This window comes from uncultured Aquimonas sp. (genome assembly GCF_937888285.1).
GTDB lineage: Bacteria > Pseudomonadota > Gammaproteobacteria > Xanthomonadales > Xanthomonadaceae > Aquimonas.
Map to the genome: position 1 here is coordinate 1 of NZ_CALART010000112.1, position 43,245 is coordinate 43,245.

Annotated in this window: 35 protein-coding genes, 1 pseudogene and 1 riboswitch; of the genes and pseudogenes, 25 read left to right on the top strand and 11 right to left on the bottom strand. The window is 68.4% G+C overall.

The annotated features are described in order from the left end of the window. Positions 1–253 precede the first annotated feature (253 nt). Entirely contained in the window at positions 254–1,189 is a 936-nt protein-coding gene (locus Q0654_RS21630) for a carbohydrate kinase family protein (RefSeq protein ID WP_298857325.1), read from the bottom strand. A 370-nt stretch (positions 1,190–1,559) separates the two neighbouring features. On the opposite strand from Q0654_RS21630, the gene Q0654_RS21635 reads away from it, so the two are divergent. The 7 genes and pseudogenes from Q0654_RS21635 to Q0654_RS21665 all read left to right on the top strand — a co-directional run bounded on the left by Q0654_RS21635 (position 1,560) and on the right by Q0654_RS21665 (position 11,649). Further along, entirely contained in the window at positions 1,560–2,606 is a 1,047-nt protein-coding gene (locus tag Q0654_RS21635; protein WP_298857327.1) for a rod shape-determining protein, read from the top strand. A gap of 148 nt (positions 2,607–2,754) precedes the next feature. Further along, positions 2,755–3,657: a rod shape-determining protein MreC gene (gene mreC, locus Q0654_RS21640; RefSeq protein ID WP_298857330.1), complete on the top strand. Its 903-nt coding sequence runs from the start codon at positions 2,755–2,757 to the stop codon at positions 3,655–3,657. Continuing rightward, positions 3,657–4,142 carry a rod shape-determining protein MreD gene (mreD, locus tag Q0654_RS21645; protein WP_298857331.1) on the top strand — a complete coding sequence of 162 codons (486 nt, stop codon included), beginning with the start codon at positions 3,657–3,659 and terminating at the stop codon, positions 4,140–4,142. The genes mreC and mreD overlap by 1 nt, the downstream gene beginning before the upstream one ends. 2 nt (positions 4,143–4,144) lie before the next feature. Further along, positions 4,145–5,995: a penicillin-binding protein 2 gene (gene mrdA, locus Q0654_RS21650; protein ID WP_298857334.1), complete on the top strand. Its 1,851-nt coding sequence runs from the start codon at positions 4,145–4,147 to the stop codon at positions 5,993–5,995. Continuing rightward, positions 5,992–7,101, top strand: coding sequence for a rod shape-determining protein RodA (rodA, locus tag Q0654_RS21655; RefSeq protein WP_298857337.1), 1,110 nt, complete (start codon positions 5,992–5,994; stop codon positions 7,099–7,101). Before mrdA ends, rodA begins: the two co-directional genes overlap by 4 nt. A gap of 200 nt (positions 7,102–7,301) precedes the next feature. Continuing rightward, positions 7,302–9,353 (top strand): annotated as a pseudogene (locus Q0654_RS21660) (prolyl oligopeptidase family serine peptidase); the annotation flags it as partial. Between the two features lie 118 nt (positions 9,354–9,471). Then, complete coding sequence (locus Q0654_RS21665) at positions 9,472–11,649, top strand: S9 family peptidase (RefSeq protein ID WP_298857340.1); 2,178 nt, start codon at positions 9,472–9,474, stop codon at positions 11,647–11,649. A gap of 80 nt (positions 11,650–11,729) precedes the next feature. Here Q0654_RS21665 and Q0654_RS21670 read toward each other — a convergent pair whose 3' ends face one another. Both Q0654_RS21670 and Q0654_RS21675 read right to left on the bottom strand, forming a co-directional pair. Next, positions 11,730–12,761: a ribonucleotide-diphosphate reductase subunit beta gene (locus Q0654_RS21670; protein WP_298857343.1), complete on the bottom strand. Its 1,032-nt coding sequence runs from the start codon at positions 12,759–12,761 to the stop codon at positions 11,730–11,732. Continuing rightward, positions 12,758–15,067: a ribonucleoside-diphosphate reductase subunit alpha gene (locus tag Q0654_RS21675; protein ID WP_298857346.1), complete on the bottom strand. Its 2,310-nt coding sequence runs from the start codon at positions 15,065–15,067 to the stop codon at positions 12,758–12,760. Before Q0654_RS21675 ends, Q0654_RS21670 begins: the two co-directional genes overlap by 4 nt. 396 nt (positions 15,068–15,463) lie before the next feature. Then, a riboswitch (cobalamin riboswitch) is annotated at positions 15,464–15,673 on the bottom strand. A gap of 148 nt (positions 15,674–15,821) precedes the next feature. On the opposite strand from Q0654_RS21675, the gene Q0654_RS21680 reads away from it, so the two are divergent. Then, positions 15,822–16,961 (top strand): response regulator, encoded by a 1,140-nt coding sequence (locus tag Q0654_RS21680; protein WP_298857348.1) that lies wholly within the window; start codon positions 15,822–15,824, stop codon positions 16,959–16,961. On the opposite strand, the gene Q0654_RS21685 is transcribed toward Q0654_RS21680, so the two are convergent. Further along, positions 16,953–18,368 (bottom strand): solute:sodium symporter family transporter, encoded by a 1,416-nt coding sequence (locus Q0654_RS21685; protein WP_298857350.1) that lies wholly within the window; start codon positions 18,366–18,368, stop codon positions 16,953–16,955. The genes Q0654_RS21680 and Q0654_RS21685 overlap by 9 nt on opposite strands. A gap of 113 nt (positions 18,369–18,481) precedes the next feature. Between Q0654_RS21685 and Q0654_RS21690 the strand changes: the two genes are divergently transcribed. The 8 genes from Q0654_RS21690 to Q0654_RS21725 all read left to right on the top strand — a co-directional run bounded on the left by Q0654_RS21690 (position 18,482) and on the right by Q0654_RS21725 (position 28,518). After that, positions 18,482–19,021 carry a hypothetical protein gene (locus Q0654_RS21690; RefSeq protein ID WP_298857352.1) on the top strand — a complete coding sequence of 180 codons (540 nt, stop codon included), beginning with the start codon at positions 18,482–18,484 and terminating at the stop codon, positions 19,019–19,021. A 221-nt stretch (positions 19,022–19,242) separates the two neighbouring features. Beyond that, positions 19,243–20,271, top strand: coding sequence for a quinolinate synthase NadA (gene nadA, locus Q0654_RS21695; protein WP_298857354.1), 1,029 nt, complete (start codon positions 19,243–19,245; stop codon positions 20,269–20,271). Positions 20,272–20,276: 5 nt separating this feature from the next. Beyond that, positions 20,277–21,752 carry an L-aspartate oxidase gene (locus Q0654_RS21700; RefSeq protein WP_298857356.1) on the top strand — a complete coding sequence of 492 codons (1,476 nt, stop codon included), beginning with the start codon at positions 20,277–20,279 and terminating at the stop codon, positions 21,750–21,752. A gap of 218 nt (positions 21,753–21,970) precedes the next feature. After that, on the top strand, positions 21,971–23,608 hold the full coding sequence (locus tag Q0654_RS21705; RefSeq protein ID WP_298857358.1) for an ATP-binding protein: 1,638 nt from the start codon (positions 21,971–21,973) through the stop codon (positions 23,606–23,608). A gap of 87 nt (positions 23,609–23,695) precedes the next feature. After that, a complete protein-coding gene (locus Q0654_RS21710) occupies positions 23,696–25,123 on the top strand; it encodes a sigma-54 dependent transcriptional regulator (RefSeq protein WP_298857360.1) in 1,428 nt (475 codons plus the stop codon). Beyond that, the gene (locus Q0654_RS21715) at positions 25,110–26,108 is read left to right on the top strand and encodes a serine/threonine protein kinase (protein ID WP_298857362.1); all 999 of its coding nucleotides are present in this window, start codon (positions 25,110–25,112) and stop codon (positions 26,106–26,108) included. The genes Q0654_RS21710 and Q0654_RS21715 overlap by 14 nt, the downstream gene beginning before the upstream one ends. A 130-nt stretch (positions 26,109–26,238) precedes the next feature. Beyond that, positions 26,239–27,147 carry a peptidylprolyl isomerase gene (locus tag Q0654_RS21720; protein ID WP_298857364.1) on the top strand — a complete coding sequence of 303 codons (909 nt, stop codon included), beginning with the start codon at positions 26,239–26,241 and terminating at the stop codon, positions 27,145–27,147. 342 nt (positions 27,148–27,489) lie between these two features. Beyond that, positions 27,490–28,518 (top strand): LysR substrate-binding domain-containing protein, encoded by a 1,029-nt coding sequence (locus Q0654_RS21725; protein ID WP_298857366.1) that lies wholly within the window; start codon positions 27,490–27,492, stop codon positions 28,516–28,518. 461 nt (positions 28,519–28,979) lie between these two features. Here the strand turns inward: Q0654_RS21725 and Q0654_RS21730 are convergent, their stop codons facing one another. Genes Q0654_RS21730 through ftsY form a run of 4 tightly spaced genes read right to left on the bottom strand, consistent with a single transcriptional unit; the run spans position 28,980 to position 32,637 of the window. After that, positions 28,980–29,255: an oxidative damage protection protein gene (locus tag Q0654_RS21730; RefSeq protein WP_298857368.1), complete on the bottom strand. Its 276-nt coding sequence runs from the start codon at positions 29,253–29,255 to the stop codon at positions 28,980–28,982. Between the two features lie 19 nt (positions 29,256–29,274). Continuing rightward, positions 29,275–30,378, bottom strand: a complete 1,104-nt coding sequence (gene mutY, locus Q0654_RS21735; RefSeq protein ID WP_298857371.1) for an A/G-specific adenine glycosylase — start codon at positions 30,376–30,378, stop codon at positions 29,275–29,277. Further along, positions 30,368–31,456: an AsmA family protein gene (locus Q0654_RS21740; RefSeq protein ID WP_298857373.1), complete on the bottom strand. Its 1,089-nt coding sequence runs from the start codon at positions 31,454–31,456 to the stop codon at positions 30,368–30,370. Before Q0654_RS21740 ends, mutY begins: the two co-directional genes overlap by 11 nt. Then, on the bottom strand, positions 31,453–32,637 hold the full coding sequence (gene ftsY, locus Q0654_RS21745; protein ID WP_298857375.1) for a signal recognition particle-docking protein FtsY: 1,185 nt from the start codon (positions 32,635–32,637) through the stop codon (positions 31,453–31,455). Before ftsY ends, Q0654_RS21740 begins: the two co-directional genes overlap by 4 nt. Before the next feature lie 87 nt (positions 32,638–32,724). Between ftsY and rsmD the strand changes: the two genes are divergently transcribed. The 9 genes from rsmD to Q0654_RS21790 all read left to right on the top strand — a co-directional run bounded on the left by rsmD (position 32,725) and on the right by Q0654_RS21790 (position 40,813). Continuing rightward, positions 32,725–33,354 carry a 16S rRNA (guanine(966)-N(2))-methyltransferase RsmD gene (gene rsmD / locus Q0654_RS21750; RefSeq protein WP_298857377.1) on the top strand — a complete coding sequence of 210 codons (630 nt, stop codon included), beginning with the start codon at positions 32,725–32,727 and terminating at the stop codon, positions 33,352–33,354. A gap of 18 nt (positions 33,355–33,372) precedes the next feature. Continuing rightward, positions 33,373–33,870: a pantetheine-phosphate adenylyltransferase gene (gene coaD, locus Q0654_RS21755; RefSeq protein WP_298857379.1), complete on the top strand. Its 498-nt coding sequence runs from the start codon at positions 33,373–33,375 to the stop codon at positions 33,868–33,870. Positions 33,871–33,939: 69 nt separating this feature from the next. Next, on the top strand, positions 33,940–34,452 hold the full coding sequence (locus Q0654_RS21760; RefSeq protein WP_298857381.1) for a hypothetical protein: 513 nt from the start codon (positions 33,940–33,942) through the stop codon (positions 34,450–34,452). A 71-nt stretch (positions 34,453–34,523) separates the two neighbouring features. Further along, positions 34,524–34,784 carry a YfhL family 4Fe-4S dicluster ferredoxin gene (locus Q0654_RS21765; protein ID WP_298857383.1) on the top strand — a complete coding sequence of 87 codons (261 nt, stop codon included), beginning with the start codon at positions 34,524–34,526 and terminating at the stop codon, positions 34,782–34,784. Next, a complete protein-coding gene (ggt, locus tag Q0654_RS21770) occupies positions 34,775–36,478 on the top strand; it encodes a gamma-glutamyltransferase (RefSeq protein WP_298857385.1) in 1,704 nt (567 codons plus the stop codon). Before Q0654_RS21765 ends, ggt begins: the two co-directional genes overlap by 10 nt. Before the next feature lie 19 nt (positions 36,479–36,497). Continuing rightward, positions 36,498–37,373: an MBL fold metallo-hydrolase gene (locus Q0654_RS21775; protein WP_298857400.1), complete on the top strand. Its 876-nt coding sequence runs from the start codon at positions 36,498–36,500 to the stop codon at positions 37,371–37,373. A gap of 62 nt (positions 37,374–37,435) precedes the next feature. After that, positions 37,436–37,870, top strand: coding sequence for a DUF4920 domain-containing protein (locus Q0654_RS21780; protein WP_298857387.1), 435 nt, complete (start codon positions 37,436–37,438; stop codon positions 37,868–37,870). Between the two features lie 6 nt (positions 37,871–37,876). After that, a complete protein-coding gene (locus tag Q0654_RS21785; RefSeq protein ID WP_298857389.1) occupies positions 37,877–39,031 on the top strand; it encodes a TMEM43 family protein in 1,155 nt (384 codons plus the stop codon). 390 nt (positions 39,032–39,421) lie between these two features. Beyond that, entirely contained in the window at positions 39,422–40,813 is a 1,392-nt protein-coding gene (locus Q0654_RS21790; protein WP_298857392.1) for an alkaline phosphatase PhoX, read from the top strand. A gap of 423 nt (positions 40,814–41,236) precedes the next feature. On the opposite strand, the gene Q0654_RS21795 is transcribed toward Q0654_RS21790, so the two are convergent. From Q0654_RS21795 to Q0654_RS21805, 3 genes are all read right to left on the bottom strand, one after another. Next, complete coding sequence (locus Q0654_RS21795; RefSeq protein ID WP_298857394.1) at positions 41,237–41,620, bottom strand: DUF1841 family protein; 384 nt, start codon at positions 41,618–41,620, stop codon at positions 41,237–41,239. A gap of 12 nt (positions 41,621–41,632) precedes the next feature. Next, entirely contained in the window at positions 41,633–41,776 is a 144-nt protein-coding gene (locus tag Q0654_RS21800; RefSeq protein ID WP_298857396.1) for a hypothetical protein, read from the bottom strand. A gap of 208 nt (positions 41,777–41,984) precedes the next feature. Continuing rightward, positions 41,985–43,245 (bottom strand): IS66 family transposase (locus tag Q0654_RS21805; RefSeq protein ID WP_298857398.1); only part of this gene is annotated, 1,261 nt, incomplete at its 5' end.

Below are 43,245 nucleotides of genomic sequence, written 5' to 3' on the forward strand. Positions count from 1 at the left end.
TCGCCAGGGCCTTACACCAAAGGGCTGTCCCAATAGGGACAGCCCTTTTTCTTTGGCACGTTGACGCCTCGTCCGCTGGATCTTCGCGAACGTGAGTCCGGATGGTTCTGTGGTCCTTTCACCGTTGTGATTTCAATAGGGCCGCATGATTACCCATCCACGTGCCTGCTAATTCCGCAGAAAAATTAGCCGCCCTAAGCAAAAAAAGCCCACCAAACGGTGGGCTTTTCCCTTGTAAGTACCAGCGCAACTGCTACTTCAGCGCATATCCGAACTGCTGCCGAAACTGCTCCGAAAACTCCTCGTAATCGAAGCGCTGGTTCTGCGGCCCGAGATGTTCGATCTTGAGGGCTCCCATCAGCGAAGCAATCCGGCCGGATGTCGCCAGATCCATTCCCTGCATCAATCCGAAGATCAAGCCGGCCCGGTAGGCATCTCCGCAGCCGGTGGGATCGACAACGCGCATCGCATTCGCTGCGGGCACATGCATCATTCCTGAGCGCGTATGTACCTCGGAACCCTTCGGGCCGCGGGTGATGATGTACGCGTCCACGCGCTCCGAGATGTCCTTGCTGCTGAGGCCACTCTTTTCCTGGAGCAAGCTGGACTCGTAGTCATTGACCGTGACATAGGTCGCCTGCTCGATCATTTGCCGCAGCTCGCCCCCGTTGAAAAGCGGCATGGCCTGCCCTGGGTCGAAAATGAACGGGATGCCCAGCTCAGCGAACTCGCGAGCATTCTGCAGCATCGCCTCATAACCATCAGGTCCCACGATGCCGAACTTGACCCCATCGACGTCGCGGACGTGGTTCTCGTAGGAACGCATCATCGCGCCCGGATGAAACGCGGTGATCTGGTTGTCGTCCAGATCGGTGGTGATGAAGGCCTGCGCCGTGAACAGGTCATCGATGACCTTCACGTGATCCAGCGTGATCCCGCAGCCTTCGAAGTGCTCGCGATAAGGGGCAAAATCCTGGCCGACTGTTGCCATCGGGATCGGGTTGCCCCCCAGAAGCTTCAGGTTGTAGGCGATATTCCCTGCGCAGCCCCCGAACTCGCGTCGCATGCGAGGCACCAGGAACGAGACGTTCAGGATATGCACCTTGTCGGGCAGGATGTGGTTCTTGAACTGGTCCTGGAACACCATGATGGTGTCGTATGCAAGCGAGCCGCAGATGAGCGCTGACATGGGGAGCTCCGGTGAGCCGGCGGCGAGCATGGCCGGCAAAAGTGGGTGGGCAACAGAGGGCTGCAAAGATCTCTAGTTTGAAGCAAGCTGCCCAAGGCCGCACGCTTCGGCGCAACCAGGCGATCGGGCGCGGGGCATGGTGACTCCATGGCCGCAGTGGGCCCGCGCTCAGGAAGTCTGCAGGCGAGGTAGCCGTGGCGAGCGTCGCGGACCTTGGTCGCAGACGGGCGATGTCCGCGGGCCACTCGCGGAGTTTTGGCGGCTGCCTGAACCAAGCGGTCTGGATCCCCAGCGATCGCATGTTGTTTCCTTGCTGGCGTGATGAGCGCTTGCTAGGCTTGAGCGCTTTTCCGTCGGAGCCCGCAGCGCCATGTTCAAGAGCCTTCGAGGCCTGTTTTCCAACGATCTGTCGATCGATCTGGGCACCGCGAACACACTGATCTACGTGCGGAACCAGGGCATCGTGTTGAATGAGCCCTCCGTCGTGGCGATCCGTCAGGATCGTGGACCCGGTTCGCACAAGTCCGTTGCAGCGGTCGGCCATGAGGCCAAGCGCATGCTGGGACGCACGCCCGGCAACATCTCCACGATCAGGCCCATGAAGGACGGCGTGATCGCCGACTTCAGCACCACCGAAGAGATGCTCAAGCATTTCATCCGCAAGGTGCACCGCTCGCGCTTCCTGCGCCCCAGCCCGCGTGTCCTGATCTGCGTGCCCTGTGGCTCGACCCAAGTCGAGCGCCGCGCGATCAAGGAATCTGCCGAAGAAGCAGGTGCGCGCGAAGTGTTCCTGATCGAGGAACCCATGGCCGCAGCGATCGGTGCCGGCATCCCTGTCCACGAAGCGCGCGGTGCGATGGTGCTGGACATCGGCGGCGGCACCTCCGAAGTCGCGGTGATCTCGCTCAATGGCATCGTGTACTCGCAGTCCGTGCGGATCGGCGGTGACCGCTTCGACGAGGCCATCATCAGCTATGTCCGCCGGAACCACGGCACCCTGATCGGTGAGACCACGGCGGAGAAGATCAAGATCGAGATCGGCTGCGCCTTCCCCCAGGCCGAAGTGCGGGAAATCGAGTTCTCCGGGCGCAATCTTGCCGAGGGCGTGCCGCGCGCATTCACAATGAACTCCAACGAAGTCCTTGAGGCGCTGCATGAGCCTCTTGCCGGCATCACCAGTGCGGTGCGCGCTGCCTTGGAGCAGACGCCGCCGGAACTGTGTGCCGATGTGGCCGAGCGCGGCATCGTGTTGACCGGCGGTGGCGCCCTATTGCGCGATCTCGATCGTTTGATCTCCGAGGAAACCGGCCTGCACGTGCACGTCGCCGACGATCCACTGACTTGCGTGGCGCGCGGTGGCGGCCGGGCGCTCGAGCTGATCGACATGCACGGTAACGACTTCTTCGCACCGGAGTGAACGCTCGCGCTGGCGCAGGACTCTTTCGCCGCCGCAGCGCACCGAATCCGACGGCTGCGCCGCGGTGGTCAGAGCGTACAACGCTCTGGCAGTGCAGCCGTAATGCCGCCAGGCCTGCGTTTCGCCGCCCAACCCAACACGGTCCACAGTGAACTTCAGCCCGCGCCTGACCCCAGGTCTGTTTGCCGAGACGGGTGTCGGGCCCATCCGGCTTCTGGTGTTCCTTCTTGCGGCCATTGCGCTGATGGTCGCAGACCACCGCACCCGCTTGATGGAGCGAGTGCGCGCCCATGGCACGGCGCTGCTTCAGCCGCTGTATGTGCTTGCAGGCCTGCCCTCCCAGATCGTGGATTCCACGACCGATGCACTGGCATCTCGCGACCGCCTCCAGAGCGAACGCGACGAACTGAGGCGACAGCTGCTCGTTGCCGAAGCCCGGCTGGATCGGCTGGCGGCTGTGCAGCAGGAGAACCTGCGCTTGCGCGAGCTGCTCTCCGGCACACGCGGCCTGCAGCTGAGCGTCCAACTGGCCAGCGTACTCGACGTCGATCTCGATCCGTTCCGCCACCGCATCTTGCTTGATGCGGGGAGCCAACGAGGCGCGCGCGAGGGTCTCGCTTTGATTGATGCGCACGGCGTGGTGGGGCAGATCCTCAGGGTGTCGCCCCTTACCTCTACAGCCCTGCTGATCTCCGACCCCAACCACAGCGTGCCGGTGCAGGTCGTCAGGACCGGCTTGCGCACCATCGCCTACGGCACCGGCCGCACGGACGAGCTGATCCTGCCGAACATTCCCCAGAGTGCAGACCTCGCCGTAGGGGACGAACTGGTTACTTCGGGGATCGGCGGTCGCTTTCCTGCGGGCCTGGCAGTCGGCGCGATCACCTCGATCGCGGCCGACGACACCCGTCTGTTCCTGGTCGCCAGCGCGCGGCCTGCCGCCCGGCTTGATCGCAGCGGCGAAGTCCTGCTGCTGTGGATGAGCGAATCACTGCCCGAGTTTGGCCCGCCGGTCGAACTCATGTCCGCACCGCCGCAGGGGGGCCGCTGATGCGCGTCCGTGGCGTGGCATTGCTGCCGATTTCCTTGCTCGTCGCCCTGCTGCTGGGATTGTTGCCGATTCCCCTGGAATGGGCCGGGATCAAGCCGTTCTGGCTGGCGCTGGTGCTCTGCTACTGGCTGCTGGAGGCGCCCGAGCGTGTGGGGCTCGGCCTGGCTTTTGGCGTTGGCCTCGCTGCCGACCTCCTGCACGGCACCCTGCTTGGCGAGCACGCGCTGAGGCTGTGCATGCTCGCCTTCATCGTGCTGCGCTTCCGCCCACGGCTGCGCTTCTTCACGCTCTGGCAGCAGGCATTGGCGATCGCGGCGATGCTGCTCAATGACCGGGTGGTGGTGCTGATGATCCGAGGATTCTCGGGCGAGGCGCTACCGCCGGCCGGGTTCTGGCTGTCGCCGCTGGTGGGGCTGGCGATCTGGCCGTGGCTTTTCCTTGCGCTGGATGGCCTGCGCCTGCGCGCGCGCCAGCGAGGCGAGTAACGATGCCGCGAGGGCGACGACTGCGTGATCCGGCGGCGGAAGCCCGCCTGTTCCGTTCCCGTGCAGCGGTGTCGTTCGTGATCGCGCTGCTGGTGCTGTCCGCGCTGGGCGCGCGATTTGCCTACCTGCAGGTCGTCCGCCACGAGGACTACGCGACCCAGTCCGAAGCCAACCGCATTCGTGCCCGGCCGATCGTGCCGGCGCGCGGCCTGATCTATGACCGCGCAGGTCGCCTGCTTGCGGACAATGTGCCGGCCTATCGCCTCGAGCTCGTGCCCGAGCAGGTCTCGGACCTGGCGGCTACGCTGGCGGCCCTCACCCAACTGCTCGATCTGACCGAGGAAGAGCTGCAGCGCTTCGAGGCCGATCGTCTGGCCAGCCGTCGGTTCCAGTCGATCCCGGTGAAGCTCAGGCTCAGTGAATCCGAAGTCGCCCGCTTTGCCGTTCAGCGCCATCAGTTTCCTGGTGTCGATGTCGTGCCCTACCTGACCCGGCGCTATCCCTATGGGGATCTGCTGGCGCATGTGGTGGGCTACGTCGGGCGGATCGACGCCGACGACATGCTGCGACTCGATCCCGGCCGCTACCGGGGCGCCACCCATATCGGCAAATCCGGCATCGAGCGTTACTACGAGGACCGCCTGCACGGCCAGGTGGGCATCGAACGCGTGGAGATCAACGCCGAAGGGCGGACCCTGCGCGTGCTCGAGCGCCACCCGGCGGAATCGGGGCAGCATCTGTACCTGAGCCTGGACGTCGAGCTGCAGCAGGCCGCGGTCGCCGCCTTTGCGGGCCAGCCGGGTGCCGCGGTCGCGATCGACCCGAGGAGCGGCGAGGTGCTGGCCATGGTCAGCCTGCCGAGCTATGACCCCAACCCGTTCGTCAACGGCATTGGTCGCGCGGCCTATGCCGAACTGCTGAACGCGCCACTGCGTCCGCTGTTCAATCGCGTGCTGCAGGGTGGCTACGAGCCCGGCTCGACGATGAAGCCCTTCATCGGACTGGCAGGCCTTGAGCTGGGTCTGCGCCGACCGGCCGATACGGTGTATTCGAGCGGCGCCTTCAGGCTGCCGGGGCAGCAGCGAGAGTACCGTGACTGGCGCAGGGGTGGGCACGGCACCATCGACCTGCGCGAGTCCCTGGCACAGTCGGTCAACACCTACTACTACCAGCTGGCGCTGGATCTCGGCATCGAGCGCATGACCCAGTACACGGCGCAGTTCGGCTTCGGTGCTCCGACCGGCATTGACCTCGTCGGCGAAGCCGGCGGCATCCTGCCGACACCTGCCTGGAAGCGTGCGGCGCGCAACCAGCCCTGGTATCCCGGCGAGACCGTCATCGCCGGCATCGGCCAGGGCTTCTGGGTGACCACGCCGCTCCAGCTTGCGCAGGGCATGGCGACCCTGGCTTCGGGGGGGCAGCGCCGGGCGCCGCACCTGCTGCGCGCGGTCCAGCAGGGTTTCGACGCCGAGATCGTCGATGTGCCGCCCGCCGAGCTGGGTCCGCCGATTCCGCTGCGACCCGAGAACCTGGGCGCGGTCGTGGCGGGCATGGAGGCGGTGATGCACGCTCCGACCGGGACGGCCAGGGCCTACGCGGCCGACTCTCCCTATCGGATTGCCGGCAAGACCGGCACGGCCCAGCGGGTGGGGCGCACGGGGGATACCGAAGTGGACCAGTCGACGCTCTCGACCGGCCAACGCAACCTGGCGCTGTTCGTTGCGTTCGCCCCTGCCGATGCGCCGACCATCGCTCTGGTCATCGTCATCGAGGGCGGAGGCTCGGGCACGCGGGCGGCAGCACCGGTGGCGCGCCAGATCCTCGATGCCTGGATCCTGAGGGAGCCCACATGAACCGGCTGCCGATGCTGGGCACCCACCTGCTGCGCGCGCTGGTCCCGCGTCTTGACCTGCCGCTGCTGGCGGGCCTGCTGCTCCTGTCTGCGGCGGGACTGCTGACGCTGCACAGCGCCACCCACGGCAATCCGCAGCTGTTCATGGCCCAGGCGCTGCGCTTCGGCGTCGGCTTCGCCGCCCTGTGGGCCATCGCGCTGGTGCCGCCGCAGCAGCTGCGCCTGTGGACGCCCTGGCTTTTCGCTTTGAGCCTGCTGCTGCTGCTGCTGGTGCCGGTGATGGGCACGGGGCGCAGCGGCCGCCATTGGCTGAACCTCGGGGTGTTCTACCTGCAGCCTGCGGAGCTGGTGAAGCTGACCCTTCCGATGGCCGTGGCGGCGCTGCTGCACGGCCAGACCCTGCCGCCGCGCTGGATCACCCTGCTGCTGTGTGCACCGATCATCGCGGTGCCGGCGGGACTGATCGCCCTGCAGCCGGACCTCGGCGGTGCCGTCACGGTGGCGGCCTCGGGCTGTTTCGTCGTCTTCTTCGCTGGGCTTGGCTGGGGCCGGATCGCGCTGATGGGGGGCACGGGTCTAGCCATCGCGCCGGTTGGCTGGTACTTCCTGCAGGACTACCAGCGCGCGCGCCTGACCACCTTCCTCGACCCCGAGAGCGATCCCTTGGGCTCGGGCTGGAACATCATCCAGTCGAAGATCGCGGTCGGCTCGGGCGGCGTGTTCGGCAAGGGCTGGGGCGAGGGCACACAGTCGCGGCTCGACTTCCTGCCCGAACACACCACCGACTTCATCTTCTCGGTGTTCGCCGAGGAGTTCGGGCTGGTCGGCGTGGTCGGGATGCTGCTGCTGTTCGCCTTCATCATCGGTCGCAGCCTGTGGATCGTCGCGCAGTCGCGCGACACCTTCGCCCGCCTGGTCGGCAGCGCGCTGGCGATGACCTTCTTCCTGTTCGTGGTGCTCAACAGCGGCATGATCTCGGGGGTGCTCCCGGTGGTCGGGGTGCCCATGCCGCTGATGAGCTATGGCGGCACCTCTGCAGTTTCCCTGCTGGCTGGCTTCGGAATCATCATGTCGGTCAACGCGCATCGCCGGTTCATGGGGGAATGAGCCGGCCTCGTGACTTCAAGCCCTGCCCGCGCAGGGCGCCCCCGCCTAGCCTTGTCCCACCCCTATCGGAGACTCGCATGACCTCCCGCTACCGTCCCGCCCGCGCCCTGCTGGCCGCGGCACTTGCTTCGCTGTTTCTTGCCGGCTGCGGCGGCAGCGCCCCCGAACCCGCTGCCGCCCCGGCAGAACCCGCCAAGACCGAGGAGACCCGCGTGGCTGCAGCCGAAGACCCCTACCTCTGGCTGGAGGATGTCGAGGGCGAGAAGGCGCTCGACTGGGTGCGCGCGCAGAACGCCGCCTCCAAGGACTCGCTGGAGAGCCTCGAAGGCTTCGCCCAGCTGCGCGACGACCTGCGCGCGATCCTCGACTCCAACGACAAGATTCCCTTCGTCCGCGAGATGGGTGGCTACCTCTACAACTTCTGGCAGGACGCCAACAATCCGCGCGGGCTGTGGCGCCGCACCACGCTGGAGAGCTACCGCTCAGCTGCGCCGCAGTGGGAGGTGATCCTCGACCTCGACGCGCTCAACAAGGCCGAGGGCGAGAACTGGGTGTGGGCGGGCTCGGACTGCCTGCGGCCCGAGTACACCCGCTGCCTGCTGTCGCTGTCGCGCGGCGGAGCCGACGCCAACGTCACCCGCGAGTTCGACATCGCGAGCAAGTCCTTCGTCGAGGGCGGGTTTTTCCGTCCCGAGGCCAAGGGCGGCATGGGCTGGATCGACTTGGACACGGTCTTCGTCTACACCGATTTCGGCGACGGCTCGATGACCAGCTCGGGCTATCCGCGCATCGCCAAGCGCTGGAAGCGCGGCACCGAGATCTCCAGTGCCGAGACCGTGTACGAGGGCCAGGCCGATGACATGTACATCGCCGCCACCCACGACGATACGCCCGGCTACGAGCGCAGCTTCGTCTCGCGCACCCTGGCCTTCTACAACGATGAGCTTTACCTGCTTGGCGATGGCGGCACGCTGACCAGGATCGACGCCCCCAACAGCGCCAACAAGTCGGTGCACAAGGATTGGCTGCTGCTGGAGCTTCGCGAGCCGCTGACGGCGGGCGAGGCCACGTTCGCCGCGGGCAGCCTGCTGGCTGCCAAGCTCGATGCTTTCCTCGCCGGCGAGCGCCGCTTCACCGTGCTTTTCGAGCCGAGCGACACGACCTCGCTGGCGGGCTACAGCTTCACCGCCAACCATCTGGTGCTGAACGTGCTGGAGGACGTCAAGAACCGCCTGAGCGTGCTGACGCCCGCGGCCGAAGCGGGCCAGCCCTGGGCCTCGCAGCCGCTGCCCGGTGCGCCGGCCTTCGGAACGGTCTCGGTCAGCGCCTATGACGAGGAAAAGTCGGACCTGGTGTGGATGACCAGCACCGACTACCTCACCCCGACCACCCTCTACCTCGGCGAGCTGCTGGGCGAGAAGGCCAAGCTGAAGGAAATGCCGTCCTTCTTCGACAAGGAGGGGCTCGAAATCACCCAGGGCTTCGCGACCAGCGACGACGGCACCCGCGTCCCCTACTTCATGGTGGCGCGCAAGGGTATCGAGCGTAACGGCAGGAACCCGACCCTGCTGTACGGCTACGGTGGCTTCGAGATCTCGCTGACGCCCGGCTATTCCGGTGCGGTCGGTCGCGCCTGGCTGCAGGACGGCGGCGTCTACGTGGTCGCCAACATCCGCGGCGGCGGCGAGTACGGCCCGCGCTGGCACCAGGCCGCGCTGAAGGCCAACCGCAACAAGGCCTACGAGGACTTCGCGGCGGTCGCGAAGGAGCTCATCGCGCTGAACATCACCGCGCCGGCCCACCTCGGCATGCAGGGCGGCAGCAACGGTGGCCTGTTGATGGGCAACATGACCGTGATGTATCCCGAGCTGTTCGGCGCCGTGGTCTGCCAAGTGCCTCTGCTCGACATGAAGCGCTACCACCTGCTGCTGGCGGGGGCCTCCTGGATGGCCGAGTACGGCAACCCCGACACCGCCGACTGGGAGTTCCTGCAGAAGTATTCGCCCTACCAGAACGTCAAGGCCGACGCGAAGTACCCGCCGGTGTTGTTCACCACCTCGACCCGCGACGATCGCGTGCATCCGGGCCACGCCCGCAAGATGTTCGCGCGCATGCAGGAGCAGGGCCACCGCGTCGCTTACTACGAGAACATCGAGGGTGGCCACGGCGGTGCGGCCGACAACGGCCAGCGCGCCTACATGCAGGCGATCGCCTACAGCTTCCTGCGTCAGCACCTGTTCCCCAAGGGCTGATCTCGCTCGACCCGCAGCCGGCGTAGACTTCGGCGGCTGCGGCGAACACACGCCCCAGAACCCACACCCGACCCCGGTCTGCAAGCGCAGGCCGGGGTTCTGCATGGAAGGAGACCCCATGAGCATGCATGCCCCCTATCGCCAGCTGCCGCGGCTCGCCGCGCTGGCCGCTTCCATCCTCGCGGTCGCTGGCTGTTCGCGCGGCCCTGATGCCGGCGCGGGTGCTGCCGACAGCGCCGCGACGAATGCGTCGACGCCGCCGGTGGCCGAAACCCGTCCGCATGAAGTCAAGGCGCCGCACGGCGCGGTGCGCCAGGATGAGTACTACTGGCTGCGCGACGACAGTCGCAAGGACCCGCAGATGCTGGCTTATCTGCAGGCCGAGAACGCCTATGCCGACGCCATGCTCGCACCGCTGGCCGCGCTGAAGGAGCAGCTCTACGGCGAGCTGGTCGGCCGTATCAAGCAGGACGACGCCAGCGTGCCCTTCCAGGAGAACGGCTACTGGTACTACACCCGCTTCGAGGAAGGCCGCGAGTACCCGATCCACGCCCGCCGCAAGGCCAGCATGGAGGCGCCCGAAGAGGTGCTGCTGGACGTCAACTCGCTGGCCGAAGGCCAGGGTTTCTTCCAGATCGCGCGCTACGAGATCAGCCCCGACAACCGCCTGATGGCCTACTTCGAGGACACCAGCGGTCGCCGCCAGTACACCCTGCGGGTGAAGAACCTCGAAACCGGCGAGCTGCTGCCGGTCGAGATCAAGGGGCTGTCGGCGAGCATCGCCTGGACCGCGGACAGCGGCAGCTTCTACTACGTCGAGAACGATCCCGAGACCCTGCTGACCACGCGCGTGCGCCTGCATACGCTGGGTCAGGCCGAGGGCAATGACCGCCTGGTCTACGAGGAGCGTGATCCCAGCTTCTACATGGGCGTCGGCAAGACCACCTCGGACAAGTACATCTGCATCAGCGTCAGCAGCACCGTGTCCTCGGAGATGCGCTGCACGCTGGCGGCGGCTCCGGGTGACTTCGAGATCCTGGCCCCGCGCGAGCGCGACTTCGAGTACTCGGCCGACCATCTGGGCGAGCGCTGGGTGATTCGCACCAACTGGGAGGCGAAGAACTTCCGGCTGATGCAGGCCAGCGAGAACGACATCCGCGCGCGCAGCCAGTGGCAGGACCTGATCGCCCACGACGAAGGCGTGTTCATCGAGGACTTCGCCCTGTTCGATGGCTTCATCGCGGTCGACGAGCGCTCGCAGGGCCTGACCCGCCTGCGCCTGCGCAAGAACGACGGCAGCGAGCAGTACGTGGCCGCCGACGAGACGGCCTACTCGATGGGCCTGTCGGTCAACGCCGAGCCCTCGACCGACTGGCTGCGCTACACCTACACCTCGCTGACCACGCCGGCGACCACCTTCGAGCTCAATGTGGTGACCAGCGAGCGCAAGCTGCTGAAGGAGCAGCCGGTGCTGGGTGGCTTCGACAAGAAGAACTACGTCACCGAGCGCCTCTGGGCCACCGCCCGCGACGGCACCCGTGTGCCGGTGACCGTGCTGCATCGCGCCGACTTCAAGCGCGACGGCAGCTCGGCCCTGCTGCAGTACGGCTACGGCAGCTACGGCAACAGCATCGACCCGGCCTTCAACTCGAACGTGCTGTCCCTGGTCGACCGCGGCATGGTCTACGCGATCGCGCACATCCGCGGCGGGCAGGAGATGGGCCGCGCCTGGTACGAGGACGGCAAGCTGCTGAAGAAGGTCAACACCTTCACCGACTTCATCGACGTCACCGATTTCCTGGTCGCCGAGAAGTACGCCGCTGCCGATCGCGTCTCCGCCATGGGCGGCAGCGCCGGCGGCCTGCTGATGGGGGCGGTGGCCAACATGGCGCCCGAGAAGTACCGCGCCATCGTCAGCCAAGTGCCCTTCGTCGACGTGGTCACCACCATGCTCGACGCCAGCATCCCGCTGACCACCAACGAGTACGACGAGTGGGGCAACCCCGAGGACAAGACCTACTACGACTACATGCTGGCCTACTCGCCCTACGACCAGATCGAAGCCAAGGCCTATCCGGCGACCTTCGTCGGCACCGGCCTGTGGGACAGCCAGGTGCAGTACTGGGAGCCGGCCAAGTACGTCGCCCGCCTGCGTGCGAAGAAGACCGACGACAACCTGCTGGTCTTCCGCACCAACATGGAAGCCGGCCACGGCGGCAAGTCGGGTCGCTTCCAGCGTTTCCGCGAGGCCGCCGAGTACTACGCCTTCCTGCTCGACCAACTCGGCGTGAAGTAGACGATTGGCCGATGGAGGTCGGTCGCGAATGGCCCGGCACTGCCGGGCCTTTCGCGTTTCAGCAGCGCGCTCTGGATCGATCAGAACGCGTGATCGAAGGCGACTTCGCCGCTGACGCCCACCTGATAGGCCGAGACTCTGCGCTCGAAGAAGTTGGTCAGCTCCTGCACGTCCTGCAGCTCCATGAAGGGCAGGGGATTGCGCACGTGGTAACGCTGCGGGAGTCCGAGCTTGGCGAAGTGCTGGTCGGCGCAGTGCTGCAGGTACTGCCGCATGTCGCGCATCGAGATGCCCGGCACGCCGCCCGATAGTACGTCCTCGGCAAACGCGAGCTCGCATTCGATGGCTTCTTCCAGCATGTCGTAGACCTGCTGCTGCATCGCTTCGTCGAACAGCTCGGGCTCCTCGCTGCGAATCGTGCGCACGCATTCGAAAGCGAACTGCATGTGGCAGCTCTCGTCGCGGAACACCCAGTTTGTGCCCGAGGCCAGGCCCGGCAGCAGGCCGCGCGAGCGGAAGTAGTAGACATAGGCGAAGGCGGCGAAGAAAAACAGCCCCTCGATGCAGGCCGCAAAGCAGATCTGGTTCAGCAGGAATTGCCGGCGCTGTTCGCGCGTCTCGATGCGCTTCAGATCCTGCAGGCTGCCGATCCACTTGAAGCAGAACTCGGCCTTCTTGCGGATCGAAGGGATGTTCTCCACCGCAGCGAAGGCCTTGAAGCGCTCAGCGGGGTCCGGCAGGTAGTTGTCGAGCAGGGTCAGGTAGAACTGCACGTGCAGCGCTTCCTCGTAGAGCTGCCGCGACAGGTACATCCGCGCTTCCGGCGCATTCAAGTGCTGATACAGGTTCAGCACCAGGTTGTTGGACACGATCGAATCACCCGTGGCGAAGAAGGCCACCAGCCGGTGGATCAGATGCCGATCCGCTGCCGTCATCTTCGAGTGCAGGTCGCTGATGTCGATCTGGAAATTGATCTCGTCCACCGTCCATGAGTTCTTGATCGCATCGCGATACCTTTCGTAGAACTGCGGGTAGCGCATGGGTCTCAGGGTAAGCTCGTAGCCGGGGTCGAGCAGCATCTGCCTGGTCTGACTTGCAGAATTAGTGCTCATTGGCAGGCCTCGCAGGCTTCGGGATTCTCCAGCGAACACACCACCGCCTCGGTCGGCGTGTACGCCGACACCGTGGCCTTGGCGATCTTCGTTGCCGGGCGCGAGCGCAGGTAGTAGGTGGTCTTCAGACCCTGCTTCCACGCGTACATGTACATGGAGGACAGCGCGCCGATGTTCGGGCTCTCCATGAACAGGTTCAGCGAGGCCGACTGGTCGATGTAGGCGCCTCGCTCGGCGGCCATGTCGATCAGCGAGCGCATCGGCAGCTCCCACGCGGTGCGGTAGATTTGCCGCAATGGCTCGGGAATCTGCGGGATGTTCTGGATCGAACCTTCGGCCAGCTTGATCGCATCGCGCATCTCGGCTGTCCACAGGCCCAGCTTCTTCAGCTCATCGACGAGGTAGCGGTTGACCTGCAGGAAGTCGCCCGACAATGTTTCCCGCTTGAACAGATTGCTGACCTGTGGCTCGATGCATTCATAGCAGCCGGCGATGGAGGCAATCGTCGCGGTCGGGGCGATCGCGATCAGCAGGGAGTTGCGCAGCCCATGCTGCTGGATGCGTGCGCGCAGCGCGTTCCAGCGCTCGGCCTTGGACGGCGTCACGCCCCAAGCGTCGAACTGCAGCTCGCCGCGGGCCGCGCGCGTATCGGCAAAGGCCGGATGCCGTCCACGTTCCTGTGCGAGTTCGACCGATGTCTCCAGCGCGTGGAGGTAGATCTCTTCGGCGATGCGCGCCGACAGCGCGCGTGCCGCTTCGCTGCCGAAGGGCAGGCGCAGCCGGAAGAACACATCCTGCAGGCCCATGCAGCCCAGGCCCACTGGTCGCCAGCGCAGGTTGCCGCGGCGCGCCGATTCGATCGGATAGAAGTTCAGGTCGATCACCCGATCGAGTTGGCGCACGGCCAGTCGCACGGTTTCCGCCAAGGTCTCGAAGTCGAACTGGCCATCGGCATCGAAATGCCGAGCAAGGTTGATCGAACCGAGGTTGCAGACCGCGGTTTCCTCGGCCGAGGTCACCTCGAGAATCTCGGTGCACAGGTTCGACAGGTGGATGACATTGCCGGCCCTGGCGGTCTGGTTACTGGCCGCGTTGCACTTGTCCTTGAAGGTCATCCAGCCGTTGCCGGTCTCGGCCAGCGTGCGCATCATTCGCGCGTAGAGCTTGCGCGCGGACACCGACTTCGCCGCCTTGCCCTGGGCTTCGGCCTGCGCATAGGCGCGCTCGAAGGCATCGCCATACAGGTCGGTCAGCTCGGGCACAACACGCGGATCGAACAGCGACCAATCCTGATCGGCCTCGACCCGCTTCATGAACAGATCGGGCACCCAGTTGGCGAGGTTCAGATTGTGCGTGCGCCGCGCTTCGTCGCCGGCGTTGTCGCGCAGTTCGAGAAAATCCTCGATGTCAGCGTGCCAGGTCTCCAGGTATACGCAGGCCGCTCCCTTGCGCTTGCCACCCTGATTCACTGCGGCCACCGACGAATCCAGCGTCTTCAGCCAGGGCACGATGCCGTTGCTGTGCCCATTGGTGGAGCGGATCAGCGAGCCGCGCGAGCGCACCCGCGTATAGCTGACGCCGATGCCACCGCTGAACTTCGACAGCTGGGCGATATCGCCATAGCGCTGGTAGATGGATTCCAGCGAATCCTGCGGCGAGTCCAGCAGAAAGCAGGACGATAGCTGCTCATGTGTCGTTCCGCTGTTGAACAGCGTCGGCGAGCTCGGCAGGTACTCGAGCTGGGCCATGCGCCGGTACAGTGCCAGGGCTTCCGGCACGTCCTCACTGAGCGCACAGGCGATGCGCAGGAAGAACTGCTGCGGTGTCTCGATGACCTTGCGTGCGTGCGGATGGCGCAGCAGATAGCGGTCATAGAGCGTGCGCAGGCCGAAGTAGTCGAAGCCACGGTCCAGGGTCGCATCGAGCGCGTCGTTGAGCTTGCGCGCATTGGCCTGCACGAAACCGAGCAGGCGTTCGTTGATCAGGCCCAGCTCATGGCCGCGGGTGATCGACTGCGAGAAGGCGTGGATCTCCTGGCCGGCGACTTCCTTTTCGATCACCTGGGCCAGCAGGCGTGCCGCCAGACGTCCGTACTCCGGGTCTTCGGCGGTCAGCAGCGCGGCCGTTCGGATCGAGAGTTCGTCCAGCTCGCGCGTGCTGGCGCCGTTGTAGAGGCCGGAGATGGTGCGGGTGGCGACCCGCATCGGGTCGACTGAGTGCAGGCCCTCGCAGCAGCGCGTTACCGCGCGCACGATCTTGTTCAGATCGACCGGCTCGCGGCGACCGCTGCGCTTGGTCACGCACATGCCGGGGGCGTCGTGCGGCGGGCGGAGTTCAAGGGAGGGCAGAGCTGGGGCCCTGCAGCCAGTGATGCGATTCGAGTCCGCTGCGCTGGCGTCGAGCGACGCCGGTCTCTGCGCTTCGGTCGCAGCGCCAGGGGTGTCCTGTGTGTGCATGGGTTGGGTCCGTGTGACGCACGGTGCGCGGCCCCTCCCTCGCGGAGTCGCGCGCTTGGATAGGCGTCGACACAGACGCAGGCCTCGACCGGCACGGGCCGGTCGCGCGCACGACTGCGGCAACGCCCCCTCGGGCGTTGGACTCTCCACCGATCAAACGACAAGACGCAGCGCGTGGCCGTTCGGCCCGTGCGAGTGCGTCCGGCCGCTTCCCCGCGGAAGCCCTGATGCCGGTACCGTGCGTGTGTGCGGCGCACGGCTGTCGGCAGGTCTTCGGGCTCGCGGACACACCCGGCCGAGACCGGGCACCTACTGGCCGTCGCTTCCCGGAGCCTCCGAGCTCCAGTGCCAATGACGGCGGTCGTTTCCACATACCGCTGCGGGGCAGCGCCGGCTTCGCACCGGCTTCCCGTTTTAAGCCGACGAGCAGTCGGCACCGACGCACACAACATATTGGGGTCGGCACAGCCAGTCAACCCCAGATGTGGTGGTTGGGTTAGGGATGCCCGCGGCGCCCCGTACTGAGGTCTAGGTCGTGGTGCGCGGGCCAAGCCTCTAGAATCTCGCGGAGTTCACCGAGTGGCAGGCGATGGCGCAAAGGGTGATGCTGGTCGAGGACGATGTGCAGATGGCCGACCTGCTGCGGCTGCTGATCCGCACGGCTGCGCCGGGCACCGAGGTCGACTGGTTCAGCGATGTCGATCTGGCGCTCGCCTCGCTGCAGCCGCATCGCTACCGGCTGGTGATCTGCGACTGGAACCTGCCGGGGCGATCGGGCCTGAGCCTGCTGCCGGCGATCGGCAAGCTGCTGCCGAAACCGCCGGTGCTGATGATCACCGGCCGCAGCGACCGCGCCAGCGTGATTGCTGCGCGCAGCCACGGCGCCGACGCTTTCATCGCCAAGCCCTTCAATCCCGAAATCCTGCTCGAACGGCTGCGGCCCTACTTTGCCGGAGCCGACGCGCTGGCGGCGGCAACCGGGGAATCGACCAGCGTCGAGGCCTACTTCGAAGGCCTGGGCGAGGGCGATATCGAGCTGCCGGTCATGGCCGGCGCCCGCGACCTGCTGCAGTTCGACGCCGAGGACGCCTCGACCGGTCCGGCCGAGCTTGCCGAGGTCTGGGCGCGGCATCCGGCGCTGTCGACGCGGCTGCTCGCAGTGGCCAACAGCAGTGCCTACAACCCGAGCGGCGTCCTGGCGCGCAGTCTGGTGGAGGCGATCCAGCGGCTGGGTCTGCGTGCCAGCCTGGACATCGCCACCGTGCTCGCTTTCCGCCAGGCCGCCGTCTGGGATGACCCGCGTTTGCAGGCTTTGGCCGAGCGCGAGATGGACGTGGCCGAGCGGGTCGCCGCCGAGGTGCGAGCGCTCTGCGACGTGGCCCGGCTGGACAGTGGCCCCAGCCACACTGCGGCCCTGCTGCATCGGATGGGCGAGATGTGCGCGCTTTTCCACCTCGAACACTGGCAGAAGCAGCGCGGCGCGATCGAGGATGCCCAGCGGCTTGATTCCTGCGTGGCCCGCTATGGGCGTCCGCTGGCGGACCGCCTGAAGTCGCTATGGCGCTATCCGGTCCCGCTGCGCGAGCTGATCGGCGCGATCTACGCGCTGCCCGCAGGCACGGTGAAGCGCGAGCACTGCGTGCTGCGGATTGCCGGCGGCCGCGTGCATGGCGGCCTGTCAGACGCCGACGAAGCACGCCTGCGCGCGCTCGCCGGCGTCGCCAGCGACTCGATCTCAGCCTGAGGCCGTCGCCACGGCGCGCGGCGGCAGCACCCGACCCAGCACCCACATCAGGCCCAGTGCCGAGAACAGGGTGATGAACATCAGATGCAGGTAGTGCAGGGGCGTCCAGCCGAAGGTGAACCAGGCATACAGGGCGGCGCCAAACAGCAGGGCGATCTTGGCCGCACGCGGATCCGGGCGCTGGAAGAACACCGCGGCCAGGAACACCGCCAGCACCGGCATCGAGTACAGCCCGTTCAACTGCTGCAGGGTCGCGATGATGCTCTGCGAGTTCTGGTACAGCGGCACCAGGGCGACCGCGACCACGCTGGCGACCACGGCCACCGACTGGCCGATGCGGCGCACGTTGGCCTTGGGATCGATGTAGCGCACGTGCAGGTCAAGCGTGTACAGCGCCGCCGCCGAGTTGAGGCAGGAGTTGAAGCTGGACAGCACCGCGCCGGCAATCACCGCGGCGAAGGCGCCCGACAGCCAGGGTGGTAGCACATCGCCCACCAGGCGACCGTAGGCGACGTCGCCGATATCGCCGTAGAGCTTGTAGGCGATGATGCCCGGCAGCACCACGATCAGCGGGATCACCAGCTTGAAGGCGGCGGCGGCATAGATGCCCTTCTGCGCCTCGCGCACCGTCTTCGCCGCCATCGCGCGCTGCACGATCACCATGTTCGTGCCCCAGTAGAACAGATGGGCGAAGAACATGCCGGTCAGCAGGGTGGTCCAGGGGATGTCCGAGTCGGCGTCGCCGATGAGGCTGAAGCGCTCGGCCGGAATGCCCGACAGATCCCAGTCGATCGCGGCCATCGCGAAGGCGGTGACCGCGAGGCCCATGACCAGCAGGCCGATCCCGTTGAAGGTGTCGGAGATCGCGATCGCACGCAGCCCACCGAAGGCGGCGTAGGCCAACCCGGCAAGTGCGAAGGCGGCGGCAATCGTCAGCACCGAGAAGTCGAGCCCGAACATCGACTTCATGAACACCGCGCCGGTGTAGAGCACCACCGGCAGCAGGATGAACTGATAGCCGAACAGGAACAGCACCCCCACGCCCGCGCGGATGCCCGGGTCGCCGAAGCGGTGCTCCAGCAGTTCGGTCGTCGTCGTGCAGCGGTATTTGTAGTAGAGCGGCACCAGCACCTTGGCGAGCACGATCAGGGCAACGGCGGCGCCGAATTCCCACCAGGCGACGAGTGCCATCTGCGCGCCGTTCATGCCGACGATCTGCTCGGCCGAGATGTTGGTCAGCAGCAGTGAGCCGGCGACGATCGGCCAAGTCAGGCCACCGCCAGCCAGGAAGTACTCGCGCGAGGCCTCGGCCGAATGCTCGGCGCGCCGGCAGCGCCACCAGGTCAGCACGGCGACCAGGGCGGTCAAGCCGATGAAGATGCTCCACTGCAGCGCGCCGCTCGACATGTGCTGACTCCTTGGCCGCCCCCGCGGCCTGGGGCGTACGCTAACCGCTGGGGCCGAAACGCCTGTTGTGCAGCTGCGTTGAATACGTATTCACGGACATCGCCCGGAGGCCCATGGCCCTCGACACTGCCGACATCGAGATCCGCATACAGCGTATCGAGCAGCTGTTCGACTCGCTCGATCCTTCGCCTTTCCGCGAGAAGTCGCTGGACGTCGATTTCGAGGCCTACCTGCGCGACTGCGCCGGCGAACACGCGCCGGGCATCCGTCTGCGCCTGCGCATCCATGCCCCGCCGGACCTGCTGGAGCGCAGGCTCGATATCGAGTCGGCCATCCACGCCCATTTCCACTTCCTGCAGGCACAGGCCGAGCGTCGCCATCGCGCCAGCCAGCGGCGCTACCGCAGCATCGTGGCGATCGGTTTCGCCGTGCTGGCCGCCAGCCTGCTGCTGCGCCAGCTGCTCGCCGACTGGCATGGCCCGCTCAGCGAAGTGCTGATCGAGGGCCTGCTGGTGCTGGGCTGGGTCGCGCTGTGGCGGCCGATCGAGGTGCTGCTGTTCGAGCGCGAGGAGGCGCGGCAGAAGCGCCAGCTGCTGGCGACGCTGGCGCGGATCGAGGTGGTTTGGGTAGAGGCGCTGCCCGCCAGAGCGTGATCTCCCGCTGGCGCGGCCGCGCCGAGCATTGCTATCGCAACTGAATGAGGGCCGCGCCGACAGCAGCCGAAGTGGCGTGTGGCGGGCGTCTCGGCTTGACGGGACTTATGCTCAAACTTAGCATTACGCCCTCGTTATGCTCAGATCGAGCATAAGTCGCGACGGCGTCAAGGCCAGAATCCCCTCCAAGGCCGCGCCGCGCTTCCGCAACCGGAGTGCCCATGAGCCCTGCCAGCCTGTCGATCCTGCCGACCGCCGATGACGCCATGGCGCGTCGCCACGCCGCCCTGCGCGAGCGCACCCGCCAGGTGATCTCCGATGCCGAGTGGGCGATGCACCTGCCCTATATCGACGCCATCCAGCGCCTCAAGAAAGAGAAGCGCGCGGTCATCCTGGCCCACAACTACCAGACGCCGGAGATCTTCCACGGCGTCGCCGACATCGTCGGCGACTCGCTGGCCCTGGCCCAGCAGGCGGTGGACGTCGACGCCGACATCATCGTCATGGCCGGCGTCCACTTCATGGCCGAGACGGCCAAGATCATGAACCCGGCCAAGACCGTGCTGATTCCGGACACCGCCGCTGGCTGCTCGCTGGCCACCGGCATCACCGCCGAGGACATCCGCCTGCTGCGCCAGCGCTATCCCGGCGTGCCGGTGGTCACCTACGTCAACACCACTGCCGAAGTGAAGGCCGAGAGCGATGTCTGCTGCACCTCGGCGAACGCAGTGCATGTGGTCGAGTCGCTGGGCGTGGACCGCGTGCTGTTCCTGCCGGACCAGTACCTCGGCCAGTACGTGGCCTCGAAGACGAAGGTCGAAGTCATCCTCTGGCAGGGTAGCTGCGAGGTGCACGAGCGCTTCAGCGGCGCCGAGCTGCGCGACTACCGCGCAGCGCAGGGGGATGTGCACATCCTGGCCCACCCGGAATGCCCGCAGGACGTGCTCGCCGAAGCCGATTTCGTCGGCAGCACCGCGGCGATGATCCATCACCTTGATGCGAAGCGGCCGAAGCGCGTGGTGATGGTCACCGAGTGCTCGATGAGCGACAACGTCGCGGTCAACTTTCCGGACATCGAGTTCACCCGGCCCTGCAACCTCTGCCCGCACATGAAGCGGATCACCCTGCCGAAGATCCTCGACGCCCTGCGCCTGGGCCAGCACGAAGTCCAGGTCGACGCCGAGACCGCGCGCCGCGCCCGCCAGGCGGTGCAGCGCATGCTCGACATCGGTCGTCGCGAGGCGGCGTAAGCGCGATGCGCGCCGAAGTCCTGATCGTCGGCTCCGGCATCGCCGCATTGAGTGCGGCGCTGGCTGCCGCGCCGCGCCGCGTGCTAATCCTCACGCCTGGCCGGCTGGGTCTGGATGGCGCCAGCCACTGGGCGCAGGGCGGCATTGCCGCGGCGATCGGCGCGGGCGACAGCCCGCTATCGCACGCGCAGGACACCTTGGCCGCGGGTGCGGGACACAACGACGCCGAGCGCGTGCAGGCGCTGACCGCCGCGGCGCCCGAACTGATCGACTGGCTGGCCGCCCTCGGCGCGCGCTTCGACCGCGATGCCACGGGCGCCTTCAGCCTGGGCCGCGAAGCCGCCCACGCGGCGCAGCGCATCGTCCACGCGCAGGGCGACGCCACCGGCGCGGAAGTGATGCGCGCACTGGCGGCTGCAGTGCGCCGCGCGCCGCACGTCGAAGTGCTGGAAGGCTTCGAGGCGCGCGGCCTGCTGCAGTCGGAGTCGACCGTGGCGGGCGTGCTGGCCGAGGACCGGGCGGGGCGCCGCTACGCGCTCACCGCCGGCGCGGTGGTGCTGGCCACCGGCGGCATCGGCCAGCTCTTCCGCTACACCACCAACCCTGCACACGCGGACGGCAGCGGGCTGGCGATGGCGCTGGAGGCGGGCGCCGAGCTGCGCGATCTGGAGTTCGTGCAGTTCCATCCCACCGCACTGGCGGTGCGCGGGCTGGATCCTGCGCCGCTGCCCCTGCTCACCGAAGCCCTGCGCGGCGCCGGTGCGGTGCTGCTCGACCACGCGGGCCGCCGCTTCATGCTCGGAACGGCGGGCGCCGAGCTGGCGCCGCGCGACGTCGTGGCACGCGCGGTGTACCGGCAGCTGCGGCAGGGCCCGGTGTGGCTGGACGCCCGGGACGCTGTCGGTGCGGCCTTCCCGCAGCGCTTCCCGGCCGTCTTTGCGCTTGCCCAGGCGCACGCCCTTGATCCGCGCAGCGAGCCGCTGCCGGTGGCCCCGGCAGTGCATTACCACATGGGCGGCATCGTCACTGATCTCACGGGCCGCAGCACGCTCACGGGGCTTCATGCGATCGGCGAATGCGCATGCACCGGCGTGCACGGTGCCAATCGCCTGGCCAGCAATTCCCTGCTCGAAGGGCTGGCCTTCGGGCGAAGCTGTGGACGTGCGCTCGCGGCCGCAGACTTGCCCGGGCCGCAGCGCTGGCGAGCGCCCGTGCTGGCGAGCGAGCCCGCCGACGCGGCCGCACTCGGTCTGCGCCTGCGCCACCGGATGTGGGACGGTGTTGGCATCGAGCGCGATAGGCAGGGCTTGGCAGAGGCGCGGGCCTGGCTCGCCGAAGCTCTGCGTGAGGTTCCGCCCGGCAGCCGGATCGCCCAGCGGCTGCGCGTCGCCGAGGCCATCGCAGCGGCTGCGATGGCCCGCACCCGGAGCCTTGGTGCGCACTGCCGGCTCGACAGCGAGGCCGAGCGCCACAGCGCATGAGCGCGGCAGCGGCCTGCGCTTGGGCGAGGCTGCAGCCGCTGGCGTCCCAGGTCGGCTGTCCCGTGCAGATGGACGCCGCCTCAAGTCGAACAGAACGCTGCTGCGCCCGCTGACTGCAAGCTCTTCCCCTTGGTCTACCGGCGGCTCGCCACAGCCTGCGGACAGCTGCGCCTGCCCGCCTATACTCGGCCCAGTCTGCGAGGCAACCAGGGCAGGGCATGAGCGACAACAGCGAGGGTGCTGCAGCGACGCGCGATCCGGCTTCCGAACTCGGGCTGCGCCGCGAGCTGTACTTCTACGCCCTGTACCGGGCTCTGGAGGGCGCGCTGCTGGTGTTCGTGGTGTTCAGCCCGATCGCCGCCGAGATGATCGCGCTGACCAGCCCCGCGCTTGCGCGAGCGGCGGCGGTGACCTATCTGGTGCTGGCGCTGGTGCTGGTGGTGGCGGCCAGCCAGGCGCGGCTGCGGCTGACGGCGCAGGCAGCGATCGGACTGATCATCGACATCGCCGTCGCCCTGCTGTTCTTCCATGTGTCGGAAGGCATCGACACTGCGATCGGCCTGATGATGCTGGTGAATGTCGGTGCCGGCGCACTGCTGCTGCCGCTGAAGCTCAGTCTCGCCCTGGCCACGGTGATGGCGCTGGGTGGCGTCACCGAGTACTTCTTCACCGGCCTCAGTGCACGCGGTGCGTCACGCGACCTGGTCGAGTCGGTGATGCTCGCGATCAGCTACCTGGCGGTGGCCGTACTCTGCAACCTGCTGGGCCGGCAGATGCGCGATGCCAACCTGCTCGCAGCCCAGCGTGGCGCCGATCTGGCCAACCTGTCGCAGTTGAACGAGCTGATCATCCGGCGCATGCGCACCGGTGTGCTGGTGGTCGATGCCGGCAACCAGATCCAGCTCAGCAATGAAGCCGCCTGGAATCTGCTCGGCCAGCCTTCGCCGACCGAGCAGTACCTCGGCACGCTTTCACCCAGCCTGTCGCGGCGGCTGTCGGACTGGCAGCGCGGCCGCGACGGCGCCAGCCAGCCGCTGCAGCTGGCCGGCGAGGGCATCGAGGTGATCCCGCGCTTCGCCAAGCTTTCGGCCAGCGATGGCCTGGTGCTGATCTTCCTCGACGATGCCAGTCTGGTCTCGCGGCGCGCCGAGGAGCTGACCCTGTCCACCCTCGGCCGGCTGTCGGCAAGCATCGCCCACGAGGTGCGCAATCCGCTGGCAGCGATCAGCTATTCGGCGCAGCTGCTGGAGGAATCGCCCGATCTGCCCGATACCGACAAGCGCCTGGTCGAGATCATCCTCTCGCACTGCCAGCGCATGAACGGGATCATCGAGAACGTGCTCAACCTGTCGCGGCGCGAGCGTTCGCGCCCCGAGCAGGTCGACCTCTCGCAGTGGGTCGGGCAGTTCGTCGACGACTACCTGGCCAGCCATCACCTCGACAAGGACCAGCTGATCGCCGCGCCGCCGCCGCGCCGCCTGTACGCCGTGGTCGACCCGGCCCAGCTGCACCAGGCGGTGACCGTGCTGGTCACCAATGCCCTGAACTACGGCCGCCTGCCCGGCGAGCCCGCGCGGGTTACCGTCAGCGCGCGCCAGGCCTTGGATTACGGCCCGCCGGTGGTGGAAGTGATGGATCGCGGCCCGGGCATCCCGGCCAAGGTGGCAGCCAGCATCTTCGAACCCTTCTTCACCACCCATGAGCACGGCACTGGCCTGGGCCTCTACATCGCCCGCCAGCTTTGCGAAGCCAACCAGGCCTCGCTGGAGTACGTGCCGGTGCCGGCCGGCGGGGCCTGTTTCCGCATCACCCTGGCGAAGTCGCGCAGCTTCGGGCAGACGAGCGGCGAGACGTAGCCCAGACGGTGTCGTATCCTCATCGCCGCTCCCAGCGACACGCCCGCGGCGGCGGTGTCGCAGCGCCACGATTCCTGACAGGTGACCATGTCGACCACGCGTTGTGCCCTGATCGTCGACGACGAACGCGACATCCGCGAGCTGCTGGTGCTGACTCTCGGCCGCATGGGCCTGCGGGTCGAAACGGCCGCCGACCTTGCGACCGCCCGCGAACAGCTCGGGCGCCAGCGCTACGACCTGTGCTTCACCGACATGCGCCTGCCGGACGGCAGCGGCCAGAGCCTGATCGAGCTGATTTCGCAGAAGTATCCGGAAACCCCGGTGGCGATGATCACCGCGTACGGCAACGTCGACGCCGCGGTGAATGCGCTCAAGGCCGGCGCCTTCGATTTCGTCTCCAAGCCGGTCGACCTGCACGTGCTGCGGCGGCTGGTGCAGAGCGCACTGCAGCTTGGCGAGCAGCGCCGCGCCCAACTGCAGCTCTCGGCCAACAAGCTGCAGGGCGACTCGCCGGCGATGCAGCAGCTGCGCGCCACCATTTCCAAGGTCGCGCGCAGCCAGGCGCCGGTCTACATCAGCGGTGAATCCGGCGTCGGCAAGGAGCTGGTCGCCCGGCTGATCCACGAGCAGGGCCCGCGCGCCGAAGGCCCCTTCGTGCCTGTCAACTGCGGTGCGATTCCTTCCGAGCTGATGGAGAGCGAGTTCTTCGGCCACAAGAAGGGCAGCTTCACCGGCGCCCACGGCGACAAGGAAGGGCTGTTCCAGGCCGCACACGGCGGCACCCTGTTCCTCGACGAGGTCGCCGAGCTGCCGATCCACATGCAGGTCAAGCTGCTGCGCGTGATCCAGGAAAAGTCCGTGCGACCGGTGGGCGCCAACACCGAGCAGCTGGTCGACGTGCGCATCCTCTCGGCGACCCACAAGAACCTCGCCCAGCTGGTCGCCGAAGCCAAGTTCCGCCACGACCTCTACTACCGCATCAATGTCATCGAGCTGCGCGTGCCGCCGCTGCGCGAGCGCACCGGCGACATCCTGCCGCTGGCCGAGGCCATCCTGCGCCGGCTTGCGCAGGAGAACGGCGACCCGCCCTATCGCCTGAATGACGATGCCGCCGCGGCGCTGAAGGCCTATCCCTTCCCCGGCAACGTGCGCGAGCTGGAAAACATCCTGGAGCGCGCCGTTGCCCTGTGCGACAGCGGCAGCATCGGTGCCGACGACCTGCACCTGCCGCGCGCCGCCGCGATGTTCGCGCCCGAGGCCGGGCATGCGGCGCAGGTCGCGCCCGGGGTTGCAGCCGTCGGGCCCGTCGCTGGCGAAGCGCCGGCGGTGACCGCCGCGCCGCCCGCGGCGCGCCCATCCTCCGAGCCGCTGACGGATTTCATCGAGCAGGTCGAGCGCGAGGCGATCATGAAGGCGCTCGAAGAGTGCCGCTACAACAAGACCAAGGCCGCGGCCAAGCTCGGCATCACCTTCCGCGCCCTGCGCTACAAGCTGAAGAAGCTTGGCATCGACTGACAGCCTCGCGGCCGCACGGCCCTACACAGGGCTCGATCCGGCCAGCGTGATCGCAGCGGTCGAAGCCCAGGGCCACGCCTGCAGCGGGCACGTGTTCGCGCTCAACAGCTTCGAAAACCGCGTGTTCCGCGTGGGCCTCGACGACGCGGCGCCGCTGGTCGCGAAGTTCTACCGGCCCGGCCGCTGGAGCGATGCGGCGATCATCGAGGAGCTCGAGTTCACCCGCGAACTCGAAGCCGCCGAGATTCCGGTGGTGGCGCCGATCGCGCGTGAGGGGCAGTGCCTGTTCCGCCACCAGGGCTTCCGCTTCGCCCTGTTCCCGCTGCGCGGCGGGCTGGCTCCGGAGCTCGATGCCGCGGCCACGCTGGAGCAGCTCGGGCGCGCCTTGGGCCGCCTGCACCAGGTCGGCGCGCGCGCACCCTTCCGGCACCGCCCACGCATCGATCTGCTGAGCCACGGCGAGGCGCCGCTGGAGTTCCTGCTCACCCAGGGCTGGCTGCCCGCCGAGCTGGAGGAAAGCTTCGAGCGCACCGCCGAAGCCCTGCTCGATGCCGTCGAGGACGCCTTCGACGAAGCCGCACCGCTCGCCGAGCTGCGCCTGCACGGCGACTGCCATCCGGGCAACCTGCTGTGGCGCGAGGGCCAGATCCAGTTCGTCGACTTCGACGACTGCGCCACCGGGCCGGCCATGCAGGACCTGTGGATGCTGCTCTCCGGAAATCGCGAGTCGATGCGCCGGCAGCTGGGCGATCTGCTCGAGGGCTACAGCCTGTTCCGCGCCTTCGAGCCGCGCGAACTGGTCCTGATCGAAGCCCTGCGCAGCCTGCGCCTGCTGCACTACCACGCGTGGATCGCGCGGCGCTGGAGCGATCCCGCGTTTCCGGCGGCCTTCCCCTGGTTCGAGGAGCGCGCGCATTGGGACCGGCTCTTGAACCAGCTGCGCGAGCAGCTGGATCTGCTGGAAGGGCCAGCGCTGAGGCTGTAGAGCCGGGATGGGGGATTCGGGATTCGAGCGGGGCCGGCGCGTGGATGCAGCGACGTTGGCGTGGAGCGCGTGCTTGAGGCTTGCACAAAACGCGGCCAAAGTCGTGCCACTCGATCCATGGAGACCTTCGATGCGCCCGCTGATCTTCCTCAGCCTGCTGCTCGCTACTGCCGCACACGCCGCCGACGCCCCCAAACCACTGACCAGCGCCGAAGTGCTGGCGCAGGCGCCGGTCGAGGCCTGGCGCGCTGTCGATCCTGAGAATCTCGTCCTGCTGGAGCTCGACTCCGGCACGGTCTACATCGAGATCGCCCCGGCCTTCGCGCCAAAGCATGCGGAGCAGCTGCGCGGGCTGATCGCGCAGGGTTACTTCGACGGACTCGCCGTGCTGCGCTCGCAGGACAACTACGTTGCCCAGTGGGGCGATCCTTTGGCCGACGACGTGGAGCAGGCGCGTCCGCGCGGCGAGCAGGCGGAACGGCTCGCGGCCGAGTTCGACCAGGCCAGCGACAGGGTCGGCGCCTTCACCCCGATGCCGGATGGCGATGTCTACGCCCCCGAAGCCGGCTTCATCGACGGCTTCCCTGCCGCACGCGATCCGGCCTCCGGCCGCAGCTGGCTGGCGCACTGCTACGGGACGCTGGGCGCGGGACGCGACAACGCCCCCGACAGCGGCAGCGCCGCCCAGCTCTACGTGGTGACCGGGCACGCTCCGCGCCATCTGGACCGCAACGTCACCCTGTTCGGCCGCGTGCTGGAGGGCGTCGAGCATCTGTCCAGCCTGCCGCGCGGGCGCGCGCCGCTGGGCTTCTACACCGAAGACCAGGCCAAGCCAGCGGTGAGGGCCATGCGTCTGGCCAGCGCCATGGACGAGGACGCGCGTCCGCGCTTCGAGGTCATGCGCACCGATTCCGACAGCTTCCGCGCCTTCATCGAGTCGCGCCGCTCCCGCCACGAGCCGTGGTTCGCGCATCCGGCCGGGCGCATCGAGGTGTGCAACGTCGCCGTACCGACGCGGCGCAGCAGCGCCGGGGACTGACAAGGTCCGAATCCGCATACGACTCTTTGGTCATATGCCCGTAAAAAACGCTGGCAGGGTTGACAGAAACCCGTTACGTTCGATTCATCGTGTCATATGACGCGATGCACCAACCGAGCAGACCTGTCGGCCTGTCCGGCCAAGCAAGACCCCCGCACCACCCTGAGCACTCCCGGGCGCCGCGTCGCCCACACCCGAGGTCAAGACCATGAAATCGATCAATACCGGTAACCCGTGTATTCGCATGTCCTACGTAGGCGGTTGGGGCTTTACCAGCGCCAATTGGTACCTCCTCGACTCCAGCAACCAGCACCAGCCCTTGCGATCTCCCGGAACGACATCATGACCCTGACCCAGCTCCGCACCGTCCTCGCCATCGTCGACTCCGGGCTCAACGTCACGCTCGCCGCCGAGCGTATCCACGCGACCCAGTCCGGTCTGTCCAAGCAACTCCGCCAGCTCGAATCCGGGCTTGGCTTCCGCCTCTTCAAGCGCCGTGGCAAGAGCCTCGAAGCGCTGACACCCGAAGGCCAGGAAGTCGTGCAGCGCGCCCGCCGCATGATTGCCGAAGCCGAACAGATCCGTGCGCTCGCGCAGAGCCTGAAGCGCGACAACGGCGGTGTCCTGTCCATTACCTCCTCCCCCACGCTTGCGCGCAGCATCCTGCCCGCGGCCATGTCGGTGCTGCAGTCCGAACAGCCGCAGCTGGTGATCCGCCTGCGGCACGCCAGCCGTGAGGATGCGCTCACCCAGCTCGCCACCGGCGATACCGATATCGCCCTGGTCAGCACCTCCACCGATGTCCCGCCCGGCCCGCTCGCGGTGCCCGTGCTGCGCTGGCAGCGGGTGGCGGTGGTGCCGCGCAACCATCCGCTGGCCGAACTGCGTCGGGTGAGCCTGTCCCAGCTCGCGCGCCATCCCCTGATCAGCTACGACTCGACGCTCGACGAGCGTTCGAGCCTGCGCCGTGCCTTCGCCTCCGCCGGCTTCAGCCTGCGGGTCGGCTGCACCGCCCAGGACAGCGAGCTGATCAAGAGCTATGTGCGCCGCGGCATGGGCGTGGGCATCCTCGCTGAGCTCTCGCTCGACGAGAACGACACCGATCTCGTTGCCCTGCCGCTTGGCCACCTGCTGCCGATCTGCACCACTTGGGCCATGCCCCGCACCGACCGCGCGCTGTCCGCCCCGGTCGAGCGCCTGCTGGCCCTGCTCGCCCCGCATGGCGACCGCGTCGCCGTGCGCCGCTGGCTCGCCGGCGACCGCCGCAGCGGCCCCGCGCCACTCGAACCGGAGCAGGTGCCTGTGTGGCAGCTGCAGCGCCCAAGCCCCACCGTCAGCTCAAGGGCGGTACTGGCTGCGGTGTGTGCTTGAGAAGCTGGGATTCGGGAGTGGGGGTGAGCCGGCGTGCTTGCGCGGCATCGCCGCGCGCGCCGGCGAACGCCCGAGCGCTGTGCGCGAGGGCCGGGGCCGGGATTCGTTAGAAGCGAAGAGCCGGCCAGTTCAGCGCCCTCGCTCAATTGGTTCCTCGTTGTAATCCCGGTCCCTTTGCGCTCCCTCTCGTTTATCGAAGCGCCGCTCTGAAGCCCCTCTCCCCTTGCGGGAGAGGGGTTGGGGAGAGGGGGCGAACCTGCCGCCAGCTTTGGACTTCCCCGCTTCCAGAGCTCCCTCGCGTTTAGGGAAGCACTCCTCTCAAGCCCCTCTCCCCTCGTGGGAAGCGGAGGAGAGTGTTTGTCGGCTGCCGGTGGCAGCCGACACTCTCCGGAGCCCGAGCTAAGCGAAGGCAGGTTGGGGAGAGGGGGCGAATCTCGCCCCAGCCTTCGACTTTCCTGCCCTCAGTTCGCGTCCGGCGCGACGTAGCCCGCGACCGCATCCGCCCCGTCGCCGAACAGGAACTTCTCCATCTGCTCGCCCAGGTAGGCCCGATGCTTGGGGTCCATCGGCGACAGGCGGTTCTCGTTGATCAGCATGGTCTGGTGGGCCAGCCATTCGGCCCAGGCCGGCTTGCCGATCTCGCTGTAGACGCGCTTGCCGAGTTCGCCCGGCCAGGGGGCGAAGTCGAGGCCTTCGGTTTCGATCTTGTGCTTTGCGCAGAACACGGTGCGGGGCATGGCGGGCTCCAGCTTGCTTTCAGGGGTGATCGCCCGCAGCGCGTGCGGCGCCTGGGGCTTCGAGGTGTTCGGCCAGCAGCGTGCGCACGGGCGCGGGCAGGCCAAGGGAGGCGAGTTCGGCAGCGCTGAACCAGGCGCGCTGCGGCGCGCTGTTCGCGCCTTCGCCGACGCCTTCGATCGCCCGCGCGCGCCAGCGCAGCGGCTGCACGTCGAGATGGTAGTGGCTGAAGGTGTGGCGGAAGCCGGGCAGGGGCTCGGCTTCGTCGTCGATACGGGCGGGCAGGGCGCGGGCGGCGCGCTCGGCGTCTGCGTCCTCCGCGCACTCGGGAAGGCTCCACAGCTCGGCCCAGACGCCGGTTTGCGGGCGCCGCTCCAGCAGCACCCGGCCGTGGGCATCGATCAGCAGCAGCATCCGCGTGCCGCGTGTGGGAATCGCCTTGCGCGGTCGCGCCGCGGGAATCAGCGCGGTCAGGCCCTGCAGGTGCGCGGCACAGCTCTCGCGCAGCGGACACAGCAGGCAGGCCGGCTTGCCGCGCGTGCAGACCGTGGCACCGAGATCCATCTGCGCCTGCGTGTAATCGGCGAGCCTGTCCCCGGGCAGATGCGACTCCGCCAGCCGCCACAGCTGCTTTTCAACCGCCGGCAGCCCCGGCCATTCGGCGATGCCGTGATAGCGCGCCAGCACCCGCCGCACATTGCCGTCGAGGATCGGAAAGCGCAGGCCGTGGGCCTGGGCGAGGATGGCGCCGGCCGTGCTGCGGCCGATGCCCGGCAGGGCCATCAGCGCGTCCAGCGTGGTTGGCAGTTCGCCCGCGTGTTCCTCGACGCAGCGCTGCGCCGTGCGATGCAGGTTGCGCGCGCGGCTGTAGTAGCCCAGTCCCGACCACAGGCCCAGTACCCGGTCCAGCGGTGCGGCTGCCAGCGCCGGCAGCGAGGGCAGGGCTTCGACGAAGCGCGCGAAGTAGTCGATCACGGTGCCGACCTGGGTCTGCTGCAGCATCACTTCGGACAGCCACACCCGGTACGGCGTGCGCGGATGCTGCCAGGGCAGGTCGTGGCGGCCGTGCTGCGCATGCCAGTCGAGCAGGCGCGCAGCGAGCGAAGCGCCGGCGTCAGCGCGCATCGGTCTTGGCGTCCTGCGCGGATTCGCCCAGCTCGATGCGCAGACCCTCGATGCGCAGGCCTTCGCGCTCGATCAGCGGGATCTCCGCGCTGGCGCGTGCGGGCGGCAGCGACTGCGTGCCCGGCTGCCTGAGCCAGTCGAGCAGCTGGCTGGCCTCTGCCTGCAGCTGGCTGCGCAGGCCGCCGCGGCTGAACTCGACGCGCAGCGGGCCGCGCAGCTCAGGCGTGCCGATGAATTCGAGCAGCAGGGCGTAGTCGGCATCGCTCTCGTCGGCGGCTGCAGGCAGGGCCGGCCAGTCTGCCGGCCAGTGCCTGCTGCGGCCTTCAAGCAACAGCTGCATGCGATGTGGCCAGGCCAGTTCGAGATGGCCATTGAGCCGCAGCAGCTCTTCCTGGGCCGGGTCGAGCAGGCGCAGCGCCAGCGGCGCCAGCTCCAGCGGCATGCCCTGCGGATGCAGCCGGCCGGCGGCATCCAGGCTCAGCGGCAGGCTGCGTTCGGCATCGCGGTACTCAAGGCCCAGCGTGAGCCGGAAATCCTCGCCCGGCATCAGCCGCGACAGCCTGAGGTCGATGGCGGCGAGCTCCCAGGCATCGCGGGCGCGCCCCACCACGCGCCCTTCGCTGATGGCGAGCTCGGCCTGCAGGCTGGGCAGCTGTGCAGGGGCTGCCGGGCCGATGCTGGCCGGGCGTGAGCCCAGCCAGGCCGCCAGCGCATCGCGGTCCAGCCGCGGTCGATGCAGGCGCAGCGCATGCACGCGCAGCTCATTGCCCCACAGCGTGCCCCAGGGCAGGGCCAGCTCGACGCGTTCGGCCACCAGGATCGGCCGCGCACCTGCCTCGCTGCGGGCTTCCAGTCCGCGCAGCACGATGTTCAGGTCAGGCCACAGCGAGACATCGGCCGGCGTCGCCAACTTGAGGCTGAGGCCGGTGGCTTTTTCCGCCTCCGCCAGCAGGGTCGCCGACAGCCGCTCGGGCTGCATGTAGTGGCGCAGCAGCGAGAGCAGCAGGATCAGCACGACGATCACCGCGCCGGCGTACAGCGGCCAGCGCTGCCGGCGCGGAGCCACGACGGCGTTCACGCGCCCAGCGACTCCGGCAGCAGGGCGTCGACGAAGGCGGCCGGCTCGAACTCGCGCAGGTCGGCGGCCTTCTCGCCCAGGCCGACGAAACGGATCGGCAGGCCGAACTCACGCGCCAGCGCGAACACCACGCCGCCCTTGGCCGAGCCGTCGAGCTTGGTCACCACCAGGCCGGTGACACCGGCGCTGGCGCGGAACTGGCGCACCTGGTTGACCGCGTTCTGGCCGGTGGTGCCGTCGATCACCATCAGCACCTCGTGTGGCGCCGAAGCGTCGAGTTTGCCCAGCACCCGGCGGATCTTGGCCAGCTCGTCCATCAGCCCGCTCTGGGTGTGCAGGCGGCCGGCGGTGTCGGCGATCAGCAGATCGGCGCCGCGCGACTGCGCGGCCGCGAGCGCGTCATAGATGACCGAGGCCGAGTCGGCGCCGCTGCCCTGGGCGATCACCGGCACCTGGTTGCGCTCGCCCCAGGTCTTCAGCTGTTCCACCGCCGCCGCGCGGAAGGTGTCGCCGGCGGCGAGCAGCAGCTGCTTGCCCTGTCCGCGGTAGCGGTGGGCCAGCTTGCCGATCGTGGTGGTCTTGCCGACGCCGTTGATGCCGACGGTGAGGATCACGAAAGGCTTGGCGCCGGCGATCGACAGCGGCTGCGCGACCGGCTGCAGCAGGGCCTGCAGCTCGCCGCGCAGGGCGTTCATCAGTGCGCGGGCATCGGCGAACTCGCGCCGGTTCATGCGCGTGCGCAGGCCGGAAACTAGCGACTCGGTGGCGGCGACGCCGACATCGGCGGTCAGCAGGCAGGTTTCGATCTCGTCGAGCAGGTCCTCGTCGAGCTTGGGGTTGCGTGAGAACAGCGAAGCGAAGCCGCGGGCCAGGGCGCTGCCCGACAGGCGCTCACGCCAGCTCAGCTTGGTTGGGGTGGCTGTCGCGATCGGCTGCTCCGGGTCAGGCGAAGCAGTGCCCGGGGCTTCAGCGGCCGGCTCGACTTCCGGCAGCGGGGCGGGCTCGGCGACAAGCGCATCCAGCAGTGCCGGTTCCGCCTCGATAGCCTCGGGCGCGGCGCGGGCAGCGTCCTCAAGGCCGGCGGCATCCGCGGCCTCAACGCGCGCGGCTTCCGCCGGCGGCGCATCCGCAGCGTCCGGCACGGTCGGCGTCGCGGGCTTCTTCTTCCAGAACTTGAACATGCAAAGGCAAGCGCCTTGAAGGGGCGCACATCGTAGCAGCAGGCCCGATCCGCCCCTTCGCTGGCCGAGTGGCTTAGCCTTGGCGGCATGTCACGACCTCGTCTTCCCTCTGCCGCTGCAAAGACGGGCCTCGCCGCCGCGGGCGAAGTCAGGATCATCGGCGGCCGCCTGCGCGGCAGCCGCCTGCGTTTTCCCGCCGTGCCCGGGCTGCGGCCCAGCGCCGACCGCATGCGCGAAACCCTGTTCAACTGGCTGATGCACGAGACCGCCGGCCGCGCCTGCCTCGATCTCTTCGCCGGCAGCGGCGCGCTCGGCTTCGAGGCCGCTTCGCGCGGCGCCGAGCCCGTGCTGCTGATCGAGCGCGATCCCGCCGCGGCTGCGGCCCTCCGCGCCAATGCCCAGCGCCTGGACGTGGCGCTGGACGTGCTGGCCGGCGACGCGCTCGCCTGGCTGCGGCGGCCCGCCGCCCAGCGCTATGGGCTGGTATTCGTCGATCCACCCTTTGCCGCCGGGCTGCAGGCCGCAGTGGTCGAGCTGCTGCCGCCGCATCTGGCGCCGCGCGCCTTCATCTATATCGAAGCCGCGCCGGGGCCGCCGCCGCCGGTGCCCGCCGACTGGCGCCTGCATCGCGAGCTCGCCACCCGCCATGCCCATGGCCGTCTGTATCGTCGGGAACAGGCTGGCGCCGATGGCCCCCTGCTACACTCCGAGGCCTGATTCCCGGGCTGTATCCGCATGAGTTCGTCCCGCCAGCGCACGGCCGTCTATCCCGGCACCTTCGACCCGATCACCAACGGCCACATCGACCTGGTGTCGCGGGCGGCGCCGCTGTTCGAGCGCATCGTCGTCGGCGTTGCCGAGAGCCCGCACAAGGGGCCCGGCTTCGCGCTCGCAGAACGCATCGAGCTGGCCCGCACCACGCTGGGCGACATTCCCAATGTCGAGGTGGTGGGCTTCGACAGCCTGCTCGCCGATTTCGTGCGCAAGGTCGGCGGCGGCGTGCTGCTGCGCGGCCTGCGCGCGGTGTCGGACTTCGAGTACGAGTTCCAGATGGCCAGCATGAACCGCCATCTGATTCCCGAGGTGGAGACCCTGTTCCTCACCCCGGCAGAGCAGTACAGCTTCATTTCCTCGTCGCTGGTGCGCGAGATCGCGCGGCTCGGCGGCGATGTCTCCGGATTTGTCCATCCGGCCGTGGACGCCGCGCTCAAGAAGCGCTGGAACCGCAGCTGACCCCGACCCGTGTCGAGCGTGGGGCAGGTCGTCCCGCATCGATGCCATTCACGCCCCAAGGAGCCCCGCATGAAATCCAATCTCCGCTTCGCCCCGATCGCGTTCGTCGCCCTGATCGGACTGGGCCTCGCCGGCTGCGGCCAGCAGGAACAGGCGGCCGCCCCCGTGCAGGCCGAGAAGGTCCAGCTGGTCGCGCCCACCGATGCCTCCAACGAGCGCGAGTGGCGCACCTACCTGGTCGAGGTGGTCAAGCAGAACATGCCGGAGAAGCTGCGCTCGCAGCCCTTCATGTACTACCTGCCGACGGCGGCCCGCGAAGATTTCCAGGGTGAGTACGAGCGCCAGCTCGACAACGTCGCCGGTACCGTCGCGCGCGGGGTGCTGCCCGGCAACATGCTGGCGTTCGGCTCGCCGGAGTCGGCCAAGATGGCCGACCTGATCGTCGAAGCCTTCGCCGAAGCCTCGGCCGGCTCCTTCAACGAAGTGCGCGTGCTGTTCATCGGCAAGCCGGAAGACTCCGACCGCGTCGCCCAGGCGGTCGCCGCCTCGGGCGCCGAGTACGTCTTCGTCGAAGCGAAGTAAGCCTCTCGAAGCACAGGATCCACGCCGCCCCGGGGGAGTATTCCCGGGGCGGGCTGCGACGCAGGAACAGCATGGCCCTGATCATCAACGCGCTCTGCGTCAACTGCGACGTCTGCGAGCCGGCCTGCCCGAATGGCGCGATCAGCCAGGGCGAGGTGATCTACGAGATCGCGCCCGAGCGCTGCACCGAATGCGTCGGCCACTACGACGAACCGCAGTGCGTCGAGGTCTGCCCGGTCGAGTGCATCGATCTCGATCCCGCCCATCCCGAATCGCGTGAGCAGCTGCTCATCAAGTTCGAACTGCTGACAGGAGTCGCCAAGTGCGCCTGAGCATTCTCCGCGGGGCGGCACTGGCCGGCCTGCTGCTGTGTGTGTCCGTCTCGTTCGCGGCCGAGAAGCCGCGCCACCCGGCGATCGCCAGCGCCAACGCGCAGGCCACCGACGCCGGCATGGAAGTGCTGGCCGCCGGCGGCAATGCCTTCGACGCGGCGGTGGCGGTCAGTGCCGCGCTGGGTCTGGTCGAACCCGAGAGCTCGGGTATCGGCGGCGGCGGCTTCTTCCTGCTGCACATCGCCGCCGAGGATCGCTACGTCTTCATCGACGCCCGCGAGCGCGCGCCGCTGGCGGCGACCCGCGACATGTTCCTCGACGAGAACGGCGAGCCGGTGCGCCGGCGCAGCATCGACGGCCCGTTGGCCGCGGCCATCCCCGGCCTGCCGGCGGGGCTGGTGCATCTGTCGCAGAAGTACGGCCGCCTGCCGCTGTCGAAGTCGCTGGCGCCGGCCATCCGCATGGCCCGCGAAGGCTGGACCTTCGGCCGCAAGAATTCGCTGATGCTCGGTTTCCGCAAGGAGGTCATCGCCGCCGATCCGGGCGCCGCAGCACTGTTCCTGCGCAACGGTGACATCCCCGCCGAAGGCACGCGCATGGTCAACCCCGACTACGCCGCGATGCTGGAGAAGCTCGCTGCCGAAGGCCATGACGGCTTCTATCGCGGCGAGCTCGCGCAGACCCTGGTCGACGGCGTGCGCGAAGCGGGCGGCATCTGGACGATCGAGGATCTCCAGCAGTACGCGGTGGTCGAGCGTGCACCGCTGTCGCTCAGCTTCGGCGAGCACCGCATCATCACCGCACCGCCCCCGTCCTCCGGCGGCATCGCCATCGCGCAGGTACTGAACATTCTCGGCGGCTACGATCTGGCGCCGCTGTCGCGCGTGGACCGCATCCATCTCACCGTCGAGGCCATGCGTCGCGCCTACCGCGACCGCGCCCTGCACCTCGGCGATCCCGACCAGGTCGAGGTGCCGGTCGAACTGCTGATGAGCCCGCAGTACGCCGCCGGCCTGCGCGCCGGCATCCACCCGCAGCGCGCCACGCCCAGCGAGCTGCTGCCCGGCGTGGGCATGGCTGCTCGGCCGGACACCACGCATTTCTCGTTGCTGGATACCGACGGCAACCTGGTCGCGGTCACGCAGACGGTGAACCTGCCCTACGGCAATGCCATGGTCATCCCCGGCACCGGCTTCCTGCTCAACAACGAGATGGACGACTTCTCGATGAAGGCCGGCGTGCCCAACGCCTTCGGCCTCGTCGGCGAAGACGCCAATGCCATCGCCCCCGGCAAGCGCCCGCTGTCGTCGATGAGCCCGAGCATCCTTGTCAGCCCGGAGCGCACGGCCATCCTCGGCACGCCCGGCGGCAGCCGCATCATCAGCATGGTCATCCTCGGCCTGCTGAACCTGGCCGACGGCGGCGGCGCGCAGGCCACGGCGGATCTGCCGCGCTTCCACCACCAGTACCTGCCGGATCAGCTCTCGGTCGAAGCCGAGGCCCTCTCGCCGGCAGAGACGGAAGCCCTGGTCGCGCGCGGCCACGTCATCAAGGCCGCCGAGCGGCCTTGGGGAAACATGCAGGTGGTGGTCTGGAATCGCGCCACGGGCGCCGTCGAGGCCGGCACCGACTCGCGCTGGGAAGGTGTGGGCAAGGCCGCCGACGGCAGCGGCGACGACGCCATCTTCCGTTGAGCAGGAGAACGCCATGACGATCAAGCTGTGGTCCCTCATCGGCAACTCGCAGAAACTCGACGGCGGCGCCATGTTCGGCAACGTGCCGCGGGCGATGTGGTCGAAGTGGGTCGAGGTCGACGCCGACAACCGCATCGACCTGGCCTGCCGCGCCCTGCTGGCCGAGGGCGTCAACGGCAAGCGGGTGCTGTTCGAGACCGGGATCGGCGCCTTCTTCGAGCCCAAACTGAAAGCGCGCTTCGGCGTGGTCGAGGATCGCCACGTGCTGCTCGACTCGCTGGCCAGCGCCGGTTTCAGCGATGCCGACGTCGACGTGGTGGTGTTGAGCCACCTGCACTTCGACCATGCCGGCGGCCTGCTCGCCGCGCATGAGGACGGCCAGCCGCCGCGCCTGCTGTTCCCGAATGCACGCTATGTGGTCAGCCGCGCCTGCTTCGAGCGCGCCAAGTATCCGCATCCGCGCGACCGCGCCAGCTTCATCCCCGAGTTGCCCGAGCTGCTGGAGCGCAGCGGCCGCCTGGAGCTGGTCGACGGCCCGCACTGCGCATCGCTGGGCGAGGCCGTGCGCTTCCACTACAGCGACGGCCACACGCCGGGCCTGATGCTGGCCGAGATCGTCGGGCCCAATGGCCACGGCGGCGTGGTGTTCTGCGCCGATCTGATCCCCGGCGCGCCCTGGGTGCACCTGCCGGTGACCATGGGCTATGACCGCTATCCGGAAATGCTGATCGACGAGAAGCGCGCCTTCCTCGACGACATGCGCGCCCGCGGCGTGCGCCTGTACTTCACCCACGACACCCGCTGCGCCATGGCCGAGGTCGCGCTGGACGACAAGGGCCGCTACGGCGTCGCCCAGCCGCAGGCCGAGTTGCAGGGGCAGCCCTTGGCGGCTTGAGCCCCGCCTGCGCTATCGTGCGGGCTCCTTCACACGCGGCCTGCGCCGCCCGGAGCCCCGCCATGCGCACGACCCTGATCGCCTTCTGCCTGTCCGCCCTGTTGCCCGCGCTGGCTGTTGCCGGCAGCTACGGGCTGGAGCACATGCCCGCAGGCGAGGCCACGCCGGTACAGGCCGCCATCGCCGACTTCGACAGGCACGCCGAAGGCCGGCAGAAGTTCAGCGGCCGCATCGTCGAGGTCTGCCAGAACAAGGGCTGCTGGGTGGTGCTGGAAGACCAGGGCGAAAGCGTCCGCGTGATGATGCACGACCACAAGTTCGACGTGCCCAAGGATTCCAGCGGCCCCGCCGTGGTCTACGGCCAGCTGCAGCGCAAGGAGCTGTCGGAGGATCACCGCCAGCACCTGCAGGAGGAATCGACCCGCGGCATGGAGGTCGCCAAGGTCGAGTACCGCATCGACGCCTACGCCGTCGAGATCGGCGATACCGCCGAGTAAGCCGACATGATTCCAGGGCTGCGCATGCCGCGCGCGGAAACCGGCAAGGGCAAGGGCGTGCTCGGCGGCGCCCTGTTCGGGCTCGCCTGCATCGCCGTGGCTTTGGGCCTGCAGTTCTGGAACGAAGGCCGCGCCATGCGCCGCACCCAGGTGCTGGACGCGGCCGCTGCACAGGTCCAACCGTTGGCGCAGGCGGGCGAGGGCGGTCTTGCCCACGTCAGCGCCGCGGCCAGCGCCAGCGCACCGGTGGCGGACCCGGATTTCGGCGTCGCCGCCCAGGGCCTGGCCCTGCGCCGCGAGGTCGAGATGTTCCAGTGGGTGGAGAAGCGCGAAAAGCGCAGCGAGCGCCGCGCCGATGGCAGCACTCGCGAAGTCGAGGAGTACCGCTACGAGCGCCGCTGGTCCGACGAGCACGCGGACAGCAGCCGCTTCCGCGAGCCCGCAGGCCATGAGAACCCGCCGCCGCCGCCGTTCCGCAGCCAGCGTTTCAGCGCAGGCGAAGTGCGCGTGGACGGCCGCGTGCTGGACCCGCGGATCGCCAGCGAGATCGGCGGCTGGGAGCCGCTGCCGGCCAGCACCGACGCGCTGCCGCCCAACCTCGCCGCCAGCCTGCGGCCGGCCGACGGCTGGCTGTACAGCGGCGAGAACTTCGCCTCGCCGCAGGTCGGCGACCTGCGCATCCGCTTCGCGCGCATACCGGAAGGGCAGGTCAGCCTGATCGCCGCGGCACCGGCCGGCCGACTCGAACCCGCCAGGCTGCGCACCGACGAGGCCTTCTTCCTGATCGAGCGTGGTGAACACGCGCCGGAGGCGCTGATCGAATCTGCCCGCAGCAGCAACAGCGCGCTCGCCTGGGGCCTGCGCGGCGCCGGCTTCGCACTGCTGTGGATGGGCTTTGGCCTGCTGCTGCGTCCGCTGGTGGCGCTGGCCGAATGGGTGCCCCTGCTCGGTCGCCTGGTCGGCGGTGCAGCCGCCGTCGTGTCCTTCATGTTCGCCGCGAGCTTCAGCCTGATCGCGATTGGCAGCGGCTGGCTCTGGTATCGACCTTGGTGGCTGTTCGGCGGCCTGACCGCGCTCGTGGTGGTCGGCGTGCTGCTGTTCCGGCGCGGGCAGCGCGCTGCGCCTGCACCCATGACTCCACCGCCTCCGCCCCCCGTCTGAGCGCGCCGCGACGGTCGAACGCCCGTGGTGCGCGACACGCGCACCCTACAACCACGAAAGACGCCAAACCCCCATCGAAGCCATCGCGCGGGTATCGCGTAGGGTGCGCGTAACGCGCGCAGACCAAATGGTGACCTCGTGCGCGTGTCGCGCACCAACCAAGCCCGAACGACGCCGCCCACGCATCGAAGCCAGCGAGCAGAGATCGCGTAGGGTGCGCGTGTCGCGCACCGATCACGCAACGAACTCGTGCACGTGCCGCGCACCACTTCCTTCACCCGCCCGAGCCCATTGAATCTCGGCTTCTGTAAGCCCATCGAAACCAGAACCGGGCACACTTCCACGACCACGGCCGCCCCACGGTGCGCCTACGAAGTCGAGAGCCCAGCCATGCTGAAGTCCGCATCCACCGATCCCCTTCGCCGCCGTCTGCTCGGCGGCAGCGCGGCCTCACTGATCGCGCTGAGTCCGCTGGGCCAGGCGTTCGCGCGCGCCGGACTGGGCAGCGAGACCGGCGCCCGCGCTGCCGGCTATGGCCGCTTGCGTCCCGTCGCCGACGAGACCACCGGCCTGCCGCTGCTGGAACTGCCCGAGGGCTTCAGCTACCGCAGCTTCGGCTGGGCCGGCGAAGCGCTCGCCGACGGGCTCGGCAGCATTCCGGGCGAAGCCGACGGCATGGGCCTGGTGCGCAGCGAAGGCGAGGTCTTCACCCTGGTGCGCAACCACGAGTGCGTGAACCTCGACGGCAGCTTCGGCCCCGCCAGCAGCCACTACGACGCCCCCTGCGGCGGCGGCACCGTCACCCTGCGCTATGACCGCGCCGCCGGCACACTCATCGAAGCCCGCGGCTCGCTGTCCGGCACCCTGCAGAACTGCGCCGGCGGCACCACGCCCTGGGGCAGCTGGCTGTCCTGCGAGGAAATCGTGACTCCCGCGAACCACAGCGGCGAATACAAGGGGCATACCTTCCAGCTGACCCGTGCCCACGGCTTCGTCTTCGAGGTCCCGGCTGACGGCGCATCAGACGCCCGCCCACTCACCGCGCTCGGCCAGTTCCGCCACGAGGCCGCTGCCGTCGATCCGCGCGACGGCGTCGTCTACCTCACCGAAGACCATCGCCCCGCCGGCTTCTATCGCCTGCTGCCGACCACGCCCGGCAAGCTCATCGAGGGCGGTCGCCTGCAGATGCTGCGGGTGGAATCGCAGCCCGACCTGCGCCGCGGCCTGAAGCCCGGCCAGCGCTTCGACGTGGACTGGGTGGACATCGAGAAGCCCGAAGCCGGCTGGGTCGAAGGCGGCGGCATGGACGGCCTGCTGCGCCAGGGCCGGGCCCAGGGCGCCAGCCTGTTCACCCGTCTCGAAGGCCTGATCATCGGTGAGGACGAAGTCTTCTTCACCGCCACCGACGGCGGCGATGCCGGCAGCGGCCAGGTGTTCCGCTTCGTCCCCAGCAGCCAGACCCTGGAGCTGTTCTACGAGTCGCCGGGCAGCGCCGTGCTCGACTACCCCGACAACATCTGTCTCGGCCCCAAGGGCCTGCTGGTGCTCTGCGAGGACAGCGACCAGCCCGTGCAGCGCCTCTACGGCCTGGACCGCGCCGGCGGCCTGTTCGAGCTGGCCCGCAACAACGCGCAGCTGGATGGCGTGTTCGGCCACAGCGGCGATTTCCGCGGCGCCGAATGGGCCGGCGCCTGCTTCAGCCCCGACGGCCGCACCCTGTTCGCCAATGTCTACAGGCCCGGGTTCACCGTGGCGATCACCGGGCCGTTCGACGCGGCTTGATGGCTGCTGCGAAGCGGCTTGAAGCGCGAGCGTCGTCGCGTCCCTGAGAGCTTCTCAGCCCCGCGTCGCGGGGCGGGTGTTCTCGAAGAAACATGGGGGCGTCATCCCCGCGCATGCGGGGATCCAGTGATCTGGCCGCTGCTGCAGGTCCGGTCTGGGCCCCCGCCTCCGCGGGGGCGACGAGCCAGGGGTCGCTAGACGCTGTTTGGGCCGGATTTTCACGCCGTGCTGCCGCGAAGGCGATCCAATACGATCAACCACTTACGATTCGGTTTCTTGAGAGGCGTTCGCGCAAAGGCGAGGGCGACCCGGACGCAACGGGATGGCCTCGCCGTTGACGTCGTCGCCCCCGCGAATGCGGGGGCCCAGCCCATCACCCTCACCCTCCGCTGCTGTCGAAGCTGCTGGCGAGGCCGATCCCCCTCAACCCCGCATCGCCCGCCAAGACGCCACCGTCAGCGCACGCAGGGCCGCGCAGTAGGCCTCCTGATCGAAAGCCGGTGGATCACCGCGTGCGGAGAGAATGGGAAAGATGTGCTGGATCACCACATAGCCCAGCGCGTGCAGCGCATCGTGCCGCGACAGACCGCCGCGCATCAGCCGCTGCAGCGCGGCCCGCGCGTCTTCGGGCTCATCCATGGCCAGCTGGTTCTCGACAATCATGTGGAAGGCCGAGTGCGCCACCGCGTTCTCGCCAAAGCCACCCCGGGCTGCGTGGAACGCCGTGATCAACTGGAGTCGAGTGCCTTCATCCAGCGACAGCCAGGCCGCAGGCTGGGGCGCCACATCGGGGTCATATCGCTTCATGCGAGTCCTCCGTCAGGGGCTCGGCACGGCATCGTAGTAGTGATTGCCGCCCTCATCCACGTGTTGTGCGACGACCTGCATCCCCGCCGCATGCAGCGCCGCGCGATACGCGGCCTCCCCCAGCGACACCGATGGCCGACCCGTCAGCAGATCCATCCACTCGGCCTGTTGCACAGGCGCACTGAACAGAAAGCGCCCACCGGGTTTCAACACGGTCGCCACCCGCGCAATCAGCTCGCGCTGGGTGGGTGGCGGCGTAAGCGTCCGGCCACCACACCTACCGCTCGACCTCACCTTGTGCTGGGCCTTAGCTGCCGAGCGCTGCCCAGCCCTCGGTGGGCAGCAGGCTGTCGATATCTGGGCCTTAGCTGCCGAGCGCTGCCCAGCCCTCGGTGGGCAGCAAGCTGTCGATATCCCGGTTGCGCGTAGTCGGAAGCCGTGTGAGTACGTCAGTCAGCCAGGCCTGCGGGCAAAGGCCATTGGCCTTGGCGGTGGCGACCAGGCTCATGATCGCGGCGGCGCGCGGGCCGGCTTTCGTGCCGCCGATGAACAGCCAGTTCTTGCGGCCCAGCGTGATCGGGCGGATGGCGTTCTCGATCGGGTTGTTGTCGATCGGTCGACCGCCGTCCTCGAGGTAGCGCAGCAGCGCGGGCCAGCGGCTGAGCGCGTGATTCACCGCCTTGGCGAGGCCGCTGTTCTTCAGCGTTTTGAGGCCCAGCGCCTGCAGCCAGTCGTGCAGCTCGGTCAGCTTCGGCGCGGCGTGCTGCTGGCGATAGGCGCGCAGCGCCTCGCCGTGGAGTCCTTGGTCCTTGGCCTCGGCTTCGATGCGGTACAGCACGCCGACGCGTTCGACGGCCTCCTGTGCCAGGGGGCTGCCGCTGGCCTGGACGACCTCGACAAACTTGCGGCGCACATGCACCCAACAGGCGAGCTCGGTGACGCCCTCGCGGAACAGCGCCTTGTAGCCGGCGTAGTCGTCGACCATGAGCGCGCCGCGCCAGTCCCCGAGGAACTCGCGTGCGTGCTTGCCGCTGCGGCTGTCGGCGTAGTCGAACACCACGATCGGTGGCCCGGCCGTGCTGCGGTAGGCGAACAGGTAGCTCTGCTGGGTCTTGCCGTTGCCCGGATCCAGCGTGTCGACTGGGGTCTCGTCCGCATGCAGGCAGGCCTGTTCGCGCAGCTTCTCGCGCAGTCGATCGGCCAGCGGCTGCAGGGCGATACCGCAGGCACCGACCCAGTCGGCGAGCGTGCTGCGCGGCAGCTCGATGCCGGCGCGGGCGTAGATCGCCTGCTGCCGGTACAGCGGCAGGTGGTCGGTGTACTTGGCCAGCAGCACCTGCGCCAACAGCGAGGGCGCGGGCAGGCCGCGGTCGATGATGGCGGGTGCGACCGGCTCGGCGACGACGGTCTCACACGCCCGGCAGGCGTACTGCGGATGGACGTGGCGCTCGACGTGGAACTTCGCTGGGGTGTAGGCCAGCTTCTCGCTGACGTGCTCGCCGATCTTGACCAGAGCAGCGGCGCAGGTGGCGCAGGTGCAGCCCGTCGCGGGCTCGTGCACGGTGATGATGCGCGGCAGCTCCGGCGGCAGCGCTTGGCGCTTGGGTGTGGCCTTGGCGGGGCGC

Excerpts from the sequence above, each read along its gene's own strand:
- Q0654_RS21630 (WP_298857325.1), bottom strand. The coding sequence starts at position 1,189 with ATGTCAGCGCTCATCTGCGGCTCGCTTGCATACGACACCATCATGGTG.
- Q0654_RS21635 (WP_298857327.1), top strand. The coding sequence starts at position 1,560 with ATGTTCAAGAGCCTTCGAGGCCTGTTTTCCAACGATCTGTCGATCGAT.
- mreD (WP_298857331.1), top strand. The coding sequence starts at position 3,657 with ATGCGCGTCCGTGGCGTGGCATTGCTGCCGATTTCCTTGCTCGTCGCC.
- mrdA (WP_298857334.1), top strand. The coding sequence starts at position 4,145 with ATGCCGCGAGGGCGACGACTGCGTGATCCGGCGGCGGAAGCCCGCCTG.
- rodA (WP_298857337.1), top strand. The coding sequence starts at position 5,992 with ATGAACCGGCTGCCGATGCTGGGCACCCACCTGCTGCGCGCGCTGGTC.
- Q0654_RS21665 (WP_298857340.1), top strand. The coding sequence starts at position 9,472 with ATGAGCATGCATGCCCCCTATCGCCAGCTGCCGCGGCTCGCCGCGCTG.
- Q0654_RS21670 (WP_298857343.1), bottom strand. The coding sequence starts at position 12,761 with ATGAGCACTAATTCTGCAAGTCAGACCAGGCAGATGCTGCTCGACCCC.
- Q0654_RS21675 (WP_298857346.1), bottom strand. The coding sequence starts at position 15,067 with ATGTGCGTGACCAAGCGCAGCGGTCGCCGCGAGCCGGTCGATCTGAAC.
- Q0654_RS21680 (WP_298857348.1), top strand. The coding sequence starts at position 15,822 with ATGCTGGTCGAGGACGATGTGCAGATGGCCGACCTGCTGCGGCTGCTG.
- Q0654_RS21685 (WP_298857350.1), bottom strand. The coding sequence starts at position 18,368 with ATGTCGAGCGGCGCGCTGCAGTGGAGCATCTTCATCGGCTTGACCGCC.
- Q0654_RS21690 (WP_298857352.1), top strand. The coding sequence starts at position 18,482 with ATGGCCCTCGACACTGCCGACATCGAGATCCGCATACAGCGTATCGAG.
- nadA (WP_298857354.1), top strand. The coding sequence starts at position 19,243 with ATGAGCCCTGCCAGCCTGTCGATCCTGCCGACCGCCGATGACGCCATG.
- Q0654_RS21700 (WP_298857356.1), top strand. The coding sequence starts at position 20,277 with ATGCGCGCCGAAGTCCTGATCGTCGGCTCCGGCATCGCCGCATTGAGT.
- Q0654_RS21705 (WP_298857358.1), top strand. The coding sequence starts at position 21,971 with ATGAGCGACAACAGCGAGGGTGCTGCAGCGACGCGCGATCCGGCTTCC.
- Q0654_RS21710 (WP_298857360.1), top strand. The coding sequence starts at position 23,696 with ATGTCGACCACGCGTTGTGCCCTGATCGTCGACGACGAACGCGACATC.
- Q0654_RS21720 (WP_298857364.1), top strand. The coding sequence starts at position 26,239 with ATGCGCCCGCTGATCTTCCTCAGCCTGCTGCTCGCTACTGCCGCACAC.
- Q0654_RS21725 (WP_298857366.1), top strand. The coding sequence starts at position 27,490 with ATGACCCTGACCCAGCTCCGCACCGTCCTCGCCATCGTCGACTCCGGG.
- Q0654_RS21730 (WP_298857368.1), bottom strand. The coding sequence starts at position 29,255 with ATGCCCCGCACCGTGTTCTGCGCAAAGCACAAGATCGAAACCGAAGGC.
- mutY (WP_298857371.1), bottom strand. The coding sequence starts at position 30,378 with ATGCGCGCTGACGCCGGCGCTTCGCTCGCTGCGCGCCTGCTCGACTGG.
- ftsY (WP_298857375.1), bottom strand. The coding sequence starts at position 32,637 with ATGTTCAAGTTCTGGAAGAAGAAGCCCGCGACGCCGACCGTGCCGGAC.
- rsmD (WP_298857377.1), top strand. The coding sequence starts at position 32,725 with ATGTCACGACCTCGTCTTCCCTCTGCCGCTGCAAAGACGGGCCTCGCC.
- coaD (WP_298857379.1), top strand. The coding sequence starts at position 33,373 with ATGAGTTCGTCCCGCCAGCGCACGGCCGTCTATCCCGGCACCTTCGAC.
- Q0654_RS21760 (WP_298857381.1), top strand. The coding sequence starts at position 33,940 with ATGAAATCCAATCTCCGCTTCGCCCCGATCGCGTTCGTCGCCCTGATC.
- Q0654_RS21765 (WP_298857383.1), top strand. The coding sequence starts at position 34,524 with ATGGCCCTGATCATCAACGCGCTCTGCGTCAACTGCGACGTCTGCGAG.
- Q0654_RS21780 (WP_298857387.1), top strand. The coding sequence starts at position 37,436 with ATGCGCACGACCCTGATCGCCTTCTGCCTGTCCGCCCTGTTGCCCGCG.
- Q0654_RS21785 (WP_298857389.1), top strand. The coding sequence starts at position 37,877 with ATGATTCCAGGGCTGCGCATGCCGCGCGCGGAAACCGGCAAGGGCAAG.
- Q0654_RS21790 (WP_298857392.1), top strand. The coding sequence starts at position 39,422 with ATGCTGAAGTCCGCATCCACCGATCCCCTTCGCCGCCGTCTGCTCGGC.
- Q0654_RS21795 (WP_298857394.1), bottom strand. The coding sequence starts at position 41,620 with ATGAAGCGATATGACCCCGATGTGGCGCCCCAGCCTGCGGCCTGGCTG.
- Q0654_RS21800 (WP_298857396.1), bottom strand. The coding sequence starts at position 41,776 with ATGGATCTGCTGACGGGTCGGCCATCGGTGTCGCTGGGGGAGGCCGCG.